43 protein-coding genes are annotated in these 54941 nt (G+C 60.5%); 20 read left to right on the top strand and 23 right to left on the bottom strand.

Annotated elements, in window-relative coordinates:
• Nucleotides 1-920: 920 nt before the first annotated feature.
• Nucleotides 921-2342: an amino acid permease gene (locus L8I05_RS28305; RefSeq protein ID WP_242176290.1), complete on the top strand. Its 1422-nt coding sequence runs from the start codon at nt 921-923 to the stop codon at nt 2340-2342.
• A gap of 43 nt (nt 2343-2385) precedes the next feature.
• On the opposite strand, the gene L8I05_RS28300 is transcribed toward L8I05_RS28305, so the two are convergent.
• Both L8I05_RS28300 and L8I05_RS28295 read right to left on the bottom strand, forming a co-directional pair.
• Nucleotides 2386-8817, bottom strand: a complete 6432-nt coding sequence (locus L8I05_RS28300; protein ID WP_242176269.1) for an NEL-type E3 ubiquitin ligase domain-containing protein — start codon at nt 8815-8817, stop codon at nt 2386-2388.
• Between the two features lie 63 nt (nt 8818-8880).
• Nucleotides 8881-10020, bottom strand: a complete 1140-nt coding sequence (locus L8I05_RS28295; RefSeq protein ID WP_242176260.1) for an OpgC domain-containing protein — start codon at nt 10018-10020, stop codon at nt 8881-8883.
• Nucleotides 10021-10243: 223 nt separating this feature from the next.
• Between L8I05_RS28295 and L8I05_RS28290 the strand changes: the two genes are divergently transcribed.
• Nucleotides 10244-11986 carry a glycosyltransferase family 39 protein gene (locus L8I05_RS28290; RefSeq protein WP_242176257.1) on the top strand — a complete coding sequence of 581 codons (1743 nt, stop codon included), beginning with the start codon at nt 10244-10246 and terminating at the stop codon, nt 11984-11986.
• Between the two features lie 17 nt (nt 11987-12003).
• On the opposite strand, the gene L8I05_RS28285 is transcribed toward L8I05_RS28290, so the two are convergent.
• The 3 genes from L8I05_RS28285 to L8I05_RS28275 form a co-directional block, all read right to left on the bottom strand.
• Nucleotides 12004-12312 carry a cupin domain-containing protein gene (locus tag L8I05_RS28285; RefSeq protein WP_242176251.1) on the bottom strand — a complete coding sequence of 103 codons (309 nt, stop codon included), beginning with the start codon at nt 12310-12312 and terminating at the stop codon, nt 12004-12006.
• Between the two features lie 65 nt (nt 12313-12377).
• Complete coding sequence (locus L8I05_RS28280) at nt 12378-13997, bottom strand: FMN-binding glutamate synthase family protein (protein ID WP_242176249.1); 1620 nt, start codon at nt 13995-13997, stop codon at nt 12378-12380.
• A gap of 28 nt (nt 13998-14025) precedes the next feature.
• Nucleotides 14026-14790, bottom strand: a complete 765-nt coding sequence (locus L8I05_RS28275) for a LuxR C-terminal-related transcriptional regulator (protein WP_197624703.1) — start codon at nt 14788-14790, stop codon at nt 14026-14028.
• A 93-nt stretch (nt 14791-14883) separates the two neighbouring features.
• On the opposite strand from L8I05_RS28275, the gene L8I05_RS28270 reads away from it, so the two are divergent.
• The 5 genes from L8I05_RS28270 to L8I05_RS28250 all read left to right on the top strand — a co-directional run bounded on the left by L8I05_RS28270 (nt 14884) and on the right by L8I05_RS28250 (nt 19723).
• Nucleotides 14884-15705: a carbon-nitrogen hydrolase family protein gene (locus L8I05_RS28270; RefSeq protein ID WP_197624700.1), complete on the top strand. Its 822-nt coding sequence runs from the start codon at nt 14884-14886 to the stop codon at nt 15703-15705.
• Nucleotides 15706-15897: 192 nt separating this feature from the next.
• A complete protein-coding gene (locus L8I05_RS28265) occupies nt 15898-17223 on the top strand; it encodes an APC family permease (RefSeq protein WP_159954468.1) in 1326 nt (441 codons plus the stop codon).
• A gap of 168 nt (nt 17224-17391) precedes the next feature.
• Nucleotides 17392-18732 (top strand): HD domain-containing phosphohydrolase, encoded by a 1341-nt coding sequence (locus tag L8I05_RS28260; protein WP_242176239.1) that lies wholly within the window; start codon nt 17392-17394, stop codon nt 18730-18732.
• Between the two features lie 80 nt (nt 18733-18812).
• Nucleotides 18813-19223: an NUDIX domain-containing protein gene (locus L8I05_RS28255; protein WP_242176225.1), complete on the top strand. Its 411-nt coding sequence runs from the start codon at nt 18813-18815 to the stop codon at nt 19221-19223.
• Complete coding sequence (locus L8I05_RS28250) at nt 19217-19723, top strand: GNAT family N-acetyltransferase (RefSeq protein WP_242176206.1); 507 nt, start codon at nt 19217-19219, stop codon at nt 19721-19723. Before L8I05_RS28255 ends, L8I05_RS28250 begins: the two co-directional genes overlap by 7 nt.
• A gap of 127 nt (nt 19724-19850) precedes the next feature.
• Here L8I05_RS28250 and metR read toward each other — a convergent pair whose 3' ends face one another.
• Nucleotides 19851-20768: a transcriptional regulator MetR gene (gene metR / locus L8I05_RS28245; protein ID WP_122773596.1), complete on the bottom strand. Its 918-nt coding sequence runs from the start codon at nt 20766-20768 to the stop codon at nt 19851-19853.
• Between the two features lie 193 nt (nt 20769-20961).
• On the opposite strand from metR, the gene L8I05_RS28240 reads away from it, so the two are divergent.
• Nucleotides 20962-21981: an alpha/beta hydrolase gene (locus tag L8I05_RS28240; protein ID WP_242176197.1), complete on the top strand. Its 1020-nt coding sequence runs from the start codon at nt 20962-20964 to the stop codon at nt 21979-21981.
• A 58-nt stretch (nt 21982-22039) separates the two neighbouring features.
• Nucleotides 22040-22693 (top strand): DsbA family oxidoreductase, encoded by a 654-nt coding sequence (locus tag L8I05_RS28235; protein ID WP_242176190.1) that lies wholly within the window; start codon nt 22040-22042, stop codon nt 22691-22693.
• A 112-nt stretch (nt 22694-22805) separates the two neighbouring features.
• On the opposite strand, the gene L8I05_RS28230 is transcribed toward L8I05_RS28235, so the two are convergent.
• A complete protein-coding gene (locus tag L8I05_RS28230; protein ID WP_197624682.1) occupies nt 22806-23576 on the bottom strand; it encodes a MipA/OmpV family protein in 771 nt (256 codons plus the stop codon).
• Between the two features lie 240 nt (nt 23577-23816).
• On the opposite strand from L8I05_RS28230, the gene L8I05_RS28225 reads away from it, so the two are divergent.
• The 6 genes from L8I05_RS28225 to L8I05_RS28200 are packed head-to-tail and all read left to right on the top strand — an operon-like array spanning nt 23817 to nt 31073.
• Complete coding sequence (locus L8I05_RS28225; RefSeq protein ID WP_159954476.1) at nt 23817-24518, top strand: MtnX-like HAD-IB family phosphatase; 702 nt, start codon at nt 23817-23819, stop codon at nt 24516-24518.
• Nucleotides 24511-25905: an aminotransferase class III-fold pyridoxal phosphate-dependent enzyme gene (locus L8I05_RS28220; protein WP_159954477.1), complete on the top strand. Its 1395-nt coding sequence runs from the start codon at nt 24511-24513 to the stop codon at nt 25903-25905. The genes L8I05_RS28225 and L8I05_RS28220 overlap by 8 nt, the downstream gene beginning before the upstream one ends.
• The gene (locus tag L8I05_RS28215; RefSeq protein ID WP_159954478.1) at nt 25902-26768 is read left to right on the top strand and encodes an alpha/beta fold hydrolase; all 867 of its coding nucleotides are present in this window, start codon (nt 25902-25904) and stop codon (nt 26766-26768) included. The genes L8I05_RS28220 and L8I05_RS28215 overlap by 4 nt, the downstream gene beginning before the upstream one ends.
• A gap of 15 nt (nt 26769-26783) precedes the next feature.
• Nucleotides 26784-27908 (top strand): GNAT family N-acetyltransferase, encoded by a 1125-nt coding sequence (locus tag L8I05_RS28210; protein ID WP_242176188.1) that lies wholly within the window; start codon nt 26784-26786, stop codon nt 27906-27908.
• The gene (locus L8I05_RS28205; protein WP_242176186.1) at nt 27908-29686 is read left to right on the top strand and encodes a HAMP domain-containing sensor histidine kinase; all 1779 of its coding nucleotides are present in this window, start codon (nt 27908-27910) and stop codon (nt 29684-29686) included. Before L8I05_RS28210 ends, L8I05_RS28205 begins: the two co-directional genes overlap by 1 nt.
• Nucleotides 29676-31073: a sigma-54 dependent transcriptional regulator gene (locus L8I05_RS28200; protein WP_242176177.1), complete on the top strand. Its 1398-nt coding sequence runs from the start codon at nt 29676-29678 to the stop codon at nt 31071-31073. The genes L8I05_RS28205 and L8I05_RS28200 overlap by 11 nt, the downstream gene beginning before the upstream one ends.
• Nucleotides 31074-31205: 132 nt before the next feature.
• Here L8I05_RS28200 and L8I05_RS28195 read toward each other — a convergent pair whose 3' ends face one another.
• From L8I05_RS28195 to L8I05_RS28160, 8 genes are all read right to left on the bottom strand, one after another.
• A complete protein-coding gene (locus L8I05_RS28195) occupies nt 31206-31544 on the bottom strand; it encodes a GlpM family protein (RefSeq protein WP_159954482.1) in 339 nt (112 codons plus the stop codon).
• Nucleotides 31544-32893: a sigma-54 dependent transcriptional regulator gene (locus tag L8I05_RS28190; protein WP_277931955.1), complete on the bottom strand. Its 1350-nt coding sequence runs from the start codon at nt 32891-32893 to the stop codon at nt 31544-31546. Before L8I05_RS28190 ends, L8I05_RS28195 begins: the two co-directional genes overlap by 1 nt.
• Entirely contained in the window at nt 32890-34791 is a 1902-nt protein-coding gene (locus L8I05_RS28185) for a sensor histidine kinase (protein WP_242176174.1), read from the bottom strand. Before L8I05_RS28185 ends, L8I05_RS28190 begins: the two co-directional genes overlap by 4 nt.
• A gap of 224 nt (nt 34792-35015) precedes the next feature.
• Nucleotides 35016-35750, bottom strand: a complete 735-nt coding sequence (locus L8I05_RS28180) for an amino acid ABC transporter ATP-binding protein (protein WP_007916729.1) — start codon at nt 35748-35750, stop codon at nt 35016-35018.
• Entirely contained in the window at nt 35747-36418 is a 672-nt protein-coding gene (locus L8I05_RS28175) for an ABC transporter permease subunit (protein WP_053254637.1), read from the bottom strand. The genes L8I05_RS28180 and L8I05_RS28175 overlap by 4 nt, the downstream gene beginning before the upstream one ends.
• Nucleotides 36418-37164, bottom strand: coding sequence for an amino acid ABC transporter permease (locus L8I05_RS28170; protein WP_159954486.1), 747 nt, complete (start codon nt 37162-37164; stop codon nt 36418-36420). The genes L8I05_RS28175 and L8I05_RS28170 overlap by 1 nt, the downstream gene beginning before the upstream one ends.
• Nucleotides 37165-37358: 194 nt before the next feature.
• Entirely contained in the window at nt 37359-38285 is a 927-nt protein-coding gene (locus L8I05_RS28165; RefSeq protein WP_065928902.1) for a glutamate/aspartate ABC transporter substrate-binding protein, read from the bottom strand.
• Between the two features lie 415 nt (nt 38286-38700).
• Nucleotides 38701-41022 carry a TonB-dependent siderophore receptor gene (locus tag L8I05_RS28160; RefSeq protein WP_242176172.1) on the bottom strand — a complete coding sequence of 774 codons (2322 nt, stop codon included), beginning with the start codon at nt 41020-41022 and terminating at the stop codon, nt 38701-38703.
• Between the two features lie 125 nt (nt 41023-41147).
• On the opposite strand from L8I05_RS28160, the gene L8I05_RS28155 reads away from it, so the two are divergent.
• Nucleotides 41148-41873, top strand: a complete 726-nt coding sequence (locus L8I05_RS28155) for a tetratricopeptide repeat protein (RefSeq protein ID WP_242176163.1) — start codon at nt 41148-41150, stop codon at nt 41871-41873.
• Nucleotides 41874-41919: 46 nt separating this feature from the next.
• Here L8I05_RS28155 and glpD read toward each other — a convergent pair whose 3' ends face one another.
• From glpD to L8I05_RS28135, 4 genes are all read right to left on the bottom strand, one after another.
• A complete protein-coding gene (gene glpD, locus L8I05_RS28150) occupies nt 41920-43458 on the bottom strand; it encodes a glycerol-3-phosphate dehydrogenase (RefSeq protein ID WP_242176154.1) in 1539 nt (512 codons plus the stop codon).
• Nucleotides 43459-43710: 252 nt separating this feature from the next.
• A complete protein-coding gene (locus tag L8I05_RS28145; protein ID WP_010212755.1) occupies nt 43711-44466 on the bottom strand; it encodes a DeoR/GlpR family transcriptional regulator in 756 nt (251 codons plus the stop codon).
• Between the two features lie 95 nt (nt 44467-44561).
• Nucleotides 44562-46067, bottom strand: coding sequence for a glycerol kinase GlpK (gene glpK / locus L8I05_RS28140; protein WP_177016335.1), 1506 nt, complete (start codon nt 46065-46067; stop codon nt 44562-44564).
• Between the two features lie 81 nt (nt 46068-46148).
• Nucleotides 46149-47003: an MIP/aquaporin family protein gene (locus L8I05_RS28135; protein WP_159954492.1), complete on the bottom strand. Its 855-nt coding sequence runs from the start codon at nt 47001-47003 to the stop codon at nt 46149-46151.
• Between the two features lie 326 nt (nt 47004-47329).
• Between L8I05_RS28135 and ybaK the strand changes: the two genes are divergently transcribed.
• Complete coding sequence (ybaK, locus tag L8I05_RS28130; RefSeq protein ID WP_242176146.1) at nt 47330-47800, top strand: Cys-tRNA(Pro) deacylase; 471 nt, start codon at nt 47330-47332, stop codon at nt 47798-47800.
• Nucleotides 47801-47941: 141 nt separating this feature from the next.
• On the opposite strand, the gene L8I05_RS28125 is transcribed toward ybaK, so the two are convergent.
• Nucleotides 47942-49051: an ABC transporter ATP-binding protein gene (locus tag L8I05_RS28125; RefSeq protein ID WP_242176136.1), complete on the bottom strand. Its 1110-nt coding sequence runs from the start codon at nt 49049-49051 to the stop codon at nt 47942-47944.
• Nucleotides 49048-49968 (bottom strand): ornithine carbamoyltransferase, encoded by a 921-nt coding sequence (argF, locus tag L8I05_RS28120; protein ID WP_242176134.1) that lies wholly within the window; start codon nt 49966-49968, stop codon nt 49048-49050. Before argF ends, L8I05_RS28125 begins: the two co-directional genes overlap by 4 nt.
• A gap of 433 nt (nt 49969-50401) precedes the next feature.
• Here argF and L8I05_RS28115 point away from each other — a divergent pair, with 433 nt between their 5' ends.
• Complete coding sequence (locus L8I05_RS28115; RefSeq protein WP_242176126.1) at nt 50402-52510, top strand: molybdopterin oxidoreductase family protein; 2109 nt, start codon at nt 50402-50404, stop codon at nt 52508-52510.
• A gap of 84 nt (nt 52511-52594) precedes the next feature.
• Entirely contained in the window at nt 52595-52933 is a 339-nt protein-coding gene (grxD, locus tag L8I05_RS28110; RefSeq protein WP_106577269.1) for a Grx4 family monothiol glutaredoxin, read from the top strand.
• A 143-nt stretch (nt 52934-53076) separates the two neighbouring features.
• On the opposite strand, the gene bfr is transcribed toward grxD, so the two are convergent.
• Both bfr and L8I05_RS28100 read right to left on the bottom strand, forming a co-directional pair.
• Nucleotides 53077-53547, bottom strand: a complete 471-nt coding sequence (gene bfr, locus L8I05_RS28105; RefSeq protein WP_053133448.1) for a bacterioferritin — start codon at nt 53545-53547, stop codon at nt 53077-53079.
• 201 nt (nt 53548-53748) lie between these two features.
• Nucleotides 53749-53967, bottom strand: a complete 219-nt coding sequence (locus L8I05_RS28100) for a bacterioferritin-associated ferredoxin (RefSeq protein WP_010564137.1) — start codon at nt 53965-53967, stop codon at nt 53749-53751.
• A 243-nt stretch (nt 53968-54210) separates the two neighbouring features.
• On the opposite strand from L8I05_RS28100, the gene L8I05_RS28095 reads away from it, so the two are divergent.
• Complete coding sequence (locus L8I05_RS28095) at nt 54211-54813, top strand: peroxiredoxin (RefSeq protein ID WP_003172097.1); 603 nt, start codon at nt 54211-54213, stop codon at nt 54811-54813.
• Nucleotides 54814-54941: the final 128 nt, after the last annotated feature.

Genomic DNA, 54941 nt, shown 5'->3' with positions numbered 1-54941 from the left:
TGATCGTTCCCACGCTCCGCGTGGGAACGCACCCTGGGACGCACCGCGTCACGACTTCAAGAGCCGGACGCAGAGCGTCCATAGCGGCATTCCCACGCAGAGCGTGGGAACAATCGCGGAGATCGACGGTGTTGATCGTTCCCACGCTCCGCGTGGGAACGCACCCTGTGACGCTCCGCGTCACGACTTCAAGAGCCGGACGCAGAGCGTCCATAGCGGCATTCCCACGCAGAGCATGGGAACGATCGCGGAGATCGACGGTGTTGATCGTTCCCACGCTCCGCGTGGGAACGCACCCTGTGACGCTCCGCGTCACGACTTCAAGAGCGGGACGCAGAGCGTCCGTAGCGGCATTCCTACGCAGAGCGTAGGAACGATCGCGGAGATCGACGGTGTTGATCGTTCCCACGCTCCGCGTGGGAATGCCCCCTGTGACGCTCCGCGTCACGACTTCAAGAGCCGGACGCAGAGCGTCCATAGCGGCATTCCCACGCAGAGCGTGGGAACGATCGCGGAGATCGACGGTGTTGATCGTTCCCACGCTCCGCGTGGGAATACACCCTGTGACGCTCCGCGTCACGACTTCAAGAGCCGGACGCAGAGCGTCCATAGCGGCATTCCCACGCAGAGCGTGGGAACGATCATGCAACGATCGCCCAGTGGCTGTGCGACGTTTTGCCGCTCAATGCAGGTTAGATGCTCCTGTAAAATTGCAATTTAACCGGCACTTCCCCTAAATTGCCCCGTTTTTATAGTGAAAGAACCTGCTCCTGGCTTTTTATACTGCACGCCCGTTGATCTTGCCTGGCAAGAAGGGCCCGTCCATGAGGCGGCCCCGGTTTCGGCAAGGGCGCAGGCTTATCGGTTTGCACCCTGGAGACTCGACGGACACTCCAATAACAAAATGAGGTTGTACCCTTATGCCAGTCGGCAACCCACTGCCCCATGGCGAGACCGCTCAAGGCGGCCCGCTCAAACGCGAACTTGGTGAGCGGCATATTCGCCTGATGGCCCTTGGCGCCTGTATCGGTGTCGGCCTGTTCCTCGGCTCGGCCAAGGCGATTGAAATGGCCGGCCCGGCCATCATGCTGTCCTACATCATTGGCGGCCTGGCGATCCTGGTGATCATGCGCGCCCTCGGCGAAATGGCGGTGCACAACCCCGTCGCCGGCTCGTTCAGCCGTTACGCCCAGGATTACCTCGGCCCGCTGGCGGGCTTTCTCACCGGCTGGAATTACTGGTTCCTGTGGCTGGTGACCTGCGTGGCGGAAATCACCGCCGTCGCCGTGTACATGGGCGTGTGGTTTCCCGATGTGCCGCGCTGGATCTGGGCCCTGGCGGCCCTGGTCAGCATGGGCACCATCAACCTGATCGCGGTCAAGGCCTTCGGTGAGTTCGAGTTCTGGTTCGCTCTGATCAAAATCGTCACCATCATTGCGATGGTCATCGGCGGTGTCGGCATCATCGCGTTCGGCTTCGGCAATGACGGCGTGGCGCTGGGGATTTCCAACCTGTGGGCCCACGGCGGCTTTATGCCCAATGGCGTGCAGGGCGTGTTGATGTCGCTGCAAATGGTGATGTTCGCCTACTTGGGCGTGGAGATGATCGGCCTCACCGCCGGTGAAGCGAAGAACCCGCAGAAGACCATCCCGAGTGCCATCGGCTCGGTGTTCTGGCGCATCCTGCTGTTCTACGTGGGCGCGTTGTTCGTGATTCTGTCGATCTACCCGTGGAACGAAATCGGCACCCAGGGCAGCCCGTTCGTGATGACCTTCGAGCGCTTGGGCATCAAGACCGCCGCCGGCATTATCAACTTCGTGGTGATCACCGCCGCGCTGTCCTCCTGCAACGGCGGCATCTTCAGCACCGGGCGCATGCTCTATAGCCTGGCGCAAAATGGCCAGGCGCCGGCCACCTTCGGCACCACCTCGAGCAACGGCGTACCGCGCAAGGCGCTGCTGTTGTCGATTTTCGTGCTGTTGCTGGGCGTGCTGCTCAACTACATGGTTCCGGAAAAGGTCTTTGTGTGGGTGACGTCCATCGCCACCTTCGGCGCGATCTGGACCTGGCTGATGATCCTGCTGGCTCAGCTGAAATTCCGCAAAAGCCTGAGTGCGGCCGAGGCGGAAGGCCTCAAGTACCGCATGTGGCTGTACCCGGTCAGTTCCTACCTGGCGCTGGCGTTCCTGGTGTTGGTGGTGGGCCTGATGGCGTACTTCCCGGACACCCGCATCGCGCTGTACGTGGGCCCGGTGTTCCTGGTGCTGTTGACGGTGCTGTTTTACGTGTTCAAGTTGCAGCCGACCAAAGCCGGTCTGGGCGCAACCTGTAGCCAACAGTAAACCCTTTACCTGTGGCGAGGGAGCTTGCTCCCTCGCCACAGGTTTACGCGTGCAACAAGGCCGCTTGTGTGGCGACGGTCAGTTGCCGCACCAGGCGGTTCTGTTCTTCCTGCTCCAGGTCCACCAGTGACTGGCGCCGCTCCAGATACTCATCCGAACGTTTGTCGGGTATTTCCTCATTCAACTGCCTCTCCTTGTGCTTGATAGCGTCCTTGACCGTAGAAAACGGCTCCGGGTGACTCCTGGCCAGGTATTCGATCCAGAACGCTTGCATCAATAACCACTCCTGCAAGGCCTCGGTTTGGCCCAGCCGGCGCAGTTCACTGCGCGCAGTGTCGAGTACGTCCTGGGTGACGTCCTCAGCGGCGTACAGCAACTCCAGCGGCTCGAAGGGCAGGTTGAACTCATTGGCCAATTGGGCGCGGAAGTAAATGATGACTTCGGCCCGATCGACTTCCAGGCCGGCCGCTTCCTGACTGCGAATGAACCTGTCAGTAATCTCGTCCAGTTGGTCCAGATAGAAGCACCCGTTGGACAACGCAATCAGGGCTCGGTCGGCGTCGTAGGTGCGACTTTGTTCCTTGGCCCGGTGGATCCGATGTTCAAGCTCCATATTGGTAAAGGCCAGTAAAGCGCTGTCACCGCACTGGCCGGCGCCTCGGGTCTTGAGGCAAACATTATTGCGCAGCTCCGTGGACTCGCCCATCGCCAGCAGCAAGGTCCAGACGCGTGCGGTCAGCGCTTCCCGGGAGGCAATCGACGACCTGTAGGCATGGGTCTTGGGCAGGTCCCGCAGGACCTGGAACACATCGTCTGCACTGACCTGTTCATTGGCGAGCAGTTGCTCCCATAGCAATGTGCGTTCGGCCTGTGCGGTGACGGAGACGCCGGCCAGCCATTGGCTGACCTCGTTCGGCGCAACCGGTGCGTGCTGTATTCCGGGGAGTACACCGCCCAGCCGGATGCCCTCACGTTGCCTGTATTCGTCCAGCCGCAGCAGTGTCGTCGGGCTCAACGGGTTGCCATGCAAGACGGTAACGCGGTTGGTGAGGCGCATGCGAGCGTCGGTAAACAACACGTCAGGCACGCTGGTGATCTGGTTTTCCTGCAGCAACAGTGCCTGCATGCCGGGCCGTCGTTCGGCGCCAATCGGCCACTGGCTGATACCGGTGCCTTGCAGGCTCAGGGTGCGCAGGCGCGTCATGGCACTGACATCCGGCGTCAGTTCCAACGGGTTGTCGTTCAAATGCAACTCGCGCAAGCGGGTCATGCCGGCCAGGTTTTGGCGGGACTCTTGCGTCAGTCGAATGTTGTTGTCGTTAAGGGTCAAGTGTTCGAGCTGGGTCATGTCGGTGATGCTGGTCGGCAGTTCGGTGAGGCCGCACTCGACCTGCAGGAACCTGAGGTTGGCGAACTTGCTCAGGAACGCGTTGCCGGTAGCGGGGAACGCGTCACCCGTCAGCATCAGCGATTCGATGTGCGCGAACCCTCGCGTACCCAGGATAAAGTCCGCGTCGGGCAGGTCGTTGCCGTCCAATTGCAGCACTAGGTGGTGCGTGTCAAACAGACCGTTGTCGAAAAGTTGCCGGGTTTCTCGGCGCCAGGCGCTGCGGATCTGTTGGGCAATGAGGCGCCGTCTGTCGAGGTTTACGCCCTGGGGGGCGTTGGCGTCGTTGGCCTGGGGCGCTTCGGCCCAGCGGGTCAGGCCGTAGTCCAGTGCCTGGTATTCGGCCTTGCGCCGTTGCAGTTCGAGCAAAGCAGCGGGTTCGCTCATGCCCAGCTCGGCTATCAGGTCATTGGCGCCGGCCCGGCTGAGGCTGGGGTGGAGCTCGCGCACTTTGCTCAGCAGGTCAACCGGCTGCTGGCTGCTGAACGGCCACAGGTTTTGCAATGAGAAAGGATAGGCGCTGAACGAGGTGTCAACCTGCATGGGCGGTTGCAGCCAGAAAGGAACATGGGGGATGCCCAGCAGGGCCTTGATGGCGATGCGTTGGTTAAGGGCCGCATCGGCGATAGCGTTTTGCAAGGTGGATAGCTCGCCATCCCCCAGCACTTGGTGGATGGCGCTCAGCAAGCCTTCGCCCATGTCGCTGATCAGTTGCCCCTGGTCATCGCAGGCTTGGTAACGCCCGTCGACCTTGGCCAGCACTTTGCGTTGAGTGCCGTTCAGGTGCCCCGCGCTGCTGAGCAACAGGCCGCTGGCGTCGCCTTCATGGATATCCAGCCGCGTATTGGCCGGCCAGCCCGCAGCCGAGGCCAGCACGTGCAGGATGATGGTTTCGCTGTCGGGGTTGCCCGAGGATTGCAGGTACAACCCCTCAAACGCGCGGTTCAGGCGCACATCGTTGCGGGTCAGGCGCACCTGCTCGGCCAGGCGCAGGCCGATCTCGTCATGTTCGTGCAGTTGCTTGATCTCGCGCGGGCTGGCTTGCTCCAGAATCGCGTCGAGGGCGCTGCCGGGCAGGTCGGGGTAGTGCTGTTTGAAGCGGCGTTGCAGCACCGTGCCGTTGTTCTCGCTTTGGGCATAGAGGCTGTCGAACAATTGCGTGCGCTCGCGATAGGCATGTTCGGCGACCTTCCTGGCCAGTTTGAACAGGCGTTCTTCAAGGCTCGCGGGTAGCTCACCCAGCAGGGCGCGTGTCACGGTGTCGTCTTTGGCAATGTTGGTCAGCGGGGCGGAGCCGCGGCTTTGCCTGACGGTCATTTGTATGGTGTGTGCGGCGCCCACGTTGGCACTCGGGAAGCTGCGAATGATTTGGCCGTCAGTGTCGACCACTTGCAGCACGTGGCTCTTCGGCCATTCGCGCAGGGCGCAGACCAGCAGTAGTTGCAGCGCCGGCCGTGCGTTGCCGGTGGCCGAATAGGTGGTCATGGCCTGGATAAAATGCTCGATTTCGCGTTCGATGCGAAAGCGTTTGCTGGTGTCTGCGAGCAGCGGCGGCGGTGGCCGGTTAGCGCTGTGCACCTCACGCAAGGCGCGGGCCGGGGTATCGGTGACCCGCAGGATGCGCGCGGCGGTTGGCTGGTCGACATCGTAGCCCAGTGGGCCGAGGCGGTAGAACAGGGAATAGTCACTCCAGGCCATTGGGTACTCGCTGGACAGTCGCCACGCGCCTCGACGGTTGTGCTCAAGGCGCGGGGTGTCGACGCCGACTTTTTCCGGGTGCTTGAGGCGCCATTTGAGCAGCGTGTTATCGAAGGTGATCGGGTACAGCGAGCCGTACAGCGGCACCAATTGCTGGCCCTCGTAGTTGTAAAGGCCGTCAGCACTTGGCTGCAGGTTGAAGGGCAAGACGAGGCGCTGTTCGTATTGGACCAGGGAGGTGTTCAGCAGGCTGATGTGGCCGTCGGGGCTGCGTTGGGCACTCATCACGTCGCCGAGGGTCTTGCGCAAACCTTCGGCATCACTGGCCGATTGCATGCCCAGTTGCAGGCGCTCGTGGGGTTGCAGCACCGAGCCGATAGCCAGGTAAAAACTGTCCACGGCCGGTGTCACCGGGATAGGCCCGCCGTTGAGCATGTCGTAGGCCTCGTAGCGGCCCGCACCGTAATGCAGCAGTTCGACGGTGGTGTCGTCCGGCCCGGTGGAGACGTAGCTGTCGGCCGGCCGGCCTTTGCTCATCTCGGTGACCACGAAGTGCCGCTTGAGCGTGGTGCGCACCAGGCTGGCGGCAAACTCACGGGCCCATAGGTCGGTGTCGCGATGGAACGCCCGTGGGTGGTAGAGGCCGTCGATGACCGCGTCGATTCGTACAGCGGTGCGGTGGTGTTCCAGGTTTTGCCTCACCGGCGCGGGCAGCTTGCCGTGGCTGAGAAATTCGGTTTGCTGCTGCGGGTTCAGGGGCGTCTGCAGCAACAGTTGTTGCAGGTTGACGGGCGTCAGCGGCGGGTACAGGTCGCGCAGTTTTTGCAGCACCGGGGTCAGTTCCACCAGCGGTGGCGCGACCTTGATCGCCACCAGGTCGCGGGCGCTGTCGGTCACCGGGACTTCGTCGCGGGCCTTGCCGGCGTAACGGCTCATGGCGCTGAACAGGTCCACCTGGCGCGTTTTGGCCAAGGCGCTGATCTGCAACCGCACGCGGGCGATACGCTGGGCCAGGTTCAGGTGTGCGCTGCCCTCTTTGCCCAAAGTGGAGTTGCCGGGTTGCCTGGCGATAATCAGCTCGAACAACTGCTCCTGGGACGCGGCGCCAATCGTCGTGTCGCCCAAGGCGAAGTAGGTGCCGTCATCGCGTCGTGTGAGGTCGATGGTGTGGGCGATGGGCGGCGTGTAACGGTTGCCGGCATAGGTCTCAATGTGGCTGCCCGCCTCATCATGCACACGGATGATCGCGTCCTGCGGCCAGGTCTCAAGCTGTGTCAGCAGGCACAGCACGCTGCTGTCGGCATGCGGCGGCATATGGCCGCGACGGTGGAAGTCGTGGATCAATTGCTTGATCAGTTGATCGACCTGCAGGCGGCGCACGCCTTCGGTGAGGTTAATCGGCGCGGGCTCGCCGTCCCAGATGCGATTCAGTGTGGCGCGGCTGGGGGCGGTGCTGCGCAACATGCGCTCCATGGCAGCGCGGGGCACCGGGCTTGAGCCTTCGGGCAGCATGCGTTCGGTCAACTCTACGTCCGACAGGGTGTGAGCGTTTTGCAGGTCCAGCGTCCAGGCTTGCTGCGCCGGGTCGAAGATAATCGGCGGCGCGTACGCACCGCTGTTGTGTGGTTTGAGGGCCATGCGCCCGGTCTGGGGATCAAGGTGCACCTCCACCACCACACGCTGCTGGGCATGGATCAGCCAGACGTATTGATTGCCTTTGACCTGATAGACGCCTTGAGGGTTGGCGACCTGGCCGTTGAGCAGGTTCTGGTCCAGCGTGGCATAGGCGCTGATATCGGGTTTCCACAGCTCGAATTCGCCGTCGGCACGCTGCACTTTGCGTGGGTTGCCCAGGCTCTGCATTAACCCGTTGATACGCTGGCGATGAACGCGGCCGGCCGTGGAGATCAACAGGCTGTTGACCGCCAGGTCGGCAACGTCGGTCATGGCCGCAGCAAAATTGCTCGATTCACCCTGGACGGCTTCAGTGATGCCGACCACCACGCTGTAGGTGAGGCTGCCGAACACCACCACTTGCATGATCCGGTTCAGCCCGGTGACACCGCCGGGTACGGGCGTGAGCAGCAGTTGCAGGATTTCGTCGGCGACCGCGGCGGCGGCGTCGATCACGGCTTGCAGGTCGCGTTCGGAGCGGGTGGTCGCCAGGGTCGACAAGTTGGCGTGGTAACGCTGCACCTGGCGCAAGGCAAAGGCGTTGGCCAGGCTTTTTACCGGGCCGGTTTTCGGGTCGATGCTAAAGCGCAGATGGCCCAGGCTGCGTTCCGGGAACCAGTGATGGAAGGTGTCATAGAGGAACTCCGCCGCATCGCTGAGGCCCACGGGGCGCGGTGCTTCGCTCGGCAGTTGCTTGAACGCGCGCATTTGCGTCATCGGCAGTTGCCGGGAAAACCAGCCCAGGTCACCGCTGCGATGGCTGCTCTGCAAATCGTCGAGGAACTGAGCGTTGGCAGCCCTGGCATCCGTATGAAAGCGCAGTGCGCCGCCGGGGCGAAACGGAAAGTAGGACACGACGCCCAGGCTGGCCACCTGGATCAGCAGCAGTGGCAACGGCGTGGCGATGTCATAGGGCGAGGCATCCATGCTCACGGTGTCGAAGGCCAGGGCCGGGCCGCTGCCGTCGATGGCCTGGACCAGTTTTTCGTAGAGGGCCAGGGTGATGCCGGTGCTGGCGTGGTTACGGTAGGCCTCCAACGCTTCGAACCGCAGGCAGGCATGCGCGCTGGTTTCGATCAGGGCCTGGAGAGTGCCGCCTGGGGCAAGCGCCGCTTTCAGAAGGGTTTGCAAGCGGCCGCCCAGGTCCAGCTCGCGGCTGATGGCGACAAAGCGCGGCACGTCCAGTTGGTCGCTGCGCACCCCGGTGAGGTAGGTCGAATCGACAAAACTGTGCCCGGACCTTTGCTTCGTCTGCGTGGCAAAATCGAAGTTCAGGCAGGCGGCCTCCCAGAGTGACAGCGTGGACAGGTGGGGGCGGTATTTCCATTCATCATAGGTGCGGCGAAAGCGTGAGCCTGAAACGGGCGTGGCGATGCTGGTACGCGGTTCCCAGGGCAGTGGCACACTCACTTCCTCCAGGTAGCGGGTGTGCAGGAATATCGCTTCGGGGTCCAGGCCACCGAGCTTGCTGCGCAGTTGCGCCAGGCCTTGGGTCTTGAAGGTGTTGATCAGTGCGGTGTTTGCCGTTTCCACCGCGTTCAGTGCCAGCAGCGCTTCGCGTTGCAGCCGCACATAGGTGTGTTGTTGGCCAGGCGTCAGGCCGGCGAAGTTGCGCGTGAGGGTGTGGCGAATAAACTCCAGGGATTGTTGGCGGGTCCAGGATTCGTTGGACTGCAGGTTGCCCGACAGTCCGTCGAGCAGTAGATGGGTAGCCATGGGCGTTTCCTTTCACAGTCAAGTGGAAGGCCAATGGAAACACCCGGCCGGGGCAGGCTGGCGCTAGCTATGTAGTGCTGCTGCGCCAGGCGCGCGCGGCGCCTGGTTGAGGCGTTTGTTGAACTCCATCCAGGCGGCAAGGGCGGACATCAACACCACACCGGCCAGGGCCGTCAGCAATTGCACGGCCACGGCGTCACCCGCCAGGGCATTGAGCATGTCCGCCAGGGGCGCCAGCACCACGCCCAGGCAGAACACTTCCAGGGAATACCGGCCCATCTGGCAAACCCGTTCGGCCATGCGGTTTTGCGTCCACTCGCGGCCAGGCAGCAGCTTGGCGGTCACGTAGGCCAGGGCCAGGAAATGCACGAGACGCACCGGTGATAGGTCGGTTTTGCTGATGGGGTACAGCCAGTTGCCGAGCGTCTGCGGCATCACCGCGTCATGGATGTGCGGCCAGAGCCAGGACAGCGTGATCACCCCGGCGACCACCACATACAGCGCCGCGGCGACGAACAGCGGTTGCCGGTGCAAGGGGCGTGTCTGGGGCACCTTGGGTCGTTGGCTGTAAATCGCCGCCGCGCCCCCCAGCACAAACAGCAACTGCCAGGTGACCGGGTTGAAATACCACACGCCATCGGCGATGGCCCGCAGGTTCCAGCCCATCCACGGCGCCATCAGGTACACCGCCAGCGAGACGCCGACCACCGCCCAGGTGGCGCGCACCATCAGCGGCAGCACCACGGACAAGCCGGCGAGCAAGACGATGTACAGCGGCAACGGGTCCATCAGGTTGGGCTTGAAGCGCAACAACAGTTCATCGGTCAGCGCCTGTTGCGGGTGCGTGACGAAGTGCGTCAGGCCCATCTCTTCGACCAGATCGCGGGTTTCCACATGGCTGTTGGCGAAGAATACGATGCCCATCAACATCGCCAGCAGGAAGATATGCACCACGTACAACACCCAGGTGCGGCGCAGGATTTTCAGACAGGCCAGCCAATAGCCTTCGCGCTGCAGGACTTTGCTGTAGGCCAGCACCGAGGCGAACCCGGCGAGGAACACGAAGACCTCCGCCGCGTCGCTGAAACCGAAGTTGCGCAGGGTGATCAGGCCGAGAGGATTGTGGGGGACGTGATCCCAGAAAATGAAGATCAACGCCAGGCCCCGAAAAAAATCGATGCGCGGGTCGCGTCCGTTCAGCATGGCAGCGGGCTCTTGAACAAAAGGTTTATTAATGACAGGTGAATGCGCGTGTTGTCGTACGCCACACGTCGGGCGGGCGCAGGTTGGCGGTATTTGTAAGCAATTGCAAAGGCTGGGTATTACTGAATGTCTCAACTGCGCAGGCGGGGTACCTGTCAACTCTGACAGTAGACGAAGTCTGAACGTCGTGGCTTGCTGAGCGTAGCCGCAACAGGATGACGGTATGAGTAGAGTGTGGAAGGGATTTTCCAGCAGTAGGGTGATGGGGGTTGCTCATGCGGTGATCCGTTGGCAGCTGTTTTTTGCCTTGCGTTACGTGTTTTATTTCAGTGAGGCCAACCGGCGTTTTTTCTTCGCGTTGTGCGGCGGCGTCGCGGATGCGCACCCCGCTAAACGGGGGCTCCCAAAGAAGCACGGGCATACTAGGATGTCGGCCATCAGCCGCATTCGGTTTTTTACATTACTTGTTGCTGTTTTGCTGCTGGCGACCGCTATTCGGTTTTATAAGTTGGACGCGCCTTATATGTGGTCGGATGAGGCGTTCAGTGTGTTATTAAGCCGCGCATCACCCCCATTGATCTGGTATCACACATCGCATGATGTCCACCCGCCACTTTATTACATTGTTTTGCACTATTGGATGGCGATGTGGGGAGAGGGCGTAGAGGCGGTCAGGTCGTTAAGTGCACTGCTGGGTATCGCGACCGTGGCGCTGGGTGTGTTTTTGACCCGTCTCGTGAGTCACCGGCACACGGCGATAATGGCAGGCCTACTCTTGGCACTGTCGCCCATGGCGGTGCGCTACAGCCAAGAAGCACGCATGTATGCGCTTATGGCGCTGTTGTTGATGGGTGCAACGATCGCACTTATTCATTGGGCTAAAGCGCCAAATAATCAACGTTGGCTGGCCGTATATGTGGTGTTGATGATCGCCGGTTTTTATACACATTATTTTACGGCTCTGTGCGTGGTTGCTCATTGGTGCTACCTGCTGCTTGTGTCAATACGAGGAAAAACAAGCTCTCCATTGCACTACAGGACTTGGTGGTGGGCGAACGTTTGTATTGTGCTTGCGTACGGTCCCTGGCTGTATTCCTTGCTGGATTTACTCACGCATACAGACCTTTTGTATGGCGAGGGTGGGGTGTCGTGGATTGAAAAATCCAGCGTGTATACCTTGCCTTCTTCGGTATGGAGGACACTGATCGCCAGCAAGGGGCTAACGCTGTTCTGGGGGGGGTATTGGTTGCTTCCGCTGGTGTTAGTGTATGTGGCCGTCCGAAACGTGATCAGGGATAAAAGCGCGTCTCAAGCGTACGGAGGGTTAGTTATATTTGTTTTTGTGCCGCTGCTACTGACGTTTTTAATTTCACTTTTTATGTCGGTATTTGTAGAGCGTTACGTCATATTTTCTTTGGTGGCGCTGCCCTTGGTCATCGCATTGATAATTGAGAAGTTTCCATTGCGTGCTGTGAGGTGGGGCATCGTTTTGGGCGTCTTACTGTTAGAAATTTCCGGCTTGTCGCGGCTTTATCAGCAGCACGAGGATTTTGATGGTAGCCGGATTGAAATAGATTTTCCGATCGGAAAAATCTCGGATTATATTTTTGATAATGCAATGCCTGGCGACCAAGTGGTTGTTAAAGCGGGTGTTTTGCAGTTCAGTGTTATTTACTACAGCCGGATGGCTATCGCGCCTCGAGTATATATACAGGCTGGTGCGCACTATCGCCCCTCCGGCTATGGAAGTTCAACTGTGCTCTATACGCCTGAGGGTAGAAATTATCTTTATGATTTTGCTGGCGTGTATACAGAGTCGTGCCGGATTTGGTGGGTGAGAGAACGTGAATCGTCGGTTCTGTTTCCTCCCGAGTGGAAGCTGCTTCGCACCCTGACGATGGGCTACGTCCATTTGAGCCTCTATCAGAACTCGACGAGTTCTAACTGTGCACACAATGGCGGCTAGCGTCCGCTGGCACCGGGTTAATCTGGCACCTGAACATCAATGATCACCAATGTGCCATGGCTGCCGGCGAGTACGGCATGGGCGATACCGGCCTCCATCAGGTACATCTGGCCGGCTTCCACGCGGATTTCCTCATTGCCGATGCCCAGGCGCAGCAGGCCGCTGACGACCAGCAGCCCTTCGTTGTAGTCGTGGGTTTCTTCTTCGTACGCCTGCTCATCCATGCGCAACACCTTGATCCGCGCCGGGCCGACCTGGCCCAGGCGGGTGGATTTCCAGCTATCAGGGAGTTGCCGGGCGATGGCGGCGAAGTCGAGTAACGGCATGTGAATCTCCTTGTTTCAACGATGCCGTCGGTGGTCCGGTTCAGCAGTCAATAATTTCCAAATGATTACGCAGCGACCCCTTCATGCGGCTCAAAACTGTCCGCCCGCGCCATTTGCCACATGCGCGAATAGAACTCGCCGTTCACTTCACCCGTGAGCAATTCACCGGGCTTGAGGAACACATGCAATTGCGAGAACAGCTTGATTTCAGTCGCCGACATGCGTCGTACCAAGTGCTTGGCCGACAGTTGCGAAGGGTGATCCAGGCCGGCCGCCGCGAGCATTTCCGCCAGGGCCTTGAGGGTGTTGCGGTGGAAGTTGAACACGCGCTGGGCTTTGTCCGGCACCACCAGCGCGCGTTGGCGCAGCGGGTCTTGGGTGGCGACGCCGGTCGGGCATTTGTTGGTGTGGCAGCTTTGCGACTGGATGCAGCCGATGGCGAACATGAAGCCGCGCGCCGAGTTGGCCCAGTCGGCGCCGATGGCCAGCACGCTGGCGATATCGAACGCGCTGACGATCTTACCGCTGGCGCCCAGCTTGATCTTGTCGCGCAGGTTCAGGCCGACCAGGGTGTTGTGCACAAACAGCAAGCCTTCACGCAGCGGCACGCCGATGTGGTCGGTGAACTCCACCGGCGCGGCGCCGGTGCCGCCTTCCTTGCCGTCGACCACGATAAAGTCCGGGAGGATGCCGGTTTCGAGCATGGCCTTGGCGATGCCCATGAACTCCCACGGGTGGCCCAGGCAGAACTTGAAGCCCACCGGTTTGCCGCCGGACAGCTCACGCAGTTGGGCGATGAATTGCATCATTTCAATCGGCGTGGAAAACGCACGGTGACGCGACGGCGAGATGCAGTCTTCGCCCATCATGATGCCGCGGGTTTCGGCAATTTCCTTGGTGACCTTGTGCTTGGGCAGGATCCCGCCATGGCCGGGCTTGGCGCCCTGGCTCATCTTGATTTCGATCATGCGCACTTGCGGGTTTTGCGCCTGCACGGCGAAGCGCTCCGGGTCGAAACGGCCGTCGCTGGTGCGGCAGCCGAAGTAGCCGCTGCCGAGTTCCCAGGTCAGGTCGCCGCCGTTTTCACGGTGGTAAGGGCTGATGCTGCCTTCGCCGGTGTCGTGGGCAAAGTTGCCGAGCTTGGCGCCCTGGTTGAGCGCGCGAATCGCATTGGCGCTCAACGAGCCGAAGCTCATCGCCGAGATGTTGAACACCGACGCCGAATACGGTTGCGTGCACTGCGGGCCGCCGACCATCACACGGAAGGCGCTCGGGTCACTCAACGGCGCGGGGCGCATGGAATGGCCGATAAATTCGAAGCCCGACTGGTAAACATCGATCAAGGTGCCGAAGGGTTTGTCGGCGCTTTCGTTCTTGGCGCGCGAATACACCAGCGAACGCTGCGAGCGCGAGAAGGGCAGGGCGTCGCTGTCGGACTCCAGCAGGTATTGGCGGATTTCCGGGCGGATGGCTTCCACCAGGTAACGAATATTGCCCAGGATCGGGTAATTGCGGCGCACCGCGTGGGGGCTTTGCAGCAGGTCGAACAGGCCGATCAGGCTGAGGATGCCGGTGACCACGGTGATCGGCCACAGCCATTCATGTTCGATAAAGGGCAGGCTTGCGAAGGTGAAAATGACGCACACGGCAAAGAAGGCGTAACGGCTTAGTAACGACAGGCTCATACGGTTTTCCTTGGTTCGGACTCATCGGCTAGGCGTTTTGCGCCTGAAGAAAGATCGAGAACAGCTCCGACTGGGATTTGATCCCTAGCTTGCTGTACATGTGTTTCTTATGGACTTTCACGGTTTCAACAGAGATTTCCAGCTTACGAGCGATTTCCTTGCTGGAGCAACCGCTGAGCATCAAGCGGCCCACATCCAGCTCACGGGCCGTGAGTTGCGCGCCCCAGTCATCATTCTGGATCGGCGGCTGTGGCGCGCTGACCTGCTTGAGTTCATAGGGCAGGCGCTGGCGCAGCAGGCTCAGCACCCAGGGTTGGATCAGCGACAGCAGGGCGATCTGCTGCGGGTCAAAACGCTGTTTCGAGCCCAGGGACAGGCACAGCGTACGCCCATCCGCCAATTGGCAATTAAATTGGATTTCATCGGCCACCACGTTCAGGCGGAAGTAGCGCTGGTAGTACTCGGTGAGTTCAAAGTGCTCCGGCGCCACTTCGGCCAGGCGAAACAGGCCCGTGCGCGAGTGCTCGCGGCTGGCGATATAGAAGGGGTCGAGCAGGTACAGGCCGTTGAGGTAGTCCTGGAACAACTGGTCCGGCGTGCCGTCGGCACCTGGGCATTCGGCGAATACCAGGGGCCGGTGTTCACTGCTGAACAGCAACGCCACCCAACTGTCGAACGGCACGTAGGGGTCCAGCAAGCGCACAAGCTGGGTCCAGAAATTGGCCTGGTCGAGGGCGTCTATCATTTGCCCCACCGAACGGTGCCAGGCGATGTCATCCAGCGACATGGTCATTGATCTACCCCTATCGTGTTACCCCCGCCGCGTAATTCCCTGGCAGGTTGTGGCTGCGCATACTGCGGCACAGATAAAGAACAAGGAATACTCATGAAGGTCGAATTTGCCCAGTTGGCAGGCCGTGATAACGACACAGCTTACAACCTTGAGCGCGCCCTGGCGGCAATTGCTGCGTGCGCCGCCGACACACAACTGATCGTTTTTCCTGAGACCCACTTGATGGGCTTCCCGTCGGCCGAGACCGTTGCCGCCATTGCCGAGCCGGTGGATGGCCCCACGGTACAGGCCGTTATCGACGCCGCCCGCGCGCGCCATATCGCCGTGGTGATCGGCATGGCCGAGCACGACGCTGGCCAATTCTATAACACCACCTTGCTGATCACCCCCGAGGGCATCGCCCTGCGTTATCGCAAGACCCACTTGTGGGCCTCGGACCGCGGCGTGTTCACGCCGGGTGATCGCTACGCCACGTGCCTGTGGAACGGCGTGCGCGTCGGCCTGTTGATCTGCTACGACATCGAGTTCCCGGAAACCGCCCGCGCCAACGCGCAGCTGGGCGCCGAACTGCTGATCGTCACCAACGGCAACATGGACCCGTACGGCCCCACGCACCGCACCGCGATCATGGCCCGCGCCCAGGAAAACCAGGCATTTGCGCTGATGGTCAACCGCGTGGAAGAGGGCGATGGCGGTTTGTTGTTTGCTGGTGGCAGCGCCCTGGTCGACCCGATTGGCACGCTGCTGTTCGAGGCCGGGCGCGAAGAGGGGCAATTTACCGTCGAGCTGGATCTCGACCAATTGGTGGCGGCTCGCAAGGACTACCGCTACCTGGACGACCAGCGCTTGAAATTGCCGGGTGAGGTGATTGAGCGCACGGATGGGACGCGCGAACTGCTGATCCCTAAACCCTGAGGATTGATCGTTCCCACGCTCTGCGTGGGAATGCCTCCTGTGACGCTCCGCGTCACGGTGTTAAGAGCGGACGCGGAGCGTCCCGAGCTGCATACCCACGCGGAGCGTGGGAACGATCGAATAAGAAAAATGACATCCGCTTCACCGACTTCAGTTCTGCCATAAATCTAATAAATCAGCGGAGAATCGCTCATGGCTCGTTTGCAACGCACCCTGTCGTTAGGGTCAGTGGTGCTGTTTGGCATCGCCTATATGACGCCGATCATTGTGCTCGGCACCTTCGGCATCCTCGCGCAATCCACCGCCGGCATGGTCCCGGCCGCGTACCTGGCCGCCCTGGTGGCGATGTTCTTCACCGCCATGAGTTACGGGCGCATGGCGTCGGCCTTCCCGGTGGCCGGGTCCGCCTACAGCTACGTGCGCAAGGCCATCAGCCCCAAGCTGGGCTTTATCGCCGGCTGGGCGGTGTTGCTCGATTACCTGTTCCTGCCCATGGCCATCTGGCTGATCGGCGCGGCGTACCTGCACTCGGCATTCCCGGCGGTGCCGCAGTGGGTCTGGGTATTGGCGTTTATCGGGATTACCACGGCGATCAATATCATCGGCCTGAAACTGGCCAACGGTATTAACGCGCTGCTGATGCTGGTGCAGTTTCTGGTGCTGATCGCGTTTGTCGCGCTGTGTATCCATTACATCGGCGGCGATGCGAGCAAACCGCTGTGGACGATCACGCCATTCTTCAACGGCCAGATGCAAATGCCGCTGATCATGAGCGGGGCGGCGATTGCCTGCTATTCGTTCCTGGGCTTTGACGCGGTCAGTACGCTGACGGAAGAAACCCGCGACCCACGCCGCACCATTCCTCGGGCGATCATGCTGATCACCTTGATCGGCGGGCTGATCTTCGTCGGCGTGTCGTATTTTGTGCAGATTGCCCATCCGTCCTTCGAGTTTGCCGATGTGGATTCGGCGGCTTATGAAATCGCGCGCAATATCGGCGGTGACCTGTTTGTGTCGATCTTCCTGATCGGCTTGATCGTCGGCCAGTTCGCCTCGGGGTTGTCGGCCCAGGCCAGTGGTTCGCGCCTGTTGTTCGCGATGGGGCGTGACGGTGTGTTGCCCAAGTCGTTCTTTGGCACCTTGCATGCGCGCTTCGGCACGCCGGTCAACAGCATCCTGTTGTGTGCAGTCGTGGCGCTGCTGGCGTTGAAACTGGACGTGACCACCTCCACCTCGTTCATCAACTTCGGCGCCTTCCTGGCGTTCAGCCTGGTCAACCTGTCGGTGATCTTTCACTACTGGATTGGCGCGAAACAACGCGGCGTGCGGGAGTTGATTCTGTTCCTGCTGTTCCCGGCCATTGGGTTGCTGGCGGATGTGTGGCTGATGGTCAGCCTCGATCATCTGGCGATTTACCTGGGGGTGGTGTGGTTGGCAATCGGCCTGGTTTACCTGGGGTTCCTCACGCGCGGCTTCTCGCAACAGCCGCCGGAAATGGACTTTCAGGAAGCCGCATAGGGTTTCATGTTTCACCTCAAAGGCCGCTCGCGTTTCTGGAGCGGCTTTTTTTTGCGTTGATATCGCAGTGCCATCACTTCTTCCGAAAACCAACTAAACTACTCTGTAATCGCCAGGAGGCATTGCCCCAGACCGTAAGGAACGCACATCGACGATCCGAGGTGTCCCATGGGAGAGTCAGTTGCCTTCACCGATGCCGACCGTCCAGTGGTGCTGTTGATCGATGCGCACCCGGATGTATTGCACAGCCTCACGCAATTGCTGAGCCTGGAACCCTTCGAACTGCACAGCGCCACCTGTGCTGCTGATGCTCTGGCCATTCTCGCCAATCGACCCATCGACCTGGTGATGAGCGCCGCGCGCCTGCCGGACATGGACGGCGCGTCCTTGCTGGCGCATATCCATCAACATTACCCGCACACGGTGCGCATCCTGCTGACCGGCGAGACCGACCTGACGTTGATCATCAAAGCGATCAACGAGGGCCAGATCTACCGCTACCTGAGCAAACCCTGGAACGATGAAGAATTGCTCCTGGCCCTGCGCCAGTCCCTGGCGCATCAACACTCGGAGCGTGAACGTGGGCGCCTGGAGCAACTGATCCAGCAGCAGAACGATGAGCTCAAGCAACTCAACGCCACCCTGGAAAAACGCGTGGCCTCGCGCACCAGCGAACTGCAGCAAACCGCCGACATGCTTGACCTGGCCTACGAAGAGCTCAAGCACAGCTACGCCACCGGGACTGAAGTGTTCTCGTTGCTGGCCAACCTGCGCCTGCCGCGCGCCAAGCAGACCAACCGGCAGATCATCGAGCTGGTGCGCACCTGGTGCGTGGCCCACGGCGTAGACGAGGCGAGCAACCGCGACCTGACCATGGCGGCCGCGCTCTATAACATCGGCAAGCTGAGCTGGAGCGACAGCATGATGGCCTCGCCCTCGGACCTGTTGCACAGCAGCGACCGTGAACGCTATCGCGCCTATGCCACACAAAGTGAATCGCTGCTGATGACCCTGGAGCCGATGAAAGACGCCGCGCGCCTGATCCGCCATCACCAGGAACGCTGGGACGGCAGCGGTTTTCCCGACCACCTCAAGGGCGAGGCGATTCCTGCCGGTTCACGCTTGCTGAAACTCGCCGTGGACTTTATCGAGCTGCAAAAAGGCCTGATCCTGGAACGGCAGATGAACAGCGACGAAGCGCTGCTGTACATCCGCAAATACGCCGGAAGACTGTATGACCCGGTGATGGTCGAAGATTTTGTGCTGGTGTGTGCCACCTACCTTAATGACGTGACGCTGGGCGACCCGAACGTCAAAGTGCTCGGCACCCGCGAGCTGGAAGAAGGCATGGTGCTGGCGCGCAACCTCAATGCCGACAACGGCATGTTGCTGCTCAATGCGGGCAAGGTCTTGAACCTGCCATTGGTGGATAAGTTGATTGCGTTCGAAACCATGGAGGGCGCCCGGTACAGCGTGTTCATCAAGCAAGACGTGGTCATCTGTGGTTGAGCAGCGCTTAAAAGGTGGGATTGCAGCATGCCTGAAAGTCATGTGATCCTTGCGGCCTTTGCAGCCAAGGAAGACCTCCCATGCCATCCACCCTGCGCATTGCCGCCGCCCTCCTGATCGGCAGCGACGGCAAAACCCTATTGGTGCGCAAGCGCGGCACCCAGGCCTTCATGCAGCCGGGCGGCAAGATCGACGCGGGCGAGCAACCCGCCGAGGCTCTGGCCCGCGAGCTGTATGAAGAGCTGAACTTACACATCGACCCGAGCACCGCGATTTATCTGGGCCACTTCTCGGCGCCTGCCGCGAACGAGCCGGGCTTTACCGTGGAAGCCGAACTGTTCCAGGTGAATATCGACGTGGCGGTCAGCCCGGCCGCTGAAATCGAAGAGGTGCGTTGGATCGACCCCGCCGGCGATGGCGGCTTGCACTTGGCGCCGTTGACGCGCGATGTGATCCTGCCGTTTTATCGCGCATCGCTCTCTGTATGCTGATTCGCACGCTGGGCGCCGGCGACGCCGAAAGCTATCGGGCGTTAATGCTTGAAGCCTACGGCGCCTATCCCCAAGCGTTCACCTCCAGTGTGGCCGAGCGCGCGCTGATGCCGTTGAGCTGGTGGCAAAAGCGCCTGGACAACCCGCTGGATAGCCTGCTCGGCGCTTTCGAAGGGGACGTATTGGCGGGCATTGTCGGCCTGGCATTCGAACCGCGTGAGAAGGCGCGGCATAAGGTGACGTTGTTCGGCATGTACGTTAACGAGGCTTACCAGCGCAACGGCCTGGGCCGCCAGTTGGTGGAGGCGGCACTCGCCGAAGCGCGCAAGCATCCGCGCCTTCAAGTGATCCAGCTGACCGTAACCGCCGGCAACGACGCCGCGTTTGCGTTGTACCAGCGCTGCGGCTTTATCCAGTACGGCCTGGAGCCGCTGGCGGTGCGGGTGGGCGAGGATTATTTCGACAAGATCCACATGTGGCGTGAACTCAAGACCGACTGAAATCCCAACCGGGAACTCAATCCCCTGTGGGAGCTGGCTTGCCTGCGATAGCATCACCTCGCTGCTGCAGCCCGACCGCGGCGTCTGCATCGCAGGCAAGCCATCCCATCTGTTTGATCGGTTTCGGCTAGCGCACAACGCTGACCCCGTCCAACGTGGAAAACGACGTGTCCTTGGCCGTCAGCAAAAAGTCGCGCATGTACGGTGCATCCAGCATGTCCGCTCGAATCCCCGCATACAACGTCGCAAACAGGCCTTTCTCGCCCAAGCGCTTGGCCTTCACGTAACCGCGCGAGCTGTATTCATGCAGCGCCCAATGCGGCATGCCACACACGCCACGGCCGCTGGCCACCAATTGCATCATCATCACCGTGAGTTCCGAGGTGCGCACCTGGGCGGGTTCCACATCGGCCGGTTCCAGGAAGCGCGTGAAGATATCCAGGCGGTCGCGCTCCACCGGGTAGGTAATCAGGGTTTCCGTCAGCAGGTCTTCGGGCACGATGTACGACTTGTTCGCCAGCGCGTGCTGGTTGGCCACGGCCAGCATGGCTTCGTAAGTGAACAGCGGCACATAGGTGATGCCCGGCAGCTCCAGCGGGTCGGAGGTTACCACCAGGTCCAAATCGCCGCGCGCCAGCGCCGGCAATGGCGCAAAGGCAAACCCTGAGGCCAGGTCCAGCTCGACTTCCGGCCACGCATCGCGGAACTGGTCGATGGTCGGCATCAGCCACTGGAAGCAGCTGTGGCATTCGATCGCCATGTGCAAACGTCCGGCGGTGCCACCGGCCAAACGCGCAATATCACGCTCGGCGCCGCGCAGCAGCGGCAGGGTGGCGTCGGCCAATTGCAGCAGGCGCAGGCCGGCGCTGGTGAAACGCAGCGGTTTGGTCTTGCGCACGAACAGCGGCATGCCCAGGCGCTCTTCCAGTTCCTTGAACTGGTGGGACAGCGCCGACTGCGTCAGGTGCAGGCGCTCGGCGGCATCGACCAGGCTGTCGGCTTCGCGCAGGGCGTGCAGGGTTTTGAGGTGACGGATTTCGAGCACGGGCTCTCCATGAAGACAATTTGAGAAGAAGCTGAATGGCGTGAGTTTGTCTCATGTTGCGAAGCCTGTCGATAACGCGTCGATCGTGACCGCTGGGCACTCTTCATCAAACTGTCACGCAACTGTGGCAGCGCGCTTGAACAAACTTCATCAGACTCGCGCTCTACTGGGGTTCTGCGTTTCGGTGTTTTTCATGCGCGTGTTGCTTTTACTGGCCGCTCTATTGTTCGGCCTGCCGTCTTTTGCGGCTTCTCGATGTGATGTCAATGTCCCGACCCAAACGGTCGACCTGGCTCAGGTAAGCATCGCCTACCAGAGTATCGGCCGTGCGTCCGACCCTGCGTTGCTGCTGGTGATGGGCCTGGGCGGGCAGTTGATCCACTGGCCGGATGAAGTGGTGGTGGCGTTGTGCGAACAGGGTTTTCGGGTGATTCGCTACGACAACCGTGACGTCGGCCTGTCCACCTGGCGCCAGGCGCCGGCCAGTGCCAACCTGACCTTTGAAGTGCTGCGCTACAAGCTCGGCCTGCCGGTGGCGGCACCCTATACGCTGACCGACATGGCCGACGACGCACTGGGGTTGATGGACGCGTTGCAGGTCCAGCAATTCCACGTGTTGGGCGCGAGCATGGGCGGCATGATCGCCCAGCACCTGGCGGCCATGGCGCCGCAACGGGTCGAGAGCCTGACCCTGGTGATGACCAGCTCCGGCGCCGAAGGCCTGCCGGCGCCCAACGCAGCGTTGGTGCAGTTGCTGTCGCGGCGCAGCGCGCCGAATCGTGAAGTGGCGCTGGAGCAGCAGGCGGATTTGCTCGCAGCCTTGGGCAGCCCGTATGTGAAGGATGACCGCCAAGCCTTGCTGCACCAGGCGGCGCTGTCCTACGACCGCGCCTTCAACCCCGAGGGCGTGAAGCGCCAGATCATGGCGATCCTCGCCGAGCCGAGCCGCGTGCCTTTGCTCAACCAATTGCGGGTGCCGACGCTGGTGGTGCATGGCACGGCCGACCCGTTGTTGCCGGTGATGCATGGTGTGCATCTGGCGGCGCATATCCAGGGCAGCCAGTTGAAGCTGATTCCTGGCATGGCCCACCGTTTTCAGGAAGCGTTCAAGGCGCCGCTGCTGACGGCTGTGCTGCCGTACCTCAAAGCCCATCGCGAAGACGCCGCACATTGGGCGCAGATTGACTTGGGTGAGCCTTCGAAGGTGTTGTGAAGTTGGTGTATCGTGCAACCTTTACGGCGCATTAATAATGCCAGCGAGGTTGCCTGTCATGAGTACTCCCCTGAAAATCGATTTCGTCAGCGACGTGTCTTGCCCCTGGTGCATTATCGGCCTGCGTGGGCTGACCGAAGCCTTGGACCAGCTGGGCGCCGAGGTGCAGGCCGAGATCCATTTCCAGCCGTTCGAGCTGAACCCGAACATGCCCGCCGAAGGGCAAAACATCGTCGAACACATCACTGAAAAATACGGCTCCACCGCTGAGCAATCCCAGGCTAACCGTGAGCGCATCCGCGACATGGGCGCGGCGCTGGGCTTTGCTTTTCGCACGGACGGCCAGAGCCGCATCTACAACACCTTTGATGCGCATCGCTTGCTGCATTGGGCGGGGTTGGAAGGGCTGCAGTACAACCTCAAGGAAGCGTTGTTCAAGGCTTACTTCACCGATGGGCAGGATCCTTCCGATCATGCGACCCTGGCGATTATTGCTGAAAGCGTGGGGCTGGATATCAAGCGTGCGGCTGAAATTCTGGCGTCTGATGAATACGCCGCCGAGGTGCGTGAGCAGGAACAGTTGTGGATTTCTCGCGGGGTGACGTCCGTACCGACCATCGTCTTTAATGACCAATACGCGGTCAGCGGTGGGCAGCCGGCTGAAGCCTTCGTCGGGGCGATTCGGCAGATCATCAGCGAAGCAAAAGGCTAAGCGCAGGCTCACTTTTCTGTGGGAGCTGGCTTGCCTGCGATGGCATCAACCCGGTGTACCTGATACACCGAGGTGCCTGCATCGCAGGCAAGCCAGCTCCCACAGTTGCTACTCAGTCAAACTTGTAGCTGATCGCCGTCTGCACCTGCCCCTGATTCACATCACCCTTTTCCTTAACAATGGTGCTGTTGGCCGCCGAGCCCACCAGATGCGTCCAACTGGCGCTGGTCAGCAACGACCAATGCGTATCCAGCGGGAATTCGAAACTCTGGGTCAACGTCAGGTTCTGGAAGCCCGCGCTGGCGTTATAGGCGCGAATACCCGAAGCCGCAGATTCCTTGTCATCGACTCCAAAAAAGGTCTGGGTCTGGCGGGCATCGGCAAAGTGCGCCATCAGCCCGGTGCTGCCAATGATGCCGCCGCCGAGCGGGTAGCCCAGCTCGCCGCCGAGTTTGCCCAGCACACCACTTTGATCACGCCCGCCGCCCACGGCCTGGCCGACCTGCGCGTACACCCGCCAGAACTCGGCCGGGGCGTATTGGATAAAGCCGCCGACTTCGGCCATGTCCGACACATCGCGCAGGCCGCGCAGTGAGCCATTCGCCGTGCGCCCCGACAGGTAATTGATGTACGGGCCGGCGGTAATGCCGTGGGTGTTCAGTGCGCTCCAGGTCAGGCCGTCGTCGGTGCCCAGGCTGACACTGCCCCAGTCCAGGTCGAAGTAGGGAATCGGCCGGGTTTCGTAGCGGCTGCCGGTCGGGTCGTGGGGCTGATAGCTGACGCCCGCGCCGACTTCACCGCTAATGCCGTCAGCCCATGCCGAGCTGGAAAAGCTCCACAGCCCAAGCAAACCAGCGAATACAGCAGAAGTAACCTTGAACATGCAGCGTTTCCTTATCTGAACGTGCGCGCATTCACGCGCGAAGCGTGTCCCTGGTGCAAGCACTCATCTTGTTTGTAGCAAGCTACAAAAATTGTAGCTGCTGCGACACAAATCACCCTGCAAATCGACCAAGGCCCCAGCCCTGCTGGGTTTTAACCAGTTGGCACAGTCCCTGCTATACCCCTGAAGCAAGCGCATTTAGCGCGCTCCTCTTCAAGCCCTCCAACTCAAGGACAGGCAATGATCCAGTGGCATATCGTGTGCGACTTCGACGGGACCATCACCCCCACCGACGTCATCGACAACGTCCTCCAACGCTTCGCAGGCGAAGAGTGGGAAACCATCGAACAGGAATGGCTGGATGGGCATATCGGTTCACGCGAATGCCTGAGCCGCCAACTGGCGCTGATCAAGGCGACCCCGGCTGAGCTGCTGGCGTACTTCGACAGCGTTGAGATCGACCCGGACTTCCCGGATTTCGTCGACCACGTCATGGGCCTGGGCGCAACCATCGAAGTGGTCAGCGACGGCATTGAGCAAGGCATCGCGCGCATCCTGTCGCGCAACTACGTGACCTTGCTGCCGATCCTCGCCAACCGCCTGCGCCAGGTCGACCAGAACAGCTGGCGCATCGACTTCCCGTATTCCAGCGACGCCTGCCGTGCCGCTTCCGGCAACTGCAAGTGCAAATCCACCCCGCGCAACAAGCGCGTGCTGGTGATCGGCGACGGCAAGTCCGACATGTGCGTGGCCTCCACCGCCGACTTCGTCTTCGCCAAAGGCAGCCTGGCTGACTACTGCGAAACCAACAAGATCCCCCACGCGCGCTTCGACACGTTTGCCGAAGTGACCGCATTGCTGGCCAAGCTGCCGCAAGGCATTGCCGCCAACGCCACCACCTTTACTGCTGCTGACAATCAGGAACTCTTCCACCATGTCTGATATCCGTATCGCCACCCCCGAAGACCAGATCCTTCTGGATAAAGAAGCCAAATACTGCTCCTACGGCGACACCGTTCACTACATCGAGCCACCGCGTATTTTCAGCCGTTGCGAAGGCTCCTACGTGTGGGACACCGAAGACCAGGCCTACCTCGACCTGCAAATGTGGTACTCGGCCGTTAACTTCGGCTACGCCAACCCGCGCCTGAACAACGCGCTGAAACAGCAGATCGACACCCTGCCGCAAATCGCCAGCCAGTACCTGCACAAAGGCAAGATCGAGCTGTCGGAAATGATCGCGGTCGACGCCAAGAAGAAATTCGGCCTCGACGGTCGCGTGCACTTCAACGTCGGCGGTTCGCAGTCCATCGAAGACTCCCTGAAAGTGGTGCGTAACGCCACCAACGGCAAGAGCCTGATGTTCGCCTTCGAAGGCGGCTACCACGGCCGTACCCTCGGCGCTTCGTCGATTACGTCGAGCTACCGCTACCGTCGCCGCTACGGCCACTTCGGCGAGCGTGCGCAGTTCATCCCGTTCCCGTATCACTTCCGTGGCCCTAAAGGCATGACCAAGGAAGAGTACGGCAGCCACTGCGTGCAGCAATTCGCCCGTCTGTTCGAGACCGAATACAACGGCGTGTGGGACCCGAAAGTCGGCCAGAGTGAATACGCCGCGTTCTACGTCGAGCCGATCCAGGGCACCGGCGGCTACGTGATCCCGCCGATGAACTTCTACCGCGAACTCAAGCACGTGCTGGACCAGCACGGCATCCTGATGGTCTCGGACGAGATCCAGATGGGCTTCTACCGCACCGGCAAACTGTGGTCGATCGAGCACTTCGACGTGCAGCCGGACGTGATCGTCTTCGGCAAGGCACTGACCAACGGCCTGAACCCACTGGGCGGCATCTGGGCCCGTGAAGAGTTGATCAACCCGAAGATCTTCCCACCAGGTTCGACCCACTCCACCTTCGCCTCCAACCCACTGGGTACGGCGGTAGGCCTGGAAATGTTCAAGATGACCAGCGAAGTCGACTACGGCGCGATGGTCATGGCCAAGGGCAAATACTTCCTCGAAGGCCTGCAAGACCTGCAGAAACGTTTCCCGATCATCGGCGACGTCGACGGCCTGGGCCTGGCCCTGCGCTGCGAAATCTGCGGCCCGGATGGTTTCACGCCAGACAAGGCGACCCTGGACTACATGGTCGAAGAAGGCATGAAGGGCGACATGGTGGTGGATGGCCAGAAACTCGGCTTGATCCTCGACGTGGGCGGCTACTACAAAAACGTGATCACCCTGGCACCGTCGCTGGAAATCAGCTACCCGGAAATCGACCTGGGCCTGAAGCTGCTCGAGCAACTGCTGGTGCGGGCGACTAAGCGGTGAACAGCTTCGGGATCGACCTCGGTGAAGGTGATGCCGGCTTCGTTCTCGGTGAAGGTCCGGTCGGGATCCTGTTGATCCACGGCCTGACCGGCACCCCGACGGAATTGCGCCAGGTCGCCAAAGGCCTGGCCAAAGCGGGTAACTGCACCGTGTATGTGCCGACCCTGGCCGGGCATTGCGGCGACAACAGCGACCTGCAGGCCACCGGCTGGCTGGACTGGTACGAAGGCGTGCGCAAGACCTTCGTACAGGTCAAGCAACGCCACGAGCAGGTGTTTGTCGGGGGCTTGTCCATGGGCGCGGTGATGTCCATGTACGTCGCCGCCGAACACCCGGGGCAAGTGGCCGGGCTGCTGATGTATTCCACCACCTTGAAGTACGACGGCTGGAGCATTAACAAGCTGGCGTTCCTGACGCCGTTGCTGATGAAGATTCCGTTCGGCGTGCACATCTGCCGCTTCGAAGAGAAGCCGCCTTACGGCATCAAGAACGAGCGCCTGCGGGCTATCGTCGAGCGCCAGATGAAGGAAGGGGAGAGCAGCGAGGCCGGTTTGCTGACCATGGAGGGCATCACGGTGCGCGAGTTGCACCGCATGAACGCCGTGGTCAAGAAACGCATGCCCGAGGTCAAGGCGCCGGCGTTGGTGTTGCACTCTATCGAGGATGACATCACCAGCCGTTGGAACGCCGACTACGTGGAGCGCCACTTGGGCGGCCCCGTGACCAAGATCCTGCTGGACAACTGCTACCACATGATCACCGTCGACCTGCAATACCGCCGGGTGATCGAGTTGAGCGCGGAGTTTGTCGAGCAACATGCCGAGGCTATCCAGGCACCCGTAGACTATCGACAGCGGGCTTAAGCCTAAGGACGCGACGTGATCACCGCCCAAGCCTTTTCAACCATCCGGGCCATCCCGCGCAGTGCCTGGAACGACTGTTTTCCCGGAGCCCTGGAGGATTGGGATTTTTACGTTGCCGTGGAAAACGCCGCTATCGATGATTTCAAGTGGCGCTACCTGGCTGTCTACGACGATGAAACGCTGGTGGCCGTGGCCGCCGCGTTCATCACCTATTATCGTCTCGACACCACGGTGTCGGGCGCCGGCAAGCGCTTTACCGAGCGCCTGGAGCGACTGTGGCCGGGTGTTTTACGCTTGCAGCTGTATGCCATCGGCTCGCCAATCGCCGAGCGCTGCGACGCGGGAGTCGCCAGCAGCGTGCCTGAAGAGCAGCGCCCGCTGTTGCTCAAGCATTTAATTAACGCCGCCCGCCAGGACGCGACGACCTTCGGCATCGGCCTGGTGGCGGTCAAGGATGTGCCGACCAAAGACCCGCACTGGGCGGCCAGCTGCCGTGCAGCCGGCTTCCAGAGCATGCCGAGCTTGCCCAGCGGTTTGCTGGCCTTGCCTTACGGTTCGGTAGACGCCTACCTGGGCTCGTTGTGCAAATCGACCCGCAAAGACCTGCGGCGCAAACTGCGCGCGCCGGGCCCGCGGGTGGAATGGCGGCACAACATTGATGACGTGCTGGCAGACGTGATGCGCTTGTACGAAGCCACGCTCAGTCGCGCCGACTTGCAGTTTGAACGCCTGCCGGCGAGTTACTTCACTGGCATCCTCGAACGGCTTGAAGAGCGTGCGGTCTGTGTGCTGTATTGGGTGGACGAGCGGTTGGTGGCGTTCAACCTGGTGCTGTTGGACCAGCACCGTATGATCGACAAGTTTTTCGGGCACGACATGGCGTTCAGCCGCGAGTACAGCTTGTACTTCCGCTATTGGCTGACCAATGTCGACTATTGTATTGAGCACAATATTCCCGTGTACGAGTGCGGTCAGGACGGTTACGCCAGTAAGCTGCGCCTGGGTTGCGAGTTCCGGGGCAACAGCATGTTTTTCCGTCACCGTAATCGGCTGGTCAATGGCCTGCTCAAACTCGTGAAAATGTACCTCAGACCGGATCGTTCCGACCCTGCCATGGCTGCTGCGATAAGCGAAACCTGATGATCACCAAGACCCGCCAGAAAGCCCGCCCCTTTGCCATTTCGCGTTGGAGCGTCCAGCGCAAGCTGGTGCTGGCGTTTTGGCTGGTCAGCGTTATTCCCACCATGATCGCCGCCGAGCTGGCGGCAACTACGTTGTCGCAGATTTTCGACAGTAACGTGCGCATCTGGCTGCAAGAGTCGACCAAGATCGTCAAGGACGAGATTGGCGATATCCTTCATGACAACGCGCGCATGGCCAAGCTGTTCCTGCGCTACACCAGCCCGCCGTCGAACAAGCAAGCCGCCAAGCATGACCGGCTCACCGCCGACATCGCCGACGCCACCGACATCGACGTGGTCGCGCTAATTCGTGTCAGTGACCACAAAGTGATGTTCAGCACGGCGGCCGACGATGTCGTCAAGCAGATCGACCTGACCAGCAATGCGGTACTGCAGACCGTGCAGGTGGCTGGCGTGAGTACGGGCCTGGTGGTCTCGACGTTCGAAACCAACCAGGAGGGGGTTGATTACCTGCTGTTGGTGGCCACTTACCTGGACAGCAGTTTCCTCACCAGCGTGGCCGATGTGCACTCCCTCGACCTGCGCCTGTACCTGGCCAACCCGTCGGGCTTCAACGAGATATTCTCGACCCAGCGCTTCGAGAATCACCCGTCGCGCATCCCCAAGGATGTCGAGACGGCCATGCGCAGCACCAAGCAGCCGAGTGAGCAGTTCACCAACAACTACAGCGGCTTGTATTGGCCGATCTTCAATGACGCCGGCGACCTGCAAGGCGTGATCTTCAGCGGCCTGCTGCGCCATACCAGCCTGGTCGGGCTGGTGAACCAGAGCAACCTGTTCGTGCTGATTTTCCTGCTCAGCTCAGCGTTGTCGCTGGGCGCCGGCGTACTGGTGTCACGGCGCCTGACCAAGCCGCTGCGGGACTTGTCCCAAGGCGTGAATGCGGTGATCTCCGGCAATTACGAACACCGTGTGTTGGTCACCGGCGGCGATGAGCTGGCGCAACTGAGCAGCACCTTCAACCACATGACCGAGCGCCTGGGCGAGTTGCATCACCTTGAGGCGCAGTTGCGGCGTCGCGATCGGCTGCACGCCCTGGGCGAAGTAGCCATGGGCCTGGCCCATGAGATCCGCAACCCGTTGGGCATCATCAAGACGGCCACGCAGCTGCTGCATCGCCGTGTCGACCTGCCGGACACCGACAAGCGCCACCTGGAATACGTGATCAGCGAGGTCAGCCGCATCAACGACCTGATCACCGAGTTCCTCGATTTTGCCAAACCCAACCCGCCGCTGCGGGTGTTGCAGGCGGCGCGGCCGCTGGTGGAAGAAATCCTCGGATTCTGCAGCCCGGAGCTGTCGACGCATAACATCGATGCGCAAATCGACGACCGGGCGCCGGGCGCGACGATCTATGCCGATGCCAAACAGCTCAAGCAGGCGTGCCTCAACCTGATCCTCAACGCCATTGATGCGATGCCCGAAGGTGGCCGCCTGACCCTGGGCATTCGCAGCGTCGACGGCAACACGGTGATCAGCATCGCCGACACCGGCCAGGGCATTCCGGCGGATATGATCGAGCGGATCTTCACGCCGTTCGTCACCACCAAGGCCTCCGGCACGGGCCTGGGCCTGGCCAAAGTCTATTCGATCATGGAAAGTCACGACGGCAGCATCGAATGTGCCAGTGAGAAAGATGCCGGCGCCACCTTCAGCCTGTACATTCCGGCCCAAGGTGAAGACGACGGCGACGATGAGGAAGGTCATGACGCATAACGTATTGGTAGTCGACGACGAGCCCAAGCTCTGCGACTTGCTGTCGTCGGCATTGAGCCAGAACGGCATCCAGGTATTCACCGCCAGCAACGGCCTGCACGCGCTCAAGGTGCTGGAACAGGAAGACATCGACCTGGTCATCAGCGACTGGCGCATGCCGGGCATGGATGGCCCGGCGTTGCTGGCGGAGATCAAGGTGCGGTTCCCGGAATTGCCGGTGATCGTGATGACCGCCTACAGCACGGTGAAAAATGCCGTGCAGTCGATGCGCAATGGCGCCTATGACTATATCGCCAAGCCGTTCGACATCGACGAACTCGACATCACCGTGGCCAAGGCCCTGCAGTTTCGCGACATCATGCGCGACAACGCGCGGCTGCGTGCCGAGCTGGACCACCATGCGCAGTTCGACAGCCTGGTCGGCGACAGCCCGGCGTTTCGCCAGGTGTTGCACGCGATTGACTCAGTGCGTGACAGCAACGCGACCATTCTGCTGACCGGCGAAAGCGGTACCGGCAAGGAAATGGTCGCCCGCGCTATCCACAAGCACGGCAGCCGTGCCGACAAGCCCTTCGTGGCGGTCAATTGCGCGGCCATCCCGGAAGGCTTGCTGGAAAGCGAGATGTTCGGCCACCGCAAAGGCGCGTTCACCGGCGCCGTGGCGGATCGGGTCGGGCGCTTTATGCAGGCCGACAAAGGCACGCTGTTCCTCGATGAAGTGGGTGATATGCCGCTGGCGTTGCAGGCCAAGATTCTGCGCGCATTGCAGGAGCGGGTGATCGAGCCGGTGGGCGACCCCCGCGAGCGCAAGGTGGACGTGCGGGTCATCGCCGCCACCAACAAGAACCTGCTGGACGCGGTGGCCAATAAAGAGTTTCGCGAAGACCTGTATTACCGTCTGAATGTGTTCCCGATCCCGTTGCCAGCACTACGCGAACGTGCCGAAGACATCGTGCCCCTGGCCCGACACTTCGCCCAGACCCTGAGCGCCACCGCCGGCAAACGCATCACCGGTTTCAGCCCCGAGGCGTTGCAGGCCATGGCTGCCTACAACTGGCCGGGCAATATCCGTGAGCTGCAGAACTGTGTGGAGCGCGCGACCATCGTTGCGGCCAAACCGGTGATCGAAGACATCGACCTGCCGGCGTACCTGTTTGCGTCCCGGCCGGCCGAAGAGGGCGTTACGGCGCTGCTGGGTGACAACCCAAGCGTGCCGGCGGACCTGGACGCGGCGCTGGCGGAAGTCGAGAAAACCTACATTCTGGCGGCGTTGAACGAGAGCAACGGCGTGCAGGCTGCAGCGGCGGCGAAGATCGGGATTTCCGAGAGGAGCTTTTGGTATCGGTTGAAGAAGCTGGGGATTCAAGTCGACAAGATCGTGCGCTGATCTATCAGGCTCACTGCTGAACCAAATGTGGGAGCTGGCTTGCCTGCGATAGCGGTCTGTCTGTGCCAAATGAGTTGGCTGATACACCGCTATCGCAGGCAAGCCAGCTCCCACATTTTTTATCCTGGTGGGTCAGCTATGCAGGCGAACCCACACGCTGACTAATACCGTCGCGGCCATCAACCACGCCACCGCCGCCACGGCGAGCGATGCCTCCAGGCGCATGCGGTCGACCATCACATACAACGTCGCCAAGTACACAAAATACGGAATGATCGACCACATCCCGAACAGGATCGTGGTCTTCAAATCGTCCACCGAACGGCCCTTGCCGACGATGTAGTGGGCAATCAGCGCAAAGGTCGGAAACAGCGGCACCAAGCCTGCGATGTAATAGTTTTTGGTCTTGGCCAGGGCCGCCAGGATCAACACCACTGCCGCACCAATGGCGGCCTTCAAGAACAGATCCATCAGTGGCTCAACCCGTATTTTTTGACCTTGTCGAACAGCGTGGTTTTGGCCATTCCCAGTTCCTGGCTGGCCTGGGTCAGGTTGCCGCCGCTGCGTTGCAGTGCGTCGTTGAGCAGGTTGCGCTCGAAGGCTTCCACCGCTTCGGTAAAGGCCAGGCCATGGTTGACGTTGCCGCTGCCGCTTTTCTTGAAGGCGGGCAGGCCCAAGGCAAAGCGTTCGGCGACGTTGCGCAGTTCACGCACGTTGCCGGGCCAGTCGTGGCTCATCAGGGTCGACACGGTCTGGTTGTCCAGCTCCGGCGCGGTGCGGTCGAAGCGTAGCGATGACTGCAGCAGGAAATGTTCGAACAACTGCAGGATGTCCTCGCGCCGTTCGCGCAGGGGCGGCAGTTCCAGGGTGACCACGTTGAGGCGGTAGTAAAGGTCGCTGCGAAATTGGCTGGCGCGGCTCAATTCGTCGAGGTCGGACTTGGTGGCGGCAATCACCCGGCAATCCACCGCCACGCTCTGGTTCGAACCCAGGCGTTCCAGGGTGCGCTCCTGCAGCACCCGCAGCAATTTGATCTGCAGGTTGATCGGCATGCTTTCCACTTCATCGAGGAACAGCGTGCCTTCGTGGGCGTGCTCGATCTTGCCGATACGGCGCTTGCCGGCGCCGGTAAAGGCGTTGGCTTCGTGGCCGAAGATCTCGCTTTCAAACAGGTTTTCCGGCAGGCCGCCGCAGTTCAAGGCGACGAACTGATGGGAATGGCGACGGCTGAAATCATGCAGGCAACGCGCGACCAGTTCCTTGCCGGTGCCGGTCTCGCCTTCGATCAGCACGTTGGCCGAGGTGTCGGCCACATTGGCGATCAATTCGCGCAGGTTCTGCATGGCCGGCGAGCGCCCGATGATGCGGCCTTCCAGGGAGTCGCGCTCGGCCAACTGGCGGCGCAGCGACCAGACTTCCCGCGCCAGCCCGCGTTGCTCCAGGGCGCGACGCGCGACGTCGACCAGGCGCTCGGGGGAAAAGGGTTTTTCCATGAAGTCGTAGGCGCCATTGCGCATGGCACCCACGGCCATCGAGATATCGCCATGCCCGGTAATCAGCACCACCGGCAGGCTTTTATCCAGCGCCTTGAGACGGGTCAACAGCTCCAGGCCATCGATGCCCGGCAGGCGAATATCGCTGATGACGATGCCGGCGAAGTTCGCGCCGATGCGCTTGAGGGCTTCCTCGGCGCTGGCCACGCCCACGCTGTGAATGTCTTCCAGCGCCAGGGCTTGCTGGCAACCGAGCAGCACATGGGGGTCGTCTTCGACGATCAGGACGGTCAGGGCGTCCGTTGCGGCTGTAGTGTCTGTATTCATGTCGACTCAGCTTTTTGAGTGCCCACCAACGGCAGGCACAAGACAAAGGCCGTACCACCACTGGCCGGGTGTTCCACGGCGAGGTTGCCGCCGGTGGCCGCGGCGAGGCTGGCGGACAGGGTCAGGCCCAGGCCCAGGCCCTGTTCGCCGGGTTTGGTGGTGAAGAACGGTTCGAATAGGTGTTTACGGGTTTCGGGGTCGATGCCGTGGCCGTTATCGCGCACGTGCAGGCGGTATTTGCCTTCGCTGCTGTGGCCGTCCAGCCACAGTTCGGGTGCCGGCTGTGCTTGCATGGCGTCGAGGGCGTTGCCGATCAGGTTGACCAGAATCTGCTCCAGGCGTGTCTGGTCGATCTGCAACTGAGCATTGGCGAAATTGCGGTGCACGGTCAACGGCAGCCCGTCGAGGCGCGCGCCCAGCACCTGGAACGCCGCGTCCACGGCTTTGCCGAGGTTGGCTTCGCCCTGGTCATCACCGCGCCGGGCAAAGGAGCGCAGGCTGGCGGTGATGCGGCCCATGCGGTCGATCAGTTCGTTGATGGTCTTGAGGTTGGCGCTGGCGGTGTCGAGGGCGCCACGCTCAAGAAACCGCACGGTGTTGCCCGACAGTGTGCGCAATGCTGCCAGCGGCTGGTTCAACTCATGCGCGATGCTGGTGGACATCTGGCCGATGGCGGCGAGCTTGCCGGCCTGCACCAGTTCATCCTGGGCGTGGCGCAAGGTCTCTTCGGCCTGGCGCCGTTCGCGAATCTGGCCCTTGAGCCGTTCATTGCTGGCGCGCAGGTCGGCGGTGCGTTCGGCAATCCGACGCTCCAGCTGGCTGTTGGCTTCCTGCAGGGCTTCGCGCGCGGCGAGGCGGGTGGCGATGACCTTGCGCCGCTCGTTCCAGGCGATCAGCAAAAACGCGACCAGGCCAAACGCGACGGCCACCAGAATGCCTTGGTTGATCGCCGCGCGGCGCAGGTCGTTGAGTGGGGTGAGCAGGGTGAAATTCCACGGTGTGTCGTTGAGCGGGCGGGTTTGGGCGAGGTAGCTGACTTCGTGCTCGTCGTTGACCACTTCACTGTTGGCCGGGAAGGTCAGTTTTTCAGTGCCTTCGTTCAGGCGCTCGCGGGCCAGGGGCTCCAGCTCGTTCAGCGTTGCCCAGTAATATTGCAGGCTGTGGGCCAGGCGTTCCTTGGTGTCATCGCTCAGCGGGCGCACAGCTTTAAGGCGGCGGGCCGGGTCGCTGGAGAGGATGATGATGCCGTTTTCGTCGCTCACAAACGCTTCGAGGCGTGCACGCTGCCAGCGTTCTTCAAGGGCTTCGAGGCGCACTTTGACTACCGCGACGCCAATGATTTTGCCGTGCTCTTCCAGGCCATGGGCCAGGTAGTAGCCGGGTTCGCCGTTGGTGCTGCCGATACCGTAGAAACGCCCGGGCTGGCCACGTACGGCATTCTGGAAATAGGCGCGGAAAGACAGGTCTTCACCCTGGTAACTGTCGGCATCGCGCCAGTTACTGGTGGCCAGCACGCGGCCGGTGGTGTCCATCACGTAGATGGCCCGACTGCGACTGCGTCGGTTCAGGCCTTCAAGGTAATCATTGACCGTCTGCCGGGTTTCCTGGTTGGGGTCGGCCAGCAGCGTGGACACGCTGGACTCCAGTTCCAGCAGGCTGGGCAGGTAGGTGTATTTGCTCAGCTCGCTTTCGACAGTGCGCGCATGCAGCTCCAACTGGCGTTCGCCGTTGTCGCTGAGGGTGCGGATGCCATAGTACTCACTGACCCAGAAGCCGATATAACCCAAGCCGATCATCAGGGCGATGATCAACGGCGGCAGGAACAGTTGGCGAATCAGGCGTGGTTTCACGGCAAGTGATGGCGGTGCGGCGCGAAATTGGTTGGGGTCGCATTTCATCACAGATGCCTTGGGTCAACCAGAGCTTGCCGGCCCTGGCATGGACCTGTTTGTGTGGGGCCTGGCTTTTGTGGGAGCCGGGCTTGCCCGCGATGCAGACGCCTCGGTATCACAGGGGCACCGAGGTGATGCCATCGCAGGCAAGCCAGCTCCCACACAAGCCAGCTCCCACATGAGCCAGTGCCTGCGTTAGCCGGGTTCTCGCAGGGAGAACACTGCTGTTTTTAGTGCTGCAGGATTTTCTCAAGGAAGTGCTGCGCGCGTTCGGAGCGGGCGCTGATGTCGCCGAAGAACTCCTCTTTCGGGCAGTCTTCGATGATCTTGCCGGCGTCCATGAAGATCACGCGGTCGGCCACTTTGCGCGCAAAGCCCATTTCGTGGGTCACGCACATCATGGTCATGCCTTCGTGGGCCAGTTGCACCATCACGTCGAGCACTTCGTTGACCATTTCCGGGTCGAGGGCGGAGGTCGGTTCGTCGAACAGCATGACGATCGGGTCCATGGCCAGGGCGCGGGCAATCGCCACACGTTGTTGCTGGCCACCGGACAGCTGGCCCGGATGCTTGTGGGCGTGCGCCGACAGGCCTACGCGTTCAAGCAGCTGCAGGCCTTTTTTGGTGGCTTCTTCCTTGCTGCGGCCGAGCACCTTGATCTGCGCGATGGTCAGGTTTTCGGTGATGGTCAGGTGCGGGAACAGTTCGAAATGCTGGAACACCATGCCCACGCGCGAACGCAGTTTCGGCAGGTTGGTCTTCGGGTCGGCGATGGAGGTGCCGTCGACCACGATGTCGCCTTTCTGGAACGGTTCCAGTGCGTTGACGCACTTGATCAGGGTGGATTTACCCGAGCCGGACGGCCCGCACACCACGATCACTTCGCCTTTTTTAACCTCGGTGCTGCAATCGGTCAGCACCTGGAAGTCGCCATACCACTTGTTGATGTTCTTGATAGAGATCATACGGCAAACCTTTTTTGCAGACGCTTGACCAGCAGCGAGGCGGAAAAGCTGATGATGAAGTAGACGACACCGGCGAAGATCAGGAACTCATTGGAGCGGCCAATGATGTCGCCGTTGGAGCGGGCGGAGTTGAGGAAGTCCACCAGGCCCACGGTGTAGACCAGCGAGGTGTCCTGGAACAGGATGATCGACTGTTGCAGCAGCAACGGGGTCATCTTGCGGAACGCCTGGGGCAGGATGATCAGACGCATGGTCTGGCCATAGGTCATGCCCATCGCTTGGGCGGCCCCCATCTGGCCCTTGGGAATCGACTGCACGCCGGCCCGCACGATTTCACAGAAGTACGCGGCTTCGAACATCATGAAGGCCACGACGCAGGAGGTGAACGCACCGATCGGCGTGTCTTCACCGGTGATCCAGCGCAGCACGAACGGCACCGCCAGGTAGAACCAGGTGATCACCAGCAGCAGTGGGATCGAGCGGAAGTAGTTCACATAGGCGCCGGCCAGGCGCGACAGCAGTTTGTTGGACGACAGGCGCATCAGCGCCAGGACCGTACCCAACGCGATGCCGCCGATCACGCCCATGACCATCAACTGCAAGGTCATGACCATGCCGTTCCACAGGCCAGGGATGGCGGGGATGATGCCGCTGAAATCGAAGTCCATTATTTACCCCCCACGGAGATCAGGCCGGGCACCGCGACTTTCTTCTCAACCAGGCGCATCAGCAACATCAGGCTCATGTTCAGGGTGAAGTAGATCAGCGTGGCCAGGGTGAAGGCTTCAAACAGGTTGGCCGAGAACTCGGCGGTCTGTTTGGTTTGCGCCAGCAATTCCATCAGGCCGATCAAGGACGCCACGGAGGAGTTCTTGAACACGTTGAGGAATTCCGAGGTGAGCGGCGGAATGATGATGCGGTAGGCCTGGGGCAGCAGCACGTTCCAGTAGATCTGCGGCAGCTTGAAGCCCATGGCACGCGCGGCGGCTTCCTGGCCACGCGGCAGCGCCTGGATGCCGGTGCGCACTTGCTCACACACACGGGCGGCGGTAAACAGGCCCAGGCACACGACAACGCTCAGGTAAGCCGAGGTGGTCGGGTTGAGGTCCTGTTTGTACCAGTCCTGCAGGTTTTGCGGCAGCAGGTCGGGTATCAGGAAATACCATATGAACAGCTGAACCAGCAGCGGCACGTTACGAAACAGTTCCACGTAGCAGGTCGCGATGCCCGATACGATGCGGTTTGGCACGGTACGCATGACCCCCAGAATGGAGCCAAGCAACAAGGCGATAATCCATGCCACGACAGCGATGGCGATGGTCCAGCCCAAACCGGCGATGTACCAGTCGAGATAAGTCTCGCTGCCAACGCCGGTGGACTTGAAGAACACGCCCCAGTCCCAGTTGTAATTCATTAGGGTCTCCCCTCGAGATCGATCGATGTACAAGCACCCGCTTGGGGAAGATCCTTTCCCGCCTGACGTTGAACGCCAGGCACACGCGATCGGCTCGAAAACCGCCAGGTCGAGTGTTCCAAATTAAAGCCCGCAGGTAGTAACAGACGCCTGAGGGAACGTTGGCCCCCTCAGGACATAAGCTTAGTCAGGTATCAGATTTTTACGTCAGGCGCTGGCTTGTCGCTTGGGTTAGCGATCAGCTCCTTAACCTTTTCGCTCATCGGGAAGTTCAGGTTCAGGCCTTTTGGTGGGATCGGGCTCTCGAACCATTTGCTGTAGATCTTGTTGATTTCGCCGGATTTGTACAGGGCGACAATGGCGTCATCCACGGCTTTCTTGAAGGCTGGGTCGTCTTTACGCACCATGCACGCGTAGGCTTCGAAGGACTGCGGAGTGCCGGTGATGACCCAGTCGTCCGGCTTCTTGGCCTTGGCTTCTTCGCCGGCCAGCAGGGCGTCGTCCATCATGAAGGCAACGGCGCGGCCGCTTTCCAGCATCTGGAAGGATTCGCCGTGGTCCTTGGCGGAGATGACGTTCATGCCCATCTGCTTGTCGGCGTTCATCGCTTTGATGATGCGTTCGGACGTGGTGCCGGCGGTGGTCACTACGTTTTTGCCTTTCAGGTCGGCAAAGTCAGCGTAGGACGGCTTGCCATCCTTGTCTTTCTTGACCAGCAGACGGGTGCCGATTTCGAAGATGTTGACGGTGAAATCAACTTGCTGGGCGCGCTCGGCGTTGTTGGTGGTCGAACCGCACTCGAGGTCCGCAGTGCCGTTCTGGATCAGCGGGATACGGGTTTGCGAGGTAACCAGGTTGTACTTGGTTTTCAGATCGGGTTTGTTCAGGTCTTTTTTCAGGGCTTCAACAACAGCCAACTGAACGTCGTGGGAGTAGCCCACGGGTTTGCCCGAGCCATCCGCGATGTAGGAAAACGGAATGGAGCTGTCGCGGTGAGCGAGAGTGATGGTGCCGGAGTCGTTGATTTTCTTCAGTGTGCCGGTGAGTTCGGCGGCGAAAACTGGAGTGCTGATCAGAGCAGCAGCGATAGCTGCGCCCAGGATATGGGGAACGATGCGCATCAATACTTCCTCGACATTTGTTTTTTTTATGAAGCCGGCTAGACGGCTCTCTTTTGTACAGCGAATGCCCATGACGGCTCCTGAAGCGTCGCAGGCAATCGTCAGGGAGTGTAGAGCATGAGTCGTGCCATACCCGAAATAAATGGATATATAGCTGATTTATAAGGATATTAAGTTTTTGTTGCGGGGAATTTGTAAGGGTGGGATCCGGCAAACCGAATGGTCCGGGGTATGTCGTTCGGAAAACCGAATACTCTGTGATGTGATTGATCGTTCCCACGCTCCGCGTGGGAATGCCGCCCTGGACGCTTTGCGTCCTGCCCTTAAAGGCGTGACGCGGAGCGTCACTGGATGCATTCCCACGCGGAGCGTGGGGAACGATCAATGTGGGCGCAGGCAAGCCAGCTCCCACCAATCAGAACGTGTAGTCAGCCGACACAACCGCCGCACGCCCATCACCCGGCACCGCCCAGCCGTTGTTACGGATGCGGGTCAGGTATTGCTTGTCGAACAGGTTGTTGACGTTCAACTGCAGGTTCAACTGCTTGTTGACCTTGTAACCGAGCATCGCGCGCTGCACCGCATAGCCCGGCGCGGTTGGTGCCCCGGCGGCGCTGACCAGGTATTGCTTGGATTGCGCGGTGATGCCGTAGCCCACCTGGAAATCGTAGGGCAGGTCGTACACGGTCCACAGGCTGGCCGCATGTTTGGGCGTAAACGGCAGCGGCTCGCCTTTCTGCGCGTCAAACCCGGTGTTGGCCAGGGTGAAATCGCTGGCGCTGCGCAAGACGCGGGTGTCCAGGTAGGTGTAGTTGGCGAAGACCTTCCACTTGTCCGTGATCGCACCGCTGAGGCCGAGTGCCACGCCGTCCGCACGGGCTTTACCGTCCAGCGATTGCGTGCCGCTCAGGTTGGTGGGGTCAGGGTCGGCGACTTTGTAGTTGGTGCGGTCATTGCGGAAGATCGCACCAGTGACCGACAGGGCATTGTCGAGGAAGTCCCACTTGGTGCCGATCTCATAGCTGACCGCGGTTTCCGGGGCAACGTTGCAGTTGTTGGTGGACGTGCCTGAGGATTTCGCCGGGGTGAAGCAGCCACCGTTGACGCTGGCCTGGGACGGCGTCTTGCTGTTGCCATAAGCGATGTAGAAGCTGCCGTTTTCCACCGGCTTGTACACCAGCGCGAGGCGGTAGGACGTCAAGTCATCCGCTTGGCCGTAGCGCACACCAGGCGTTTCGACGCCGGTGCTCGAATAGGCATTGGTCACCGAACTGCCGGCGTTGTGCTCGTAACGCACGCCGCCGTTGATTTCCCATTGCGGGTTGAGCTTGAGCGTGTCGAAGGCGTAGGCGGCGCGGTTGTTCAGTGCACCGTCGACGTGGGCGGCACGGGTGAAGTTGACGGGGCCTGTCCACTCGGAGTTGGGGTCGCTGAAACTGACCGGTGGCGGCAAGATGGTGCTGCCGTTGCTGTTGGTCAGCCATTTGCCGGTGTCCGCCTCGTATTCCTCACGGCTGATGGCGATGCCGGTCACCAGCGTGTGGTCGATAAAGCCTGTGCTGAAGTGGCTAGTCACGTCGGTCTGGTTGGTGAACATTTTGTTCTGGGTGTTGCGCTCGTTACCCAGCGAGCCGCCGCTTGGCTGGAAATAGCCCGGCTTGAGGCCGGCGGCGCAAGGCGCGCCGGTGATCTGGGTGCCGGTGGCCAGGCAGCCCGCCTGGGCGCCTTCGGGGCCGGAGGCGCGCAGGTCCTGGCGCACGCGTTCGACGCGGGTGAAGTTGCGCACGGATACGGCGTCGTTGAAGTCGTGTTCGAGCTTCAGGCTGAACGCGTCCGAGGTGATTTTCTGGTCATTGACGTTGTGGTAGCCGTAGTAGTCGCTCCAACCCACGCCCGGCATCGGCTTGCCGTTGTAGATGGGGATGCCGTATTGCGGCGTGTTGTCGTCTTTCTGGTGTTCATAACTGACGGTGACACGGGTCGGCGTACCCAGGCCAAAGGCGATGGAGGGCGCAATGCCCCAGCGCGAGTAATCTTCATAATCGCGGCCGGGCACGTCGTTACCATGGGCCATCAGGTTCAAGCGGAATGCGGTGGTGTCGTTGAGGGTCTGGTTGGTGTCCAGGGTGGTGCGCTTGTAGTTATCGGTGCCGATGCCGGCACTGATGGTGGTTTTGTCGCGCAGTTCTGGCTGCTTGCTCACCAGGTTGATGGTGCCGCCGACCGCGCCGGAGCCCGAATACACCGAGCTTGCGCCGCTGACGACTTCGACCTGTTCGAGGTTGAACGGGTCGGTGCGGCTGTATTGCGCGCTGTCGCGCACGCCGTCGACGTAGATGTCGCCACTGGCGGAGAAACCGCGCAGGTTGATGCTGTCGCCATAACCGCTGCCGCCTTCGCCGGCACCAAAGGTGATGCCTGGCACGGTGCTGAGCACGTCGCGCAGGGTCAGCAGGTTCTGGTCGTGAATGACTTCCTTGGGCACCACCGTGATCGTCTGCGGCGTGTCGCGCAGGGCTTCGGTGTATTTAGGGGACGAAGGCGCCACAGGGTTGTAAGTGCTCTGGCTGGGCGCCTGACCTTCAATGCTGGTCGCGCCGAGTTGAATCACACCTGTGCCGTCGTCTGCAGTCTGCGCTGCATAACTGAATCCTCCTTGCGCAGCCACTGCCAAACCCACCGCCGACGCGAGCATATGCCGCGATGAAAGGGGGGCAGAACTGATCCCGGTAGCCATTGAATATTCTCGTGTGAGTGAAAGTGAGATGTGATCGTAATTGATAAAGGATCTCAAATGTAATAGTTTGTAACGAAATAATTCATGAAATTTATCGCGGTCCTGGATCGCCATGTGGGGCAGGCATGCAAGGTGGGCAATCAGGCAGTGATGCGTCTGAAATCGGCGACAACCCGCGCGCCTATGCGCGCTGGGTCATGCATGCCGCACAACTGGGCGATGCCGACGCGCAAGCGACGCTGGCCCAGCTGTTGCTCGACGGCCGTGGCATCCAGCAGGATCAGCCGCTGGCGTTGAGCTGGTTCCGCATTGCCGCGCAGCAACGCCACCCGATGGCGATCAACATGATCGGACGCTGCCTGGAGAATGGCTGGGGCTGTGAAATCGATCTGGCCGAGTGCGCCCGGCATTACCGGCAAGCCGCCGACCTGGGTTTGGATTGGGGTTTGTACAACTACGGCCAACTGCTGACGCGCGGGCGCGGTGTGGAGCGCGACCTTCTCGCCGCGTATGAACTGTTCGGTCAGGCTGCCGCAAAAGGGCATGCCAAGTCGATGAACCTGCTGGGGCGCTTTCACCACGAGGGCGTGGTGGTGCCCAAGGATGTGCAAGTGGCGCGGCAGTGGTATCAGCGTTCGGCTGAGGCCGGGGATTTTCGCGGGCAATACAACCATGCCGCCGAGCTGGTGGAAGCGGGCGATGAGGCCCAAGCCTGCGTATGGCTTGAGCGCGCCCTGACAACCGCGACGCCGGGTTTTCTGCAGGCGGCTTACCCGGTGTTGTTGGGCTCGGCTTTCAGCGCGATTCGCGAAATGGGCCTGCGTTATCAGCGCCAGGCGCTCGAGGCATAAAAAAGCCCCTGGACCTTTCGGTGCAGGGGCTCTTCAAAACGGCCTGTCAGGCCGCTTCAATTTTTGCGCGGTTGTGTTCAACCTTGGACAGGTAACGCTGCACGTTGTCCTGCTCTTCCGGCGTGGTGAACAGGCCCAGTTTGGTACGGCGCCACAGCACGTCCTGCGGTTGCGTCACCCATTCTTCGGCACACAGGTAATCGACTTCGCGGGTGTACAGGCCGCCACCCAAGTGGTCGCCCAGGTCGGCCAGCGATTGCACGCCTTCCAGCAAGCGCCAGGTGCGGCTGCCGTAGGTGGTGGACCAGCGACGGGCGATCTCGCTCGGCACCCAGTCGAACTTGGCGCGAATCGCCTCGGCCAACGCTTCTGGCGTGCTCATGTTCTCGCCGCCTGGCAGGCTGGCCGTGGCCGTCCAGCTTGGGCGCATCTGCGTGAAGTACGGCGCCAGCTGGGCCATCGCCGACTCGGCGAGTTTGCGGTAGGTGGTCAGCTTGCCGCCGAACACCGACAGGATCGGCGCCTCGCCGGTGCCGCCAGACAGCGACAGGGTGTAGTCGCGGGTGATGGCCGATGGGTTATCTGATTCGTCATTGCAAAGCGGGCGCACGCCGGAATAGGTGTGCACGATATCGTCGCGGCTCAACTGCTTCTTGAAGTGGGCATTCACCACTTTCAGCATGTAGTCGGTTTCGCCTTCGGTAATCGCAACGGCGGCCGGGTCGCCGGTGTATTCGCGGTCGGTGGTGCCGATGATGGTCAGGTGGTTCAGGTACGGAATGGTGAAGACGATACGCCCGTCTTCGTTCTGCAGAATGTGCGCGTGGGCGCCTTCGTACAGTTTCGGCACGATCAGGTGGCTACCCTGGATCAGGCGGATGCCGTACGGCGAATCCAGCTTCAGGTCTTCCTTGATGAATTTGGCGACCCATGGGCCTGCCGCATTCACCAGCGCTCGGGCACGAATCGAGAACAGGCTGCCATCGGCGCGTTCCATGTTCATTTCCCACATGCCGTTGCTGCGGTGCGCGCTGACGCAACGGGTCTGGGTGTGGATATGCGCGCCTTTTTCGCGCGCCGCCATGGCGTTCAGTACTACCAGGCGGGCGTCGTCGACCCAGCAATCGGAGTATTCGAAGCCTTTGGTGATTTCGCTTTTCAGCGGGCTGTCAGGGCCGAACTTGAGGCTTTTCGAGCCGGCGAGCTTTTCGCGCTTGCCCAAGTGGTCGTACAAGAACAGGCCGGCGCGGATCATCCACGCGGGGCGCAGGTGCGGGCGATGGGGCAGCACAAAGCGCATCTGTTTGACGATGTGCGGGGCCTTGGCCAACAGCACTTCACGCTCGGCCAGGGCTTCGCGCACCAGGCGGAATTCGTAATGTTCGAGGTAGCGCAGGCCGCCGTGGATCAGCTTGCTGCTGGCGGAGGAGGTGTGGCTGGCCAAGTCATCCTTTTCGCAAAGGAATACCGACAAACCGCGACCGGCTGCATCTGCTGCAATGCCGACGCCATTGATCCCGCCGCCGATTACGGCAACGTCATAGACTTCGGCAAGCGGTGGAGCAGGCAAGGTGGAAGGGTTCATCGGCTGGCCTCGCGAATTTTTCGTCTTGGAATTCGAACATTAATGTTCATTTGCGAAAATGGTAGCTGATAAACGCGCGCACAGCCACCCGACTTCGATTGAAAAAACTCATCGAAGGGGCCAGAAAGGAAAATTTGTGAACAGATAGTTCCCACGCTCCGCGTGGGAATTCAGCCCGTGACGCTCTGCGTCACAGCGGACGCAGAGCGTCCTTTGATGCATTCCCACGCGGAGCATGGGAACGAGAGAGAGTTAAACCACTTCCAGCCGAACCTTGTGCTGATTCAACAACTGCACCAACGCCGGCACCGGCTGTTGATCAGTCACCAAACAGTCGACCAGACTGATCGGCCCCAAGCGAATCATGGCGTTACGCCCGAATTTGCTTGAGTCCGCCGCCAATATCACCTGGCGCGCATTGGCGATAATCGCCTGGGAAACCCGTACTTCCTGGTAGTCAAAGTCGAGCAAACTGCCGTCTTCATCGATGCCGCTGATGCCCACCAAAGCAAAGTCGACCTTGAACTGGTTGATGAAATCGACACTCGCCTGACCCACCACACCGCCATCACGGCGCACGTTACCGCCGGTCAGCAACACATCGAAGTCGTCCTTGGCACTGAGCATGGTCGCGACGTTGAGGTTGTTGGTGATGATTTTCAGGTGATTGTGATTCAGCAGCGCACGCGCGATCGACTCGGTGGTGGTGCCGATGTTGATAAACAGCGAGGCATGATCGGGGATTTGTGCGGCGATGGCTTCGCCGATGCGTTGTTTCTCATCACGCATCTGGTCGGCACGCATGGCGTACGCGGTGTTTTCGACACTGGAGTCATAGGCCGCGCCGCCGTGGTAGCGGCGCAGCAGATTAGCGTCCGCCAGTTGGTTGATATCGCGGCGGATGGTTTGCGGGGTAACAACGAATAGCTGCGCCATCTCCTCGATACTGACATAACCGCGTTCGCGGACCAGTTCGAGGATTTGTTGTTGGCGGGGAGGCAGATTCATGGGGCGTCCTTTGGGCTGCCATACAAAAGTGGCCCATGATGACGCAGGAATCTGCTCCCTGCCAGTTACAACCCTCTATCGGTCCGGCGCTTGGCTTATTCAGCGCCTTCGTGCGGTTCCCAGTCGCGGGTGCGGCTTACCGCTTTTTGCCAGCCGGCGTAGAGTTTCTCTTTGGCGGCTTCGTCCAGCGCAGGTTCGAATTCGCGCTCGATCACCGCCTTGCCGCGCAACTCGTCCAGGCTGCCCCAGAAGCCACAGGCCAGGCCTGCCAGATAAGCCGCGCCCAGTGCGGTGGTCTCGCGCATTTGCGGGCGTTCGACCTGGGTGCCGAGGATGTCGGCCTGGAACTGCATCAGGAAGTTGTTGGCCACCGCACCGCCGTCTACGCGCAGGGCTTTGAGGCGTTCGCCCGAGTCCTGTTGCATCGCGTCCAAAACGTCGCGGGTCTGGTAGGCAATCGACTCCAGGGCTGCACGAATAATGTGATCCACGCGTACGCCACGGGTCAGGCCGAACAGTGCGCCACGCGCATACGGGTCCCAGTACGGAGCGCCCAGGCCGGTGAAGGCCGGCACCAGGTACACGCCGTTGCTGTCCTTGACCTTGCCGGCGAAGTATTCGGTGTCGGTGGCGTCGGCGATGATCTTCAACTCGTCACGCAGCCATTGCACGGTGGAACCACCGTTGAACACCGCGCCTTCCAGGGCGTAAGCCACTTCGCCGCGTGGGCCGCAGGCGATGGTGGTGAGCATGCCGTGCTTGGATTTCACCGCCTTGTCGCCGGTGTTCATCAGCAGGAAGCAACCGGTGCCATAGGTGTTCTTGGCCTGGCCGGCTTCCACGCACATCTGGCCGAACAGGGCGGCTTGTTGGTCGCCAGCGATGCCGCCGATGGCGATGCCGCTTTTGGTGCGGCCGTAGATTTCCGAAGAGGACTTCACTTCCGGCAGCATTTCGCGCGGCACGTCGAGAATCTCCAGCATCTTCGCATCCCACTCCAGGGTGTGGATGTTGAAGAGCATGGTGCGCGAGGCGTTGGTGTAGTCGGTGACGTGGGTTTTGCCGCCGGTAAATTTCCAGATCAGCCAGCTGTCGATGGTGCCGAACAGCAGTTCACCGTTGCGCGCACGCTCGCGGCTGCCTTCGACGTTATCGAGGATCCACTTGAGCTTGGTGCCGGAGAAGTACGGGTCGGTGACCAGGCCGGTGGTGTCATTGATGTATTGCTCGTGGCCGTCGCGCTTGAGCTGCTGGCAGATCTCGGTGCTGCGGCGGCACTGCCAGACGATGGCGTTATAGATCGGGCGGCCGGTGACCTTGTCCCAGACCACGGTGGTTTCACGCTGGTTGGTGATACCGATGGCGGCGACTTGGTCATGGTGCAGGCCGGCTTGTGCCAGGGCCTCGACCATCACCGCGCTTTGCGTGGCGAAGATTTCCATCGGGTCATGTTCAACCCAGCCGGCTTGCGGGTAGTGCTGAGTGAATTCGCGCTGGGCGGTGCAGACCACGTTGGCGTCACGATCAAAGATGATCGCCCGCGAACTGGTGGTGCCCTGATCAAGGGCAATGATGTAGTTCTTATTCTGAATGTCGGTCATGTCGATTGCCTTAGACGGAAAATAAGGAAGTAAGGAATCAGCCTGGGCCACAAAGGGGCAGTGCGGACCAGGCCGGCGCTATCAGGAAATACGCGTCTTGCCGTTGACAGCCGTGTCAGGTGTTTCATCTATAGCAGGTGCGGCGCTCGGCAGATGACGGGCAATCAGCCCGCGATAGGCCGCAGCACCGAGACAGGCGCCGACAATCGGCGCGAAAATCGGAATCAGGAAGTAGGGAATATCGCGACCGCCAGTAAAGGCTATTTCACCCCAGCCGGCGAAAAAGGTCATCAGCTTGGGCCCGAAATCCCGCGCCGGGTTCATCGCAAAGCCGGTCAACGGGCCCATGGCGCTGCCAATCACCGCGATCAGCAGGCCGATCAGCAGCGGCGCCAACGGGCCGCGTGGCAGGCCATTGTTGTCATCGGTGAGGGCCATGATCACGCCCATCAAGATGGCGGTGATGACCATTTCCACCAGAAACGCCTGGGCCGTGCTCAACAGGGCGTGCGGGTAAGTGGAGAACACCGACGCCAACTCCAGGCTGGCCTGGGAGCCGCGTACCATGTGGTGGGTTTGTTCGTAATCGAAAAAAAGATTGCTGTACAGCGTGTACACCAAGGCGGCCGCGCAGAAGGCGCCCGCAACCTGCGCGAGGATGTAGAAGGGCAGTTTGCGCTTTTCGAAATCGGCAAATATGCACAGCGCGATACTCACCGCCGGATTGAGGTGAGCCCCGGAAATACCGGCGCTCAGGTAGATCGCCATACTCACGCCGATCCCCCAGATGATACTGATTTCCCACAACCCAAAGCTGGCACCCGCGACCTTGAGCGCAGCGACACATCCTGTACCGAAGAAGATCAGAAGCGCAGTCCCCAGGAACTCGGCCATGCATTGGCTCGAAAGTGAAGGCTGTTGAAGAGCAGTTGTCATGGAAGACCTCGATTGTTGTTCTTGTTTGGCGCGCGGCCTCAACGGGCTGTTGCGCGATTTTCACCGTGGCGAGGATCCCCATCCAAACCATGGCTTACTGCTGGAGTACTGCAGCTCTATTCCTACAGTATTCGGAAACGAAAAAATATAGACAAGAATGACGGCTGTCAAAGGTCGAAAGTGAACCATTGGTCATTTTCAAACTATTAGTCTGATGAATGATCACGCTTGCCCCCGCCAATACTCATTTCAGGAGTGGCGCACTAGAGCGTTTTGCATGGCCTTGGCCTAGAATTGACCCTCTGTTTTCCACGCCCGGAATAGTCATGACCCCCGCACTGGACCTGTTGAAAAAAGTTCGCGCCGAACATCACATCCACAGTTACGAACATGATCCCAAGGCGGCGTCCTATGGCCTGGAGGCCGCGGAGAAATTGGCGCTCGACCCGGCCCGGGTGTTCAAGACCTTGCTGGCCAGCAGTGAGAAAGGTGAATTGTTGGTGGCGGTGGTGCCGGTCGTCGGAAGTCTGGATTTAAAGGCGTTGGCGCAGGCGGCCGGGGTAAAAAAAGTCGAAATGGCCGACCCGGCGGCGGCGCAGCGCTCTACCGGTTACTTGCTGGGTGGCATCAGCCCGTTGGGGCAGAAAAAGCGGCTGCGCACTTTTATCGATGTGACGGCGCAGCCGTTTGAGACGATTTTTGTTAGTGCCGGGAGGAGGGGGTTGGAGGTTGAGCTGTCGGCGGCGGTGCTGGCTGAGCATACTCAGGCTAAATTTGCGCCGATTGGCCGGGCCTGAAACTCACTTCTGAATGCGCTAAAGATCCAATGTGGGAGCTGGCTTGCCTGCGATGGCATCACTGTGGTCTGTCTGATAGACCGAGGTGTTTGCATCGCAGGCAAGCCAGCTCCCACATTTTTACCCGGTTTCATCAGTTGCTTAGTGCGCGGGGCTGTAGCGGCGCACACCAGATTCAACCTGAGGAATCTGCGCGGCGGTGCTGCCAGACGCCTGAAACAACACCAAATGCTCAGCCGCCACCCGAATCCCCACATCCGCACCGACCTGATGATCAGCATGGCTGGGGAAAATCGACTCCAGCTGTGCCCCGGTCGGCAGTTGCAGGCGGTACAACGTCGAGGCACCGAGGAAGGTCTTGCCGACGATCCGCGCTTTCAATGCACTGTCCGGCGCATAGACGATGTCATCCGGGCGCAGTAATACATCCACCGCGCCGCCCGCAGGCCAGGTGTAGGCGCGATTGCCGCGCAGGTCACCCAGTTCGGTGCTGACCGATTCCGGTGAACGCATTTGGCCACGGATAAAGTAGCCCTGGCCGATAAAGCTGGCGACATACGGCGTCTGCGGTTCGTGATAGAGGTTGTAAGGCGTGTCCCATTGTTCCAGGCGGCCTTCCTTGAATACGCCCACCTGATCGCTTACTGCGAAGGCTTCTTCCTGATCATGGGTCACCAGAATCGCACTGGTGCCACGCGCCTTGAGAATCTCACGTACTTCGTGGCTGAGCTTGCGCCGCAGTTCGCCGTCGAGGTTGGAGAACGGTTCATCCAGCAGCAGCAGTTGTGGCTCCGGCGCCAGGGCGCGGGCGAGGGCGACGCGTTGTTGCTGGCCGCCGGAAAGCTCGTGGGGGAACCGCTTGCCGAGGTTCTTCAGGTTGACCAGTTCCAGCAACTCGGCGACCACGCGGTCTTTTTGCGGGTGCTTGCGGATGCCAAAGGCGATGTTGTCGGCCACGCTCAAATGCGGAAACAGCGCGTAGTCCTGGAACACCATGCCGATCCGACGTTTCTCCGGCGCGAGGGTGAACCCGGCGCTGGAAATCACTTCGCCGGCCAGGCTGATTTCACCCTCGTGCACGGGTTCGAACCCGGCAATCGCACGCAAGGTGGTGGTTTTGCCGCAGCCGGATGAGCCGAGCAGGCAGCCGATGTCACCGGCGTTAAGGTGCAGGTTGAGGTTCTGCACCACCCGTTGATCTTGATAGCCGCATGCCAGATTGCGCAGGTTCAGCAGTAACGGCTGGCTCATGCGTGGCGGTACGAAGGCTGGACGAGGAATTCGAGCAGCGCCTTTTGCGCGTGCAAGCGGTTTTCGGCCTGGTCCCAGGCGACCGAGCGCTTATCGTCGAGCAGGTCGAGGCTGATTTCTTCGCCACGGTGGGCTGGCAGGCAGTGCATGAACAGCACATCCGGCGCGGCCAGGTCGAGCAACGCGCGGGTTACCTGGAACGGCGCGAACAGGGCCAGGCGCTTGGCGGTTTCTTCTTCCTGGCCCATGGAGGTCCAGACATCGGTGCTGACCAGATGGGCGCCAAGCACGGCATCACGTGGGTCGCGCACCAGGGTCACGCGACTGCCGGCCTGCTCCAGGAAGCGCGCATCCGGCTCATAGCCTTCGGGGCACGCGATGCGCAGGTGGAAGTCGAACTGGATCGCCGCTTCTATATAGCTGTTGCACATGTTGTTACCGTCGCCGATCCAGGCCACGGTTTTGCCCTGGATCGAACCGCGGTGCTCGAGGAAGGTTTGCATGTCGGCCAGCAACTGGCACGGGTGCAGGTCATCGGACAGGCCGTTGATCACCGGTACGCGGGAGTTGGCGGAAAATTCGGTCACGGTGCTGTGGGCAAAGGTACGGATCATCACCGCATCGAGCATGCTCGACATCACGATGGCGCTGTCGGCAATCGTCTCGCCACGGCCCAGTTGGGTATCGCGCGAGGACAGGAAGATGGCCTGGCCACCCAGCTGAATCATGCCGGCTTCGAACGACACGCGGGTGCGGGTCGAAGACTTCTCGAAAATCATCCCGAGCACACGGTTTTTCAAAGGCTCGAACAGTACGCCGCGGTTACGCAGGTCTTTAAGCTCAATGCCTCGACGGATCACGCTGACCAGCTCTTCGGGCGTGCAATCCATCAGGGAGAGAAAGTGCCTTGCGCTCATCATTAACTACCTTTTTGCAACAGACCGCAGATACTCAAAGCCTTGTTTATTGTGACAACGGGCGAGACCTGCGGCGAAAGCCGCACGGGGCGACGAAATAGGGGAAGGCGCGATCTTATAATTAAATGTCGCGTCTTACCAATAGGGCTACGGTTTTTAAGGGTGTTCAAGAAGGGCGCCGAGACGCTTTTGAAGACTGATTCCTGACAGCAGCGGCCCATTTGTACACTGGCGCCGAGACCTTTTGCAATGTGTGGGGGCGGCTCCGGGCCAGGCTGTGTCGGTTTTAGCCGTGGCGGGCAGGGTTCTGAAACATTTGCTCACGTTTAGCCATGGCCTGGCCTAATGCTTGCCGATTCACAGCACTGACGTTGCTGGTGCCTGCGCCGGTCGCGGCCCATAGTGAAGCCAAAGCCCTAATAAGAGACTGGCCATGACCAAGACTCTCCATCACCGTGCCTGCCATCTGTGTGAAGCCATCTGTGGCCTGACCCTGGAAACCACCCAAGCCGACGACGGCAGCCTGGCGATCACCTCGATCAAGGGCGACCCGCTGGACACCTTCAGCCGTGGGCATATCTGCCCCAAGGCCGTGGCGCTGCAGGACATCCAGAACGACCCCGACCGTTTGCACCAGCCCATGTTGCGAGTGGGCAGCGAATGGCAGCCGATCGCGTGGGACGAGGCGTTCAAGCTGGTCGCCGAGCGGCTGGCCGGTATCCAGGCCCGGCATGGGCAAAACGCGGTGGCGGTGTATCAGGGCAACCCCAGCGTGCACAACTATGGGTTGATGACTCACAGCAACTACTTCCTCGGCCAGTTGAAGACGCGCAATCGGTTTTCCGCGACCTCGGTGGACCAACTGCCCCATCACCTCACCAGCCACTTGATGTACGGCCACGGCCTGTTGTTGCCGATTCCGGATATTGATCACACCGACTTCATGCTGATATTGGGCGGCAACCCACTGGCCTCCAACGGCAGCATCATGACCGTGCCCGATGTGGAAAAACGCCTCAAGGCCATTCAGGCACGCGGCGGCAAAGTGGTGGTGGTCGACCCTCGGCGCAGCGAGACGGCGGCGATTGCCGACCAGCATCTGTTTGTGCGGCCTGGCGGCGACGCGTCGCTGCTGTTCGGCGTACTCAATACACTGTTTACCGAGCAGCTGACGCGCGACAGCCATTTGCCGGTTGAAGGCCTCGACGACGTGCGCCACGCCATTGCCGGGTTTACCGCTGAAGCCATGAGCCGCCAATGTGCGGTGCCTGCCGAGCAGATCCGCCAATTGGCGCGTGACTTCGCGGCGGCGGACAAAGCGGTGTGTTATGGCCGCATGGGCGTGTCGACCCAGGCGTTTGGCACCTTGTGTCACTGGCTGGTGCAACTGATCAACCTGGTGACTGGCAACCTCGACCGGGTTGGCGGTGCGTTGTGCACCAGCCCGGCGGTGGACCTTGTGGCCTCGACCGGCGGCGGGCATTTCAACCGCTGGCAGAGCCGTGTGTCCGGGCGCCCGGAATATGGCGGCGAGTTGCCGGTCTCGGCGCTGGCCGAAGAAATGCTCACCGAGGGCGAAGGGCAAATCCGTGCCTTGGTGACCGTGGCCGGCAACCCCGTATTGTCGACGCCCAATGGTCGCCAGCTGGAGCAGGCGCTGGATGGCTTGGAGTTCATGCTCAGCATCGACCTGTACATCAACGAGACCACGCGTTACGCCGACCTGATTCTGCCGTCGACATCGGCGCTGGAAAACGATCATTACGACACCACGTTCAATATGTTTGCTGTGCGTAACGTCACCCGCTTCAATCGCGCGATCCTGCCCAAGCCTGCCGGCGCGTTGCATGACTGGGAAATTTTTGTCGGCTTGGCCGAGGCCTTTGCGGCGCAGACGGGCGTGGCGCTTAAACCGACCATGGCACCGGCGCAGATGATCGACTTCGGGTTGCGTGCCGGGGCTTACGGTGATGCCTCCGAGCACAAATTGTCGGTGGCCATGCTGGCGGACCATCCGCATGGCGTGGACTTGGGGCCGCTCAAGCCCAACCTTGGCGCACGCTTGAAAACCGCCAGCGGCCAGGTGCAGGCGGCGCCGGCAGTGATTCTGGCGGACTTGGCGCGGTTCGCCTCGCAGCCAGTGCCGGTGGCGGATGAACTGCTGCTGATCGGCCGTCGCCATGTGCGCAGTAATAATTCGTGGATGCATAACTATCACCGCCTGGTGAAAGGCAAGCCGCGCCACCAGCTGCATATGCACCCTGATGACCTCAGCCGCCGACAGTTGAGCGACGGCCAGCGGGTGCGGGTGAGTTCGCGCATCGGCATGATCGAAGTGGAAGTGGTGGCCAGCCTGGACATGATGCCCGGTGTGGTCAGTCTGCCCCATGGCTGGGGCCATGGCCGCCCGGGTGTGCAGATGAGCATCGCCAGCGGCCAGCCGGGGGCGAGCGCCAACGACCTGACCGACGAGCGGCAACTGGATGAATTGTCTGGAAACGCCGCACTCAACGGCGTGCCGGTGCAGGTGGCCGCCGCATAAGGCCTGAGCACCGCGCTGGAATTTTGCGTTACAATGCGCCACCGTGCCGACCTGTGAGTCGCAAAGTTCCAGCCGAGGTGTTCCATGGATATCATCGAAACGATCAAAGAGCAGATTGCCAACAACACCATTCTGCTTTACATGAAGGGCGCCCCGAACGCTCCTCAGTGCGGTTTCTCCGCGAAGGCTTCCCAGGCCATCATGCAGTGCGGCGAGAAGTTCGCCTACGTGGATATCCTGCAAAACCCTGAAATCCGCGCCAACCTGCCGAAGTACGCCAACTGGCCAACCTTCCCACAACTGTGGGTAGCCGGTGAGCTGGTCGGCGGTAGCGACATCATCACCGAGATGGCGGCTGATGGTTCGCTGCAGGCTCTGATCAAAGAAGCAGCAGCCAACGCGGCAGCCAAGACTGACGCGTAATGTGCATGCAATAAAAAGCCCCGCGTCTCGAAAGAGAGCGGGGCTTTTTTGTGGCTAATTGATCGTTCCCACGCTCCGCGTGGGAACGCATCCTGTGGCGCTCTGCGTCACCCTGCGCAGAACGTGGGAACGATCTTCAGCGCTTATTCACCCATCTGCGATTGCAGGTAGTTCTCCAGGCTGACTTTATCGATCAGGCCCAATTGGGTTTCCAGCCAGTCGATATGTTCTTCCTGGTCTTCCAGGATATCTTCCAGCAGTTCACGGCTACCGAAGTCACCCTTGGTTTCGCAGTGAGCGATGGCGGCCTTGATGTCGCTGTGGCTCTTGCGTTCAAAGCCGAGGTCACTGCTGATCATTTCCTGGGTGTGCTCGCCGATGTTCAGCTTGCCCAGGTCCTGCACGTTCGGCAGGCCTTCCAGGAACAGGATGCGCTTGATCAGCGCATCTGCGTCCTTCATGGCCTTGATGGACTCTTTGTATTCACGCTTGCCGAGCTTTTCCAGGCCCCAATCGTCATACATGCGCGCATGCAGAAAGTACTGATTGATCGCGACCAGTTCATTGGCAAGGATTTTGTTGAGTTGCTGGATGACTGAGATGTCGCCTTTCATGACTGGGGTCCTGCCCTGTAATAGCTGTATATACGGCGGAGTTTGAGCGGCGAAATCCCTAGTGTCAAACCTAAGTTATTGAATAATAAATGAAAATTAATCGGAATAAGAATGTTTGTGTTCCGCGTCTTGGCGCTAACTAATTGAATTACGGGCATAAAAAAACCGGACACTAAGTCCGGTTCTTCAAAACCCGCCTGATTAAGCGTGTGTAAATTCTGCTGAGTAGGGGAGCGCGGCCTGGGCTGTTTGCAGCTGCGTCAGGGTTTCCCGTACCACTTGCTTGGCGAGGCAGGCACATTTACCGCACTGGCTGGCAACGCCGGTGGTTTCACGTACTTCCTTGTAGCTGCAGCAACCTTCATAGATTGCTTCGCGGATTTGTCCGTCGGTGACGCCAGTGCAGAGGCAGACATACATAAGGGAGAACCATCGCGGGTTTAAGGCTTAAGTGCGATGGATCTTAATGTTAACGAGAATGATTGTCAAAGTAGATTCGTAGGGTATTCGCTGGCACTGCGCCCTCACTGACGAACGGTTTTTTCAGTGTATGATGGTCGGTCTTCACGAAGCGTGACTGCGTCACAGGGCTGTCGCTTAGCTGCGCCAGACTTGGGCCGGTCCTTTTACTTCAATCGTCACCCTTACATCAGGAGATACCCAATGAGCGTACTCGTCGGCAAACAAGCCCCGGATTTCGACGTACCTGCCGTCCTCGGCAATGGCGAAATCGTAGACAGCTTCAAACTGTCTGAAGCCATCAAAGGCAAATACGGCCTGGTGTTCTTCTACCCGCTGGACTTCACCTTCGTCTGCCCGTCCGAGCTGATCGCTCTGGACCACCGCATGGACGATTTCAAGGCGCGCAACGTTGAAGTGGTAGCCGTTTCCATCGACTCCCATTTCACCCACAACGCCTGGCGCAACACCGCTATCAATGATGGCGGCATCGGCAAAGTCAAATACACCATGGCTGCCGACATGAAGCACGACATCGCCAAGGCCTACGACGTTGAGTCCGAAGGTGGCGTGGCGTTCCGTGGCGCGTTCCTGATCGACGACAAGGGCGTTGTGCGCTCGCAGATCATCAACGACCTGCCGCTGGGCCGTAACATGGAAGAGCTGATCCGTCTGGTCGACGCCCTGCAATTCCACGAAGAGCACGGCGAAGTGTGTCCTGCCAACTGGAAAAAAGGCGACAAAGGCATGAACGCTTCGCCAGAAGGCGTTGCGGCTTACCTGACCGAGAACGCCGGCAAGCTGTAAGCCACGTTCGACGCAAAAAAAACCGGCCTGAGAAGGCCGGTTTTTTTATGCGCGGGAAATGACCCTGTGGCGACTGATGTTCAGTGGCTGGAGGGCTGTTGTGGCGAGTGGGTATGTTGTGGCGAGCG

Source organism: Pseudomonas sp. MONT-RG-20F-20-E-7-02 (assembly GCF_022662395.1).
Taxonomy (GTDB): domain Bacteria; phylum Pseudomonadota; class Gammaproteobacteria; order Pseudomonadales; family Pseudomonadaceae; genus Aquipseudomonas.
Note: the sequence above shows the minus strand (reverse complement) of the source record. Positions and strands in the feature narration are given on the sequence as shown.

Coding starts and splice junctions, on each gene's coding strand:
- L8I05_RS28305 (WP_242176290.1), top strand. CDS start 921: ATGCCAGTCGGCAACCCACTGCCCCATGGCGAGACCGCTCAAGGCGGC.
- L8I05_RS28165 (WP_065928902.1), bottom strand. CDS start 38,285: ATGCGCATCGTTCCCCATATCCTGGGCGCAGCTATCGCTGCTGCTCTG.
- glpK (WP_177016335.1), bottom strand. CDS start 46,067: ATGACCGACATTCAGAATAAGAACTACATCATTGCCCTTGATCAGGGC.
- L8I05_RS28290 (WP_242176257.1), top strand. CDS start 10,244: ATGAGTAGAGTGTGGAAGGGATTTTCCAGCAGTAGGGTGATGGGGGTT.
- L8I05_RS28200 (WP_242176177.1), top strand. CDS start 29,676: ATGACGCATAACGTATTGGTAGTCGACGACGAGCCCAAGCTCTGCGAC.
- L8I05_RS28095 (WP_003172097.1), top strand. CDS start 54,211: ATGAGCGTACTCGTCGGCAAACAAGCCCCGGATTTCGACGTACCTGCC.
- glpD (WP_242176154.1), bottom strand. CDS start 43,458: ATGAACCCTTCCACCTTGCCTGCTCCACCGCTTGCCGAAGTCTATGAC.
- L8I05_RS28115 (WP_242176126.1), top strand. CDS start 50,402: ATGACCAAGACTCTCCATCACCGTGCCTGCCATCTGTGTGAAGCCATC.
- L8I05_RS28275 (WP_197624703.1), bottom strand. CDS start 14,790: ATGACCATGTCGCTGGATGACATCGCCTGGCACCGTTCGGTGGGGCAA.
- L8I05_RS28240 (WP_242176197.1), top strand. CDS start 20,962: ATGCGCGTGTTGCTTTTACTGGCCGCTCTATTGTTCGGCCTGCCGTCT.
- L8I05_RS28265 (WP_159954468.1), top strand. CDS start 15,898: ATGGCTCGTTTGCAACGCACCCTGTCGTTAGGGTCAGTGGTGCTGTTT.
- ybaK (WP_242176146.1), top strand. CDS start 47,330: ATGACCCCCGCACTGGACCTGTTGAAAAAAGTTCGCGCCGAACATCAC.
- L8I05_RS28230 (WP_197624682.1), bottom strand. CDS start 23,576: ATGTTCAAGGTTACTTCTGCTGTATTCGCTGGTTTGCTTGGGCTGTGG.
- L8I05_RS28295 (WP_242176260.1), bottom strand. CDS start 10,020: ATGCTGAACGGACGCGACCCGCGCATCGATTTTTTTCGGGGCCTGGCG.
- L8I05_RS28285 (WP_242176251.1), bottom strand. CDS start 12,312: ATGCCGTTACTCGACTTCGCCGCCATCGCCCGGCAACTCCCTGATAGC.
- L8I05_RS28195 (WP_159954482.1), bottom strand. CDS start 31,544: ATGGATCTGTTCTTGAAGGCCGCCATTGGTGCGGCAGTGGTGTTGATC.
- L8I05_RS28270 (WP_197624700.1), top strand. CDS start 14,884: ATGAAGGTCGAATTTGCCCAGTTGGCAGGCCGTGATAACGACACAGCT.
- L8I05_RS28155 (WP_242176163.1), top strand. CDS start 41,148: ATGCAAGGTGGGCAATCAGGCAGTGATGCGTCTGAAATCGGCGACAAC.
- L8I05_RS28205 (WP_242176186.1), top strand. CDS start 27,908: ATGATCACCAAGACCCGCCAGAAAGCCCGCCCCTTTGCCATTTCGCGT.
- L8I05_RS28190 (WP_277931955.1), bottom strand. CDS start 32,893: ATGAATACAGACACTACAGCCGCAACGGACGCCCTGACCGTCCTGATC.
- L8I05_RS28135 (WP_159954492.1), bottom strand. CDS start 47,003: ATGACAACTGCTCTTCAACAGCCTTCACTTTCGAGCCAATGCATGGCC.
- argF (WP_242176134.1), bottom strand. CDS start 49,968: ATGAGCGCAAGGCACTTTCTCTCCCTGATGGATTGCACGCCCGAAGAG.
- L8I05_RS28220 (WP_159954477.1), top strand. CDS start 24,511: ATGTCTGATATCCGTATCGCCACCCCCGAAGACCAGATCCTTCTGGAT.
- L8I05_RS28125 (WP_242176136.1), bottom strand. CDS start 49,051: ATGAGCCAGCCGTTACTGCTGAACCTGCGCAATCTGGCATGCGGCTAT.
- L8I05_RS28280 (WP_242176249.1), bottom strand. CDS start 13,997: ATGAGCCTGTCGTTACTAAGCCGTTACGCCTTCTTTGCCGTGTGCGTC.
- L8I05_RS28175 (WP_053254637.1), bottom strand. CDS start 36,418: ATGGACTTCGATTTCAGCGGCATCATCCCCGCCATCCCTGGCCTGTGG.
- bfr (WP_053133448.1), bottom strand. CDS start 53,547: ATGAAAGGCGACATCTCAGTCATCCAGCAACTCAACAAAATCCTTGCC.
- L8I05_RS28100 (WP_010564137.1), bottom strand. CDS start 53,967: ATGTATGTCTGCCTCTGCACTGGCGTCACCGACGGACAAATCCGCGAA.
- L8I05_RS28260 (WP_242176239.1), top strand. CDS start 17,392: ATGGGAGAGTCAGTTGCCTTCACCGATGCCGACCGTCCAGTGGTGCTG.
- L8I05_RS28170 (WP_159954486.1), bottom strand. CDS start 37,164: ATGAATTACAACTGGGACTGGGGCGTGTTCTTCAAGTCCACCGGCGTT.
- L8I05_RS28225 (WP_159954476.1), top strand. CDS start 23,817: ATGATCCAGTGGCATATCGTGTGCGACTTCGACGGGACCATCACCCCC.
- L8I05_RS28300 (WP_242176269.1), bottom strand. CDS start 8,817: ATGGCTACCCATCTACTGCTCGACGGACTGTCGGGCAACCTGCAGTCC.
- L8I05_RS28255 (WP_242176225.1), top strand. CDS start 18,813: ATGCCATCCACCCTGCGCATTGCCGCCGCCCTCCTGATCGGCAGCGAC.
- grxD (WP_106577269.1), top strand. CDS start 52,595: ATGGATATCATCGAAACGATCAAAGAGCAGATTGCCAACAACACCATT.
- L8I05_RS28160 (WP_242176172.1), bottom strand. CDS start 41,022: ATGGCTACCGGGATCAGTTCTGCCCCCCTTTCATCGCGGCATATGCTC.
- L8I05_RS28250 (WP_242176206.1), top strand. CDS start 19,217: ATGCTGATTCGCACGCTGGGCGCCGGCGACGCCGAAAGCTATCGGGCG.
- L8I05_RS28180 (WP_007916729.1), bottom strand. CDS start 35,750: ATGATCTCTATCAAGAACATCAACAAGTGGTATGGCGACTTCCAGGTG.
- L8I05_RS28145 (WP_010212755.1), bottom strand. CDS start 44,466: ATGAATCTGCCTCCCCGCCAACAACAAATCCTCGAACTGGTCCGCGAA.
- L8I05_RS28185 (WP_242176174.1), bottom strand. CDS start 34,791: ATGAAATGCGACCCCAACCAATTTCGCGCCGCACCGCCATCACTTGCC.
- L8I05_RS28235 (WP_242176190.1), top strand. CDS start 22,040: ATGAGTACTCCCCTGAAAATCGATTTCGTCAGCGACGTGTCTTGCCCC.